At 41.4% G+C, this 56,483-nt stretch carries 58 protein-coding genes and 5 tRNA genes (1 of these 63 running past the window's edge); 31 read left to right on the forward strand and 32 right to left on the reverse strand.

The features are described from left to right. The 4 genes from H589_RS21270 to H589_RS0111515 all read right to left on the reverse strand — a co-directional run. On the reverse strand, window positions 1–303 hold a 303-nt coding region (locus H589_RS21270), incomplete at its 3' end, for a hypothetical protein (RefSeq protein WP_425411461.1). Between the two features lie 12 nt (window positions 304–315). Further along, window positions 316–2,616 carry a zincin-like metallopeptidase domain-containing protein gene (locus tag H589_RS0111505; RefSeq protein WP_027722148.1) on the reverse strand — a complete coding sequence of 767 codons (2,301 nt, stop codon included), beginning with the start codon at window positions 2,614–2,616 and terminating at the stop codon, window positions 316–318. 4 nt (window positions 2,617–2,620) lie between these two features. Beyond that, entirely contained in the window at window positions 2,621–2,833 is a 213-nt protein-coding gene (locus H589_RS0111510) for a hypothetical protein (protein ID WP_027722149.1), read from the reverse strand. 22 nt (window positions 2,834–2,855) lie between these two features. Then, window positions 2,856–5,027, reverse strand: coding sequence for a DNA topoisomerase (locus H589_RS0111515; protein ID WP_027722150.1), 2,172 nt, complete (start codon window positions 5,025–5,027; stop codon window positions 2,856–2,858). Between the two features lie 65 nt (window positions 5,028–5,092). Between H589_RS0111515 and H589_RS0111520 the strand changes: the two genes are divergently transcribed. Next, window positions 5,093–5,689: a terminase large subunit gene (locus H589_RS0111520; RefSeq protein ID WP_084146992.1), complete on the forward strand. Its 597-nt coding sequence runs from the start codon at window positions 5,093–5,095 to the stop codon at window positions 5,687–5,689. Window positions 5,690–5,832: 143 nt separating this feature from the next. Then, complete coding sequence (locus H589_RS0111525) at window positions 5,833–6,519, forward strand: hypothetical protein (protein ID WP_027722152.1); 687 nt, start codon at window positions 5,833–5,835, stop codon at window positions 6,517–6,519. 181 nt (window positions 6,520–6,700) lie between these two features. Here the strand turns inward: H589_RS0111525 and H589_RS0111530 are convergent. Together H589_RS0111530 and H589_RS0111535 are read right to left on the reverse strand one after the other, a co-directional pair. Then, window positions 6,701–6,787: transfer RNA gene (locus tag H589_RS0111530), tRNA-Leu, on the reverse strand. Window positions 6,788–6,845: 58 nt separating this feature from the next. Continuing rightward, on the reverse strand, window positions 6,846–8,543 hold the full coding sequence (locus H589_RS0111535; protein ID WP_027722153.1) for a YcaO-like family protein: 1,698 nt from the start codon (window positions 8,541–8,543) through the stop codon (window positions 6,846–6,848). Window positions 8,544–8,803: 260 nt separating this feature from the next. On the opposite strand from H589_RS0111535, the gene H589_RS0111540 reads away from it, so the two are divergent. Next, on the forward strand, window positions 8,804–9,379 hold the full coding sequence (locus tag H589_RS0111540) for a TVP38/TMEM64 family protein (protein ID WP_245577133.1): 576 nt from the start codon (window positions 8,804–8,806) through the stop codon (window positions 9,377–9,379). On the opposite strand, the gene H589_RS0111545 is transcribed toward H589_RS0111540, so the two are convergent. The 5 genes from H589_RS0111545 to rdgC all read right to left on the reverse strand — a co-directional run bounded on the left by H589_RS0111545 (window position 9,376) and on the right by rdgC (window position 13,545). After that, window positions 9,376–10,596 carry an ABC transporter substrate-binding protein gene (locus H589_RS0111545; RefSeq protein ID WP_027722155.1) on the reverse strand — a complete coding sequence of 407 codons (1,221 nt, stop codon included), beginning with the start codon at window positions 10,594–10,596 and terminating at the stop codon, window positions 9,376–9,378. The genes H589_RS0111540 and H589_RS0111545 overlap by 4 nt on opposite strands. Then, on the reverse strand, window positions 10,593–11,711 hold the full coding sequence (locus H589_RS0111550) for a patatin-like phospholipase family protein (protein WP_027722156.1): 1,119 nt from the start codon (window positions 11,709–11,711) through the stop codon (window positions 10,593–10,595). Before H589_RS0111550 ends, H589_RS0111545 begins: the two co-directional genes overlap by 4 nt. A gap of 83 nt (window positions 11,712–11,794) precedes the next feature. Further along, window positions 11,795–12,358: an arylesterase gene (locus H589_RS0111555; RefSeq protein WP_027722157.1), complete on the reverse strand. Its 564-nt coding sequence runs from the start codon at window positions 12,356–12,358 to the stop codon at window positions 11,795–11,797. Between the two features lie 6 nt (window positions 12,359–12,364). Next, entirely contained in the window at window positions 12,365–12,898 is a 534-nt protein-coding gene (locus H589_RS0111560; RefSeq protein WP_027722158.1) for a hypothetical protein, read from the reverse strand. A 29-nt stretch (window positions 12,899–12,927) separates the two neighbouring features. Beyond that, a complete protein-coding gene (gene rdgC, locus H589_RS0111565; RefSeq protein ID WP_027722159.1) occupies window positions 12,928–13,545 on the reverse strand; it encodes a recombination-associated protein RdgC in 618 nt (205 codons plus the stop codon). Window positions 13,546–13,787: 242 nt separating this feature from the next. On the opposite strand from rdgC, the gene H589_RS0111570 reads away from it, so the two are divergent. The 3 genes from H589_RS0111570 (at window position 13,788) to H589_RS0111580 (ending at window position 15,069) form a co-directional block, all read left to right on the forward strand. Further along, window positions 13,788–13,991, forward strand: a complete 204-nt coding sequence (locus H589_RS0111570) for a hypothetical protein (RefSeq protein ID WP_027722160.1) — start codon at window positions 13,788–13,790, stop codon at window positions 13,989–13,991. A gap of 100 nt (window positions 13,992–14,091) precedes the next feature. Beyond that, on the forward strand, window positions 14,092–14,466 hold the full coding sequence (locus H589_RS0111575) for a hypothetical protein (protein WP_027722161.1): 375 nt from the start codon (window positions 14,092–14,094) through the stop codon (window positions 14,464–14,466). Window positions 14,467–14,634: 168 nt separating this feature from the next. Next, a complete protein-coding gene (locus H589_RS0111580; RefSeq protein ID WP_027722162.1) occupies window positions 14,635–15,069 on the forward strand; it encodes a response regulator in 435 nt (144 codons plus the stop codon). 2 nt (window positions 15,070–15,071) lie between these two features. Here the strand turns inward: H589_RS0111580 and H589_RS0111585 are convergent, their stop codons facing one another. Together H589_RS0111585 and H589_RS0111590 are read right to left on the reverse strand one after the other, a co-directional pair. Beyond that, a complete protein-coding gene (locus H589_RS0111585; RefSeq protein WP_027722163.1) occupies window positions 15,072–16,034 on the reverse strand; it encodes a D-2-hydroxyacid dehydrogenase in 963 nt (320 codons plus the stop codon). Window positions 16,035–16,068: 34 nt separating this feature from the next. Then, on the reverse strand, window positions 16,069–16,614 hold the full coding sequence (locus H589_RS0111590; RefSeq protein ID WP_027722164.1) for a PilZ domain-containing protein: 546 nt from the start codon (window positions 16,612–16,614) through the stop codon (window positions 16,069–16,071). A 210-nt stretch (window positions 16,615–16,824) separates the two neighbouring features. On the opposite strand from H589_RS0111590, the gene H589_RS20940 reads away from it, so the two are divergent. Then, complete coding sequence (locus H589_RS20940; RefSeq protein ID WP_169433119.1) at window positions 16,825–16,968, forward strand: hypothetical protein; 144 nt, start codon at window positions 16,825–16,827, stop codon at window positions 16,966–16,968. A 71-nt stretch (window positions 16,969–17,039) separates the two neighbouring features. Here H589_RS20940 and H589_RS0111600 read toward each other — a convergent pair whose 3' ends face one another. Further along, window positions 17,040–17,528 (reverse strand): hypothetical protein, encoded by a 489-nt coding sequence (locus H589_RS0111600; protein WP_027722165.1) that lies wholly within the window; start codon window positions 17,526–17,528, stop codon window positions 17,040–17,042. A gap of 4 nt (window positions 17,529–17,532) precedes the next feature. Continuing rightward, window positions 17,533–18,408, reverse strand: coding sequence for a glucose-1-phosphate thymidylyltransferase RfbA (rfbA, locus tag H589_RS0111605; protein ID WP_027722166.1), 876 nt, complete (start codon window positions 18,406–18,408; stop codon window positions 17,533–17,535). Between the two features lie 130 nt (window positions 18,409–18,538). On the opposite strand from rfbA, the gene H589_RS0111610 reads away from it, so the two are divergent. From H589_RS0111610 to H589_RS0111635, 6 genes are all read left to right on the forward strand, one after another. After that, window positions 18,539–19,243 carry a DUF1614 domain-containing protein gene (locus H589_RS0111610; RefSeq protein ID WP_027722167.1) on the forward strand — a complete coding sequence of 235 codons (705 nt, stop codon included), beginning with the start codon at window positions 18,539–18,541 and terminating at the stop codon, window positions 19,241–19,243. A gap of 17 nt (window positions 19,244–19,260) precedes the next feature. Further along, window positions 19,261–20,040 carry a MogA/MoaB family molybdenum cofactor biosynthesis protein gene (locus H589_RS0111615; RefSeq protein ID WP_027722168.1) on the forward strand — a complete coding sequence of 260 codons (780 nt, stop codon included), beginning with the start codon at window positions 19,261–19,263 and terminating at the stop codon, window positions 20,038–20,040. A 132-nt stretch (window positions 20,041–20,172) separates the two neighbouring features. Continuing rightward, complete coding sequence (locus H589_RS0111620; RefSeq protein WP_027722169.1) at window positions 20,173–21,591, forward strand: TolC family protein; 1,419 nt, start codon at window positions 20,173–20,175, stop codon at window positions 21,589–21,591. 116 nt (window positions 21,592–21,707) lie between these two features. Then, window positions 21,708–21,938, forward strand: a complete 231-nt coding sequence (locus tag H589_RS0111625) for a dual CXXC motif small (seleno)protein (RefSeq protein ID WP_027722170.1) — start codon at window positions 21,708–21,710, stop codon at window positions 21,936–21,938. Window positions 21,939–21,956: 18 nt separating this feature from the next. Beyond that, the gene (locus H589_RS0111630) at window positions 21,957–22,862 is read left to right on the forward strand and encodes a lytic murein transglycosylase (RefSeq protein WP_027722171.1); all 906 of its coding nucleotides are present in this window, start codon (window positions 21,957–21,959) and stop codon (window positions 22,860–22,862) included. 39 nt (window positions 22,863–22,901) lie between these two features. Further along, window positions 22,902–23,327: a serine O-acetyltransferase gene (locus H589_RS0111635; protein WP_027722172.1), complete on the forward strand. Its 426-nt coding sequence runs from the start codon at window positions 22,902–22,904 to the stop codon at window positions 23,325–23,327. Window positions 23,328–23,353: 26 nt separating this feature from the next. Here the strand turns inward: H589_RS0111635 and H589_RS0111640 are convergent, their stop codons facing one another. Then, window positions 23,354–24,460, reverse strand: coding sequence for a glycosyltransferase family 4 protein (locus H589_RS0111640; RefSeq protein ID WP_027722173.1), 1,107 nt, complete (start codon window positions 24,458–24,460; stop codon window positions 23,354–23,356). Between the two features lie 162 nt (window positions 24,461–24,622). Here H589_RS0111640 and H589_RS0111645 point away from each other — a divergent pair, with 162 nt between their 5' ends. Then, complete coding sequence (locus H589_RS0111645; protein ID WP_035075986.1) at window positions 24,623–25,501, forward strand: glycosyltransferase family 2 protein; 879 nt, start codon at window positions 24,623–24,625, stop codon at window positions 25,499–25,501. A 58-nt stretch (window positions 25,502–25,559) separates the two neighbouring features. Here the strand turns inward: H589_RS0111645 and H589_RS0111650 are convergent, their stop codons facing one another. Next, window positions 25,560–25,922: a molybdenum cofactor biosynthesis protein MoaE gene (locus H589_RS0111650; protein WP_027722175.1), complete on the reverse strand. Its 363-nt coding sequence runs from the start codon at window positions 25,920–25,922 to the stop codon at window positions 25,560–25,562. Between the two features lie 29 nt (window positions 25,923–25,951). Between H589_RS0111650 and H589_RS0111655 the strand changes: the two genes are divergently transcribed. Beyond that, window positions 25,952–28,600, forward strand: a complete 2,649-nt coding sequence (locus H589_RS0111655) for a tetratricopeptide repeat protein (protein ID WP_027722176.1) — start codon at window positions 25,952–25,954, stop codon at window positions 28,598–28,600. Between the two features lie 116 nt (window positions 28,601–28,716). After that, on the forward strand, window positions 28,717–29,706 hold the full coding sequence (locus H589_RS0111660) for a VgrG-related protein (protein ID WP_027722177.1): 990 nt from the start codon (window positions 28,717–28,719) through the stop codon (window positions 29,704–29,706). 99 nt (window positions 29,707–29,805) lie between these two features. Here the strand turns inward: H589_RS0111660 and H589_RS0111665 are convergent, their stop codons facing one another. Both H589_RS0111665 and dksA read right to left on the reverse strand, forming a co-directional pair. After that, window positions 29,806–31,320: an NFACT RNA binding domain-containing protein gene (locus H589_RS0111665; RefSeq protein WP_027722178.1), complete on the reverse strand. Its 1,515-nt coding sequence runs from the start codon at window positions 31,318–31,320 to the stop codon at window positions 29,806–29,808. Window positions 31,321–31,338: 18 nt separating this feature from the next. After that, entirely contained in the window at window positions 31,339–31,701 is a 363-nt protein-coding gene (gene dksA / locus H589_RS0111670) for an RNA polymerase-binding protein DksA (protein WP_027722179.1), read from the reverse strand. Between the two features lie 347 nt (window positions 31,702–32,048). Between dksA and H589_RS0111675 the strand changes: the two genes are divergently transcribed. The 13 genes from H589_RS0111675 (at window position 32,049) to H589_RS0111735 (ending at window position 43,065) form a co-directional block, all read left to right on the forward strand. Next, window positions 32,049–32,123: transfer RNA gene (locus H589_RS0111675), tRNA-Gly, on the forward strand. Window positions 32,124–32,132: 9 nt separating this feature from the next. Next, window positions 32,133–32,207 (forward strand) — tRNA-Cys (locus H589_RS0111680). 3 nt (window positions 32,208–32,210) lie between these two features. After that, window positions 32,211–32,285, forward strand: a tRNA-Gly gene (locus tag H589_RS0111685). Between the two features lie 71 nt (window positions 32,286–32,356). Then, window positions 32,357–32,431: transfer RNA gene (locus H589_RS0111690), tRNA-Gly, on the forward strand. Window positions 32,432–32,784: 353 nt separating this feature from the next. Beyond that, complete coding sequence (locus tag H589_RS0111695) at window positions 32,785–33,504, forward strand: class I SAM-dependent methyltransferase (protein WP_027722180.1); 720 nt, start codon at window positions 32,785–32,787, stop codon at window positions 33,502–33,504. Then, window positions 33,504–35,231, forward strand: a complete 1,728-nt coding sequence (locus H589_RS0111700) for a YcaO-like family protein (protein WP_027722181.1) — start codon at window positions 33,504–33,506, stop codon at window positions 35,229–35,231. Before H589_RS0111695 ends, H589_RS0111700 begins: the two co-directional genes overlap by 1 nt. Window positions 35,232–35,429: 198 nt before the next feature. Further along, complete coding sequence (locus H589_RS0111705; protein WP_027722182.1) at window positions 35,430–35,747, forward strand: TusE/DsrC/DsvC family sulfur relay protein; 318 nt, start codon at window positions 35,430–35,432, stop codon at window positions 35,745–35,747. Between the two features lie 286 nt (window positions 35,748–36,033). Beyond that, window positions 36,034–36,264 (forward strand): 50S ribosomal protein L31, encoded by a 231-nt coding sequence (rpmE, locus tag H589_RS0111710; RefSeq protein WP_027722183.1) that lies wholly within the window; start codon window positions 36,034–36,036, stop codon window positions 36,262–36,264. 270 nt (window positions 36,265–36,534) lie between these two features. Then, window positions 36,535–37,464: a DUF1385 domain-containing protein gene (locus H589_RS0111715; protein ID WP_211225348.1), complete on the forward strand. Its 930-nt coding sequence runs from the start codon at window positions 36,535–36,537 to the stop codon at window positions 37,462–37,464. Beyond that, entirely contained in the window at window positions 37,464–38,537 is a 1,074-nt protein-coding gene (prfA, locus tag H589_RS0111720; RefSeq protein WP_027722185.1) for a peptide chain release factor 1, read from the forward strand. Before H589_RS0111715 ends, prfA begins: the two co-directional genes overlap by 1 nt. 200 nt (window positions 38,538–38,737) lie before the next feature. Next, the gene (gene prmC / locus H589_RS0111725; protein ID WP_027722186.1) at window positions 38,738–39,601 is read left to right on the forward strand and encodes a peptide chain release factor N(5)-glutamine methyltransferase; all 864 of its coding nucleotides are present in this window, start codon (window positions 38,738–38,740) and stop codon (window positions 39,599–39,601) included. Window positions 39,602–39,776: 175 nt separating this feature from the next. Continuing rightward, complete coding sequence (gene lpxC, locus H589_RS0111730) at window positions 39,777–40,703, forward strand: UDP-3-O-acyl-N-acetylglucosamine deacetylase (RefSeq protein ID WP_027722187.1); 927 nt, start codon at window positions 39,777–39,779, stop codon at window positions 40,701–40,703. A gap of 229 nt (window positions 40,704–40,932) precedes the next feature. Then, window positions 40,933–43,065 (forward strand): methyl-accepting chemotaxis protein, encoded by a 2,133-nt coding sequence (locus H589_RS0111735; RefSeq protein ID WP_027722188.1) that lies wholly within the window; start codon window positions 40,933–40,935, stop codon window positions 43,063–43,065. 12 nt (window positions 43,066–43,077) lie between these two features. On the opposite strand, the gene H589_RS0111740 is transcribed toward H589_RS0111735, so the two are convergent. From H589_RS0111740 to H589_RS0111800, 13 genes are all read right to left on the reverse strand, one after another. Continuing rightward, window positions 43,078–43,911, reverse strand: coding sequence for a hypothetical protein (locus H589_RS0111740; RefSeq protein WP_027722189.1), 834 nt, complete (start codon window positions 43,909–43,911; stop codon window positions 43,078–43,080). Between the two features lie 159 nt (window positions 43,912–44,070). Beyond that, window positions 44,071–44,481 carry a hypothetical protein gene (locus tag H589_RS0111745; protein WP_027722190.1) on the reverse strand — a complete coding sequence of 137 codons (411 nt, stop codon included), beginning with the start codon at window positions 44,479–44,481 and terminating at the stop codon, window positions 44,071–44,073. A 79-nt stretch (window positions 44,482–44,560) separates the two neighbouring features. Next, a complete protein-coding gene (locus tag H589_RS0111750) occupies window positions 44,561–44,884 on the reverse strand; it encodes a hypothetical protein (protein ID WP_027722191.1) in 324 nt (107 codons plus the stop codon). Window positions 44,885–44,889: 5 nt separating this feature from the next. After that, a complete protein-coding gene (locus H589_RS0111755) occupies window positions 44,890–45,576 on the reverse strand; it encodes a flagellar basal body-associated FliL family protein (protein WP_027722192.1) in 687 nt (228 codons plus the stop codon). A gap of 104 nt (window positions 45,577–45,680) precedes the next feature. Further along, window positions 45,681–46,064: a chemotaxis response regulator CheY gene (locus tag H589_RS0111760; RefSeq protein WP_027722193.1), complete on the reverse strand. Its 384-nt coding sequence runs from the start codon at window positions 46,062–46,064 to the stop codon at window positions 45,681–45,683. 10 nt (window positions 46,065–46,074) lie between these two features. Further along, window positions 46,075–46,866: a FliA/WhiG family RNA polymerase sigma factor gene (locus H589_RS0111765; protein ID WP_027722194.1), complete on the reverse strand. Its 792-nt coding sequence runs from the start codon at window positions 46,864–46,866 to the stop codon at window positions 46,075–46,077. Then, window positions 46,808–47,635, reverse strand: a complete 828-nt coding sequence (locus H589_RS0111770; RefSeq protein WP_027722195.1) for a MinD/ParA family protein — start codon at window positions 47,633–47,635, stop codon at window positions 46,808–46,810. Before H589_RS0111770 ends, H589_RS0111765 begins: the two co-directional genes overlap by 59 nt. A 113-nt stretch (window positions 47,636–47,748) precedes the next feature. Then, complete coding sequence (locus H589_RS0111775) at window positions 47,749–48,837, reverse strand: flagellar biosynthesis protein FlhF (RefSeq protein ID WP_027722196.1); 1,089 nt, start codon at window positions 48,835–48,837, stop codon at window positions 47,749–47,751. A 13-nt stretch (window positions 48,838–48,850) separates the two neighbouring features. Continuing rightward, window positions 48,851–50,950: a flagellar biosynthesis protein FlhA gene (gene flhA / locus H589_RS0111780; RefSeq protein ID WP_027722197.1), complete on the reverse strand. Its 2,100-nt coding sequence runs from the start codon at window positions 50,948–50,950 to the stop codon at window positions 48,851–48,853. 68 nt (window positions 50,951–51,018) lie between these two features. Beyond that, a complete protein-coding gene (flhB, locus tag H589_RS0111785) occupies window positions 51,019–52,080 on the reverse strand; it encodes a flagellar type III secretion system protein FlhB (RefSeq protein ID WP_027722198.1) in 1,062 nt (353 codons plus the stop codon). Between the two features lie 9 nt (window positions 52,081–52,089). Continuing rightward, window positions 52,090–52,896 carry a flagellar biosynthetic protein FliR gene (fliR, locus tag H589_RS0111790; RefSeq protein WP_027722199.1) on the reverse strand — a complete coding sequence of 269 codons (807 nt, stop codon included), beginning with the start codon at window positions 52,894–52,896 and terminating at the stop codon, window positions 52,090–52,092. A gap of 179 nt (window positions 52,897–53,075) precedes the next feature. Further along, the gene (locus H589_RS0111795) at window positions 53,076–53,981 is read right to left on the reverse strand and encodes a M23 family metallopeptidase (protein WP_027722200.1); all 906 of its coding nucleotides are present in this window, start codon (window positions 53,979–53,981) and stop codon (window positions 53,076–53,078) included. Between the two features lie 74 nt (window positions 53,982–54,055). After that, complete coding sequence (locus H589_RS0111800; protein ID WP_027722201.1) at window positions 54,056–54,805, reverse strand: tRNA lysidine(34) synthetase; 750 nt, start codon at window positions 54,803–54,805, stop codon at window positions 54,056–54,058. 213 nt (window positions 54,806–55,018) lie between these two features. Here H589_RS0111800 and H589_RS0111805 point away from each other — a divergent pair, with 213 nt between their 5' ends. Beyond that, window positions 55,019–56,329 carry a DUF4340 domain-containing protein gene (locus H589_RS0111805; RefSeq protein WP_027722202.1) on the forward strand — a complete coding sequence of 437 codons (1,311 nt, stop codon included), beginning with the start codon at window positions 55,019–55,021 and terminating at the stop codon, window positions 56,327–56,329. Between the two features lie 40 nt (window positions 56,330–56,369). After that, window positions 56,370–56,483, forward strand: the 5' portion of a protein-coding gene (gene rpoZ / locus H589_RS0111810; RefSeq protein ID WP_027722203.1) for a DNA-directed RNA polymerase subunit omega. 108 nt of this gene lie beyond the right edge of the window; 114 of the gene's 222 nt are visible here — the first part of the coding sequence; its start codon is at window positions 56,370–56,372; its stop codon lies off the right edge, out of view.

Raw genomic sequence — 56,483 nt, forward strand, 5'->3', positions numbered from 1 at the left:
GTTGAACGATTCTGCGTAATGACAGCAGATTGAAACCACTCTCACCCATGTCTTTGAATCCGCCTTGGAGTTGAACGATTCTGCGTAATGACAGCAGATTGAAACCAACGAGAAGGAGTCCATCGAACTGGATAGTCCGTTGAACGATTCTGCGTAATGACAGCAGATTGAAACTTGTTTCTGTTGACTGGTAGGCGATGGATTTTTAGTTGAACGATTCTGCGTAATGACAGCAGATTGAAACAGTGGATCTCTGGTGGGAGAAGTCTGTAATGCTTTAGATGGTCCCCCCTCAGAGCCCATCTGGGGTAGTCGTTACATCGCCATAGCCAGCGGCAGTGCTCCTGCCTTCATGGATTTTGCCATTTTGATGGTCTGGGACATTTGTTTCTGCACTTCACCGATTCCGCGCGATTTGTGAAGATCATTGAAGTCGGAGAGACCTTGCTCTTTTTCGGCTTCATTGAACTTGGGCGTTGCCATCAGACCGCCTACTGCCTTGGATGCTGCTTCGGCTTTTTCTATCCCGACATTCTTTTCAAGATGATGATCGTTGTCACTGACCAGCACTATGGAGCTTTTGGGATATTTGGCCTTCAGGGCTTTAGCGACCGGCTCAAGATTGGAAGAATCAAAAGCCACTACTGTGGGCATGTTGCTTGCCATATATGCGCTTGCCGCAGTGGCGTAACCTTCGGCAACGAGGATCGGTCCTCCTTTGGCTATGTTTTCGCCGGGATCAATGGTGTGGAACATCCCTGCCTTCAGACCTCCTTTTTCAAAAAGCTTGCCTTCCGGCGTGATGGTTTGCAGGGTGTGGATATGACCGTTCACGTCTCGACCTGGCACAAGTAAATCCCCGCGCTCGTTGACCTTGACCCCGTAGCCCGGAACACCTTTTTTAATGAGGTATTCCTGTTGCTGGGTGGCCCATTTTGCGTTGGTCCACTTGGCAAATGAACGCTTTGAAGCCTTTTCGCGCTGCTCGGCGAGGGCTTTTTCACGCTCTATCATTTTCTGGGCAGCTTGCGCCTTGATTTGGGACTTTTCCTCAGCGGTAAGTTCAAGGCCGTCAGCCTTCCAGTTCATTTTCAGGCCGGTCTTGTGATTCTGGATGAATCCTGCAGGGTAGGCATCAAGGAATCCTTTATATGCTCCGTCTTTTGAATTGGGCTTACCATCGATGACCGGCACGCGCTGAAGAGTGCCGTCCATGATCGGTTGCTGGCCTTGAAGATCTAGTCCGGCTTCCTGCAAGGCCTTGGCGAATTCCTGCACGGCGTTTGTCTGCGGAGCATTGATCTTTTCCTTGGGCAACCACTTGGCAAGAGGCTTGAGGTCTGTTCCGGTAGCAGCAAACCACAGTTTCTCGGATTTATCCCAGCGTGCGCCGAGTTTCTTGGCCTGTCCTTTTTCCCGATAGGGAACATTGAGATAGGTCTTTTCTGTGGCAAGACTGGGCTCTTGCTGCTTTTCCTTTTGCTGCGCTACGGCTTTGTTTTCCGGTAGCCATGCAGCGAATTTTTGGACGTCTTCGCCTTCAGGAGCGAACCACATCTTTTGTTTCTTATCCCACTTGGCTCCAAGTTGTTTTGCCTCATCTTTTTCAGAGAAGGGCACTTTGAGCCAGGTCTTGCCATTCTCAGGAATTCCATATCTTGATTCGCGTTGCTCCAGCTTGTCTTTGTCCGGACCGGAAACTGACATGCCTTGCTCCTTGGTTGCTTCCTTACTGCGTTCCTTCTCAAATCCTAGAGTGTAATCCTTGATCTTTTCAGCTCTCTGGCAGGCCCGGACAATTTCATAAGGATCTTCCTTCAGAACTTTGACCCAGCTTTTTACATAACTGGCATGTTGTTCCGGATTATGGCTGATGCCTAGTTCCGCGCTGGTCATCCAGCTTGCGATTTCCGCGCACAGTTCTTCCTTGGCGTAGATCTCCGAACCGAAGGGACCGAATTCACGGTCCATCCGTGATTCATGGCCAGTCCAGTGTCCCAATTCATGCAGGGCAGTGCTGTAATATTTGTCGGGACTGTCAAAGGATGCGTGTGGGGGAAGGTGGATTTCATCAGACGAAGGTTTGTAGAATGCCCGGTCGCGTTGATCGTGAATGATGCTTGCGCCTGAATTCTCCAGAATGGCTTCAGCCCGATCATCCGGATTCCACGAGATTTCCCGGCCATCCCATTCGGAAATTCCGTCAATCTGGCTGGCGTGGAACACATTGAAGAAGCGTATAAACGGCTTCTCTCGTTCAACTCGTTCAGTTTTTATGTTTCCATCGTCATCGCGTACCGGTTTGCCATCCTCATCTTTAACTACGTTTATTGCTGACCATTGCCAAAAAACAAGCGTCTGGGACTTCGCTCCTTTGCGAACCTGCCAGCCCTGTGATTCTGCCTGCTTATAGGTCATGAATCTAGGATCATTCAGGCCGTCAGAACCAAGCATGACCTGGTTGAATCCACGATAGACATTTCCTGTTACCGGGTTGAAAGCCGGCTGATATTCACCCGGCTTCCATGGCCGCTGCCAGGGCGCGGTTCCTTCTTCCAGCTTTTCAATAATTTTATCAGCAAAACGCTGATAGTATGGTGTCTTGTCCTTAGCCATGTGCTCATTCCTCCTGTTCTGCTTCTTCAGGATCAAATGGATCGAATGATGCGTCCTCCGCATCTTCCGCTGTGAGGGCGTCTTCTTCAAAGGCCCCCATGTGGTCAGCCAGTTCCGGATCGACTTCCATGGTCGCGCCGGGATTTTCTTCCAGTTCGTTTGTGAGCTGGTCAGCCTGTTCGTTCAGGTGGCTTTTGATTTCGTCGTTGTCGGTCATTTTTTCTCCTTTAATTTGCGGGTCAGTTTTCAAATTTAGGTTTCCCTTTCTCATCAAAGCAGCGGAACTTACACTCCGGAAAGCCGCTGCAACTCCACCAGAACAAGCCTTTGCGCTTGGCAGGCCTGCGAATCAGACCTTTGCCGCAATCAGGGCACTTGTACTCTTCAGAGGCTTTAAGCTTTTGGGTCGGTTTGGCTTTGAGATCAGGCTTACCTGCTTTGTTGGGAAAGGTTGCTTTGCATTCAGGATAGGCAGAGCAGCCCCAGAATTTACCTTTGGGGCCTTTGCGTGAGCGCAGGAATCCATTCCCGCATTTGGGGCACTGGATAGCTGAGCTCTTGATATTGATGTTTAGACCGTTAGTTTTTACGCGGTCGATTTCATCGGCTACGGATTTGTCCACCTCATCGATGAGCTGGCGGTAATCCAGCTCGCCGGCTTCAATTTTTTTCTGTTTCTCATGCCAGAGGGCGGTCATGTCCGGCTTAACAGCGAAATCGGGTAGCGCATCATGAAAGCTGCGTCCAATGTTAGTGCTGATGATATGTTTTCCTTTTTCAGCCAGAAAAGAACGGCGAAAAAGGGTGTCTATATGTGAATCACGCGTAGCAGGTGTTCCAATTCCGCCGGACTCGTCCTGCTTGTCGCTGTCCTTATCCAGAAGCAGCTTTTTTATTTCCGGGTCAGTCACATATTTAGAGACTGCGGTGAGATCCTTGAGCAAGGTTTTCATGGAATAGCGAGCCGGAGGTTTGGTAAATCCTTTTACGCTCTCAGCAGTTTCAACCGTGCCGGAATCGGATCGCTGAAGCTTGTGCAGCTCAGGTTGTTTTTCGGCATTTTCAAAGTCTCTGAGATCCTGATCGCTAAGAACTCTCCAGCCTGATGAGCTGTTCAGCCTTCCCTCAGCTTTGAAATTGTGGCCGGCAATTTCGAGTTCAAGCTTTGTGGCCATAAATTCTGCAGGAGGATAGAACTGGGCAATATAGAGTTTGGCTATCAATTCGTAGATGCGCCTTTCATCCTGACCTAGTTTATCCAGATCCGGAACATTCATGGTTGGGATGATGGCGTGGTGAGCGGTGACTTTTTTGGAGTTGAAGGCTTTAGATTTAAGCGTCGGGGTAGCGTGTTCGGCCATATCGCCAAAAGCCGGCTTAAGAGCCTGCAAAAGTTCCGGTGCTTCAGCGTGACGGTCATTATTGAGATAGCGGCAGTCACTGCGGTTGTATGTGATGGCTTTGTGCTGATCACGTAGTCGCTGGGTAATTTCAAGCACTTTTTTGGGTTTGTAATTCCAGATTCCAGCTGCATCAGCCTGAAGAGCCAGCAGGTTGTATGGTAGAGGAGAAGTGTTTTTGCGTTCAGCAGTTTCTACAGTCAAAACGGTTGCCGGCTTACCTTGCACCTCGTTGACAATTTTACGCGCAAATACTGCATCTATGATGCGGTTTTTGTCGTCGATTGGATCTCCTTCTTTTGGAGTGTAATCAGCAGATATTGAAATTCCATTTTGCATATCAATCAGGGCCTTAATGGTATGGTAGCCCTGTTTTTCATGAGCTTCATGTGCTCTGTCACGGGCAACAACTAAACCAAGAATGGGAGTTTGCACCCGTCCTACTGAAAGTACTCCTTCATATCCTTTCCTCTGTGCCAGTAAGCTGTAACAGCGAGTTAGGTTGTAGCCGTATCGCTGATCACAAACAGCCCGTGCAAGAGCGGACATGGACAGCCCGTGGAACTTGCTGTTGTTATCCATGTTCTCAAGGGCTTTGAGAATTGCAGAACCGTTGTTGTCGTTGATTAGCAATCTTTTGGTTGGTTTTTCCAGCAGACCAGCAAATTCGATAACTTCATCGACCAGCCGCTGACCTTCCGGGTCCGGGTCGCCGGCATTGACCAGCTCGTCAGCTTGATGGGCAAGGTCAATAATCTTTTTGAGATGATCGGCGTGTTTGCTTTCAGGGGCATAGGTGACCGGCCATTTCATAGGCAGGGAATTCAGGTCCCAGAGCTTGTAACGCTCATCGTGTTCTTCCGGATCAGTCAGCCTCAGTATATGACCCCAGAGCCATGTTATACAGTCGCCGTTTACATGAAACGCAGCTCCGGTAGGTTTTTCAGGACCTCCCATCGCAGTAGATATGGCGAGTGCTACATCTCTTTTTTCTGCTATAAATAATCGCATAATCTATCCTCCGAGATTAAAGGTTAAAATTGGTATAACTTTCTGTGCCTTGATTATGTCCACCAATCCGAAATAGCGGCGCAGACCCACACGCTTTCTATAGGCTATGGTTCGATGATAAAGCCGGAAAGATGTTTATTGACTCCGAAGTCTATGGACACTTTGGATTAGAAAAGATTCCTGAAAAAATGAAAAAGCTAAAGGGGCTTGATAAGCAGAAAATCTATTGTGACAACTCCGCGCCTGATAAAATCGCATATTGCCAGAAGCACGGACTTAACACCGTAGCCGCTCGCAAAGGGGCGGGAAGCATTGAGCATGGAATTGACTTTATCAGGAGTTGGGACGTTATTATCGACTCGTCTTGCGAGAACCTGATTTATGAGTTTAGCACCTATTCATATAAACGCGACAAGCAGACAAACGAGATAACATCCATCATTATCGACAAAAACAACCACGGGGCTGACAGTGTGCGCTATGCCTGTTCTGAGATGATCAGTGCCTCCCTTGGCGGTAACAATGAAACTTTTGCCGTAGCTTGCGGCGAGGTCATACCCAATTACGAGCCTGATTTTATGGAAAACTGCGATGATTACGGCGGCATGTTTGAGGATGGTTTCAGTAGTTCGGTTTCAGTCGCAAGTTTTGGATTATGCTAATTGCCGGGGTTGTCCCGGCTTTCGTATACCCCCTTCATGCTTCGGTGTGTCGGGGCATTTTCTTCTCAAGGGCTATTCACAGAGTTACCGTTTAGGATTAAAGTATGATTTAAAATATCAATATCGAACTTACGAGGTGGTATATGCTGAAAAGAGTTGTTTTGCTTGTCGTCTGTTTAATGGTGGGACTTGTTGGGTGTGCTCATAAGCATAAGAAGCCCGTTATTGAAAATAATTGTTATAAAAGTCTTCAACACACATTCCAAGTAGAACCTCCTGAAGGATGGGATGTTTCCTTTAATCGCCCAGAATGGTTCCCTTCTTTTCTTATTCCTAACAATTCCCGCTATACAGAAAGAGCTTATTTTTCCAACCAAACAGCAAAATCATGCATAATGATTGAGAGTAAAAGATTAACTTGGGCTAAACAAAATATTCACCCAGCAGTGATAACATATACTACAGGAGGCGTAGACAAAGCACAGGACGTATGCAAAGCCACATACCGCGAGATTGAGCGGAGGCTAAGAGCTGAGGGGATGATTGACAGCTACGACTATTACTGCAATCGAATACAACCCGGCAGAAAGTGCTACATCGATTACAATTGCCTTGAATCAACAATGGAGGCTGTATATACAAAAAACAAAAACTACATAATGGTACAAAAGGAATATATAGCAGGAGAGAGACTTGAAAATTTGCAAAGTAAAGTTGATACAGGATGGAGGATTTATTATGTCTTATACACACCAATAAAATACAAAAAAGCTGGTGAAAAGGCCCTCCAATACGTTATCGATTCAACTACCGAGCTTAATCACGAATAATTTGTCATAATGCAAAAAAATTCTCAACCTCAGTCCGGGTGTAAAAAATCAATTGGTGGGTGTAAGCCTGTTTGGCTGGCTCTACCTCAAAGAAAGGTGTAAATAGGGTGTAAAAACACCTTAAATGAGAAAAGGGTTTATAAGAATCTTTACTAAAATTCTCATAAACCCCTGTCTTTGCTGGTACCCAGAGCGGGACTTGAACCCGCACAGCCGTAAAGCCGAGGGATTTTAAGTCCCTTGCGTCTACCAATTCCGCCATCCGGGCATGGAAGAAATGTTTGATATACTTTGTCGTCTACTTAGTCAAGTATATTGGCATTATATTATAGATTTTTTTTAATGTCGAGATAGTTTCTGTACAGTCTTTTGCTGATTCGTGAGAACTTATCAAGGTCGGAAACAATTTCCAGACCGGGTATAATTGCTCTTGTTACCGGAATATCCAGATCTTTGCGGGTCAGATCGACATAATGCGGGAAGAAGTTATTGGCGGTCAATGTTTTTTCTATAACCATTACATCTCCCTCTGCACTTCCAGTTGAAAGGTCTGGTAAATCTTCCAGTTTGCGTGTCGGCAGGCCTTTCGGAGCTTCTGATGTAGGAGGGCCGGGGAAGGGGTAGGGTACTTCTGTAAGCGCAGAAAGCAATGCTCTTCTGCCATTTAAAGAACAGCCGCCGCCTTTATTGATATCCCCATGTTTACCTACCGCAAAAGCCTTATAGCAGGGTATACCAAATTCCGAGGTCATATCCTGAAACCAGACATTGATTCCGCAGGCTTTAAGATCATCAAGGTGCTTTTGAACCTCGGGGTCACTTGTTTCTATGGTGAAGCATTTCTTTTTGTCAAATGGCACTGTGGAATCAGAATCTCTTTCCAATACCTCCAGCAACGCACTAAGTTGTGCTTCTGCAAAAGTGTTTCCTGATGCAAGGCCTGTTGAACTTAAGCCGCTGAACAGGTTTTGTTCATCAAGGTTGCAGAACAAAAAGACATGCTGCACCGGGAGCCAAGTATCAACATATTCATCTCCGTTGAATTTATCAGCCGGCATCCACCAGAGAGACTGGCTTTCGTAAGGTGTTTCAAGAGTTAATAAATTAGGATCAAGGGCGGGACCGATTTTAGATATTTCTTCATATGTTCCTTGAATAACAGGAAGGTCATTCGTACGGCCTGTTACACCCGATTTGCCGATGCTGGCATACGAACTGACTCTTTCAGCTACTTCCATGGCACAGGAGACACATGCCTGCTCATAAGTAAATCCGCGTCCATAGCTGGTCTGAATGGCCCGCAATGAATTGCTGAATGCTCCATTTTTCGTGCTGTTATCAACCATCCAATGGTGAAGTACTGAAAAAGGGCTTAGACAGCCTTTCTGACGCATCTGAGGACCTAAGAACACACCTATGCCATCAAGTTTTTTGTTTGCATTAGCAGTTACTTCAGCCATAGGCGCACGATCTTTTGCCGGCGGAAGTTTTTTCTTTGCATCTAAGTTATCACGGATAGTTGCTGCTGTAGTGAAAATATTGGATGGGAGCTCTTCAGTTTTGTATAGTTCAGGAATTCCTGCTTCTTCCAGAGTGGGCAGCTCATCATGCTGTTCCATATTGTCCGCAAAGATGGATGTCCATTTGTTGTGCAGCGGTTGATCCGGTAATAAAAAAGAACGCAGATGCAGAGTGGGAGAATAATTTTTAAGCTCCTTAGCATCAAAATCCCTTTCAACTTCGGCTTTCAGGGATTCCAGACGGGGGTGAGTCTGAACAGCCTCGTAGATGAGCGCTGCCAAAACTTTTTTATCTGATTTACCTTTTATTTCTTTTATTAATTTTTGTATCTTACGGGTACGATGTTTGCCCAGCATATCAAGCATGTGGCGATGCATGAATTCATCAAAGGGATGAGCTTCAAGGTGATCAAGCACTTCGGAAAAACTTAAATTTGGACCGGGGAAAGCTGCAAAACAGCCAGTTCCTGAGAGGGTGTCCATGAGTTTCAGTTCGTAACGCATATTTTCCTCTTTTTATTGTTTTCTGAAATAGTTTTTTTCAGTGATAAAATATAGTGTTAGTATGCGTGTGTTATCCTTATAAGCTGCGGATGTCACGTATACTTCGGACTGAAATAGTAGGGTATTTATTACTACAAGTGAAGCAGGGAAATATGGGAATAAAGAAAATTTTTAGTAATAAGATATTGTTACACGGAACGGTCATTTTGTTAGTGGTCGGGATTCTGTCTTATTGTATCGAAAATTACGGAGAGGGACACTTGTCTGCTCTTGCGGACTGGGTTGATGCCCGCGGCAATTTTGCTCCTTTATTCTTTATGCTGATAAATATTGCTGGAATGATTTTTGTCTTACCACAGACCATTTTCGTGGTGGTTGCGGGAGTACTTTTCGGTGCAGTAAAGGGTACAGCTATCTGTCTTGTCAGTATGGCAGTAGGCTCATCTATTTCTTTTTTTATGGGGCGTTTTGTTTTTAAACGTTTTATATTAAGAAAATTCGGGAAAGATCCTAACTTTATTAAGCTTGAAGTCCTTAGCCATAGACATCCGCTAAAAGTACTTGCGTTAAGTAGAATTGTTCCTGTGGTACCTTATTCTGTTGCTAACTACTTATGGTCTATTACAAAAGTTCGCTTCTTTCCTTTTTTAATGATGAGTATTCTTTGTATAATTCCAGAGACTGTTTTTCTTGCTACAGGTGGCCATATTCTGTCTGCAGGAGTGGTTAAGGGAACACTTAATTGGAAATTTCTAGCTGTACTGGTATCCGCTGGAGCTTTGATTTTTTTTCTGGTCAAGGCTGTGCGGAAAGGTCTTGATGATGAACAACTTTAATTAAACTCTGTTGCTAATGAAGTTTTCCCGGCGTGTGCCTTGATTATATAAAGAGGTTTATGTGCGGACCTATCTTGAAATGAAATTTTTCCAGAGACACCATAAAAGTTATCAATTCCTGAGAGACCTTTTATAATTTCTGCTGGTTGTGACCCCTCTTTTTGGGCTGCTTCAGCCAGCAGCATGATAGAATCAAAACCCAGCGCAGCGTTGCCGGTAGATGGTTTGTTTCCAAATAAGTTTTTGTAATCCTGAACAAATTCCTGAACCAACTGATCTTCACGTTGGAGGCTGGCTTGTGCTGCATAAAAAAGGATTCCAGGCCAATTCTTTATACTTTGCTGCATTGATATTCTGTCAAAACTTGTACCACCGATAATTTGATAGGTGATGCTATTTTCATTAAAAAGTTCTAATAGTTTTAAGCTGATTCGTGGAGGAGTAAAAATGACTATAGCTTCAATTTCCGGCTGAGCAGGGGCGGGGTCTCTTTTTTGTATGATTATGTCCGCTTCAGCTCCACCTGCAGTACCTGTACCTGTTTCTTCATTTGTAACTGTATTATTTTCCGGCGGTGGCGGGGTAAGTTGATTAATCTTTTTTACAATGAATGATAAGTCTGCGTCATTTTCAGTAATGCGCATTTCTGCCATTATGTTGCCGTTGTTCTGCCTAAAGTATTTGGCAAAGCTTTCAGCTTGCCGTGCATCTGTGTCGCTCAGGTCAGAACTGATTAAAATGATATTACCTATTTGCAGAGTATTTCCTGTATATCGGGCAATAATCTGTCCTATCCGTTTGCCGGGGACAGCCAGTGTAAAAATTTTTGGTCCAACTGAAGAAAGTTCTGCTACTTCGGCACCTGTACAGAGAAATGGTAATCCATTTGCTTGCAGGGCAGGAGCTGCGCTCAGGGCCGGATCTGAAGATAAAATGCCGCTGACTGCAGAGATTGATTTCAATACGCTAAATTTATCTACTGCTTTGAGTACATCTTCTGGACCACTTGTAATTGCTTCTGTTTTTAGATCAATTTTTATTTTACCACTAGAAGCATTTATTTTTTTAACGGCCAGCACCGCTCCGTTCATCGCTTCCTGTGCTGTTGGTGCTATATCTCCTTTAGTTTCAAAAATTGTTCCTAGTACCAGTTGATCTGCAAAGGATGAAGTGCAAAGAAGTAAGAACATGCTGATTGCTGAAAGTATTTTTGTCATGCTCCACGTCCCTTTCGGTGTTTGTTCGTTTTAGTAATTTTTATTATACGTTTTTGCCCTGTAGGTGTGGATTTTGTTTCATTTTTAGAGACACTGTTTTTCATTTTTTCAACTGCATCATTTTGTTTTTTCTTTTCTTCTGCGAGCGCAGTTTCTTTAGCTTTTTTTTCAGCTTCACGCTTTTTACGCTCTTCTTCACGCAGTTTATTTTTTATTTTAAATTCAACTATAGCATCTTTAAACTGCGCTTTTTTATTGGTGAAAGCTACTTTTCCGGCATGAACGATTTCGTTTAGTTTGTTGATTTCCCATAATTCAATGGAACGTGGGTACTTGATATAAACCGGGATAATTTCATGGTGGTGCATGTCAATTGCCATTGGTAATTGACTTGTAAGAATTGATCTTTTGAAAATTCTGGAGGTATTGAAATAGCTCTCCATGAAGCTTTTAGGTTCAGGATTGCATGCGTCATCAAAGTATATAGGAATAATTATATCAATCTGGCGTTTGACGCACTCCATTACTGGAACAGGAGATGAGAATGCTCCGTCGATCAATTTTCTACCATCGACATTTCCCGGAGGCATAAGCGGGTATATTGCACTGCTGGCGTATATGGCCTGAGCCAGATTGCCTTTTTCAAGAATCACCGGATTTCCGGTAGCAAGGTCTGTCGTCGTAATAACTGTTTTGGGGGAAAGATCAGAAATGTCAGTTTCTTTGAAAATTGTTTCATATGTTTTACGCAAGCAATCTGTTTTCAGAATACCGGATTCAGCCGTAAACCGGCCCATACCTGTGCTTGCTATTTCAAGTACTGAGTTATAGTCCACATCGGTGAAAAATCGAGGATCTAAGGTTTTAGAAAAAATTTCCTGAATATGACGAAGGTTGTATCCAGCTCCCATAAATGCAGCCAGAAGGGCTCCTCCGCTTACTCCGATAATTAGATCTATTTTAACATTCTGAGCTTGCAGGTATTCTATAAATGGCAGAGCACAAAAAGATTTGATACCTTCAGAACCGAGAATCAGAGCAACTGAGGGTCTTAATGGTGATTTAGGTGGGGCAACGATTTCTTTTTGCGTATCAGTACTATTTTTTTCTTCCATTTTGTATCCGTCCTTTGTCCAGAAAGATACATACAAGAAATAATAAGTACAATACTAATGAGTGAATTGTATGACTTGAAAGCTTATTTTTTAATCTCGTTAAGAAAGCTGCGTATGATTGGGAAAATATTTTCAACCATTACTGTGACCCCTTCAGTATTTGGATGAACTCCATCAGGTTGATAGAATTCAGATTCTTCAGATATCCCCAGAGTGAGATTTGGATAACAGGGTATATTGAACTTTTCAGCCAGAGCTGGAAAAACAGCTTTAAATACCGACGCATATCCTTGAGGTGTGAAATTCATGGGTTTAAAGCCTAACAGGAGAACAGGAATTCCTGCCTCCTGTAAGGCTTCAATCATACTTGATAAATTAAGTTTTAACTGCTCAGGGTCTTCCAACTGAAAGCAGTCATTGGCTCCGAATTCAACATAAGCAGCGTCAGGTTTGCTCTCTATTACATCAGCAAGACGTGCCAGCCCCGCAGCGGAAGTGTCACCGGATACTCCGAAATTTTTAATTTCTACGTGATATCCATTTTCCAGCAGCTTTCTTTCAAGTTGTGCAGGAAATGAGCTGTAGGCAGGTAGCCCATACCCTTCTGTAAGGCTGTCTCCAAATGCTGCTAATGTAATCTTTGCCATAAATTTTTAACCTTCGTCATTTTTCAACCAATGGCGGAATTTTGAGACTTCATCAGGCCACTGACTGGATATGCGTATTGTTATAAAATCTTTAAATACATGGTCGAAAAGAGCAATACATTTTTCTATAAGAAATATTTTTTCCAGAAATTTTGCATCAGGGTCATCGCCTTCTTCGTCTTTCATTTCCACTTTGGGAGTTTTGAGACCGCTTAAGGTGAAGTCATCAGCTTTAACCTGAACCTGCCAGAGATTTTCGTCAATTTCCATTTTTAACTGGGCACGGGTAACTTTTTTACCTGTTTTAAGTCCATAGAGAACTTCAGTCATGTCTCCGCTGGAAGAGTTTACTGTGGCAGTATCAACATTTTCACCATCGCCGCCCTGAACGGACATGCGCTGCTCCATGTAAAGCATGAAGCGTTCACCGCTTTCAAGTTCGAACATGCCGTCCTGTACTTCACTTTTATACCATAGCCAGGTCAGAAAATCCTGACCCAGAAGTTTATTTTCCCTTTCGGCAAGCATTAAGAGGTCCATATGTGCTCCTTGGATTAAATTCTGCTGTTTTAGCCTACGAAGTAGGTCGGGTCGAGTGATTCGAGTTTTTGTACAGCCTCTTCGCCGAGCATTTCCATTGCCAGAAAGAAGGGAGTAAGCGGTTCCAGAGTAAGATCAAAGGTGTCAGAAAAATGGTCTGTGAAGAGATCCATAACTTTGGAGTTGGTCGCTGCAAGGTAAATTCTGTTTTCAGGAACATTCCATACTACATCAAATACTGCTGGTATTGGCAGGCTTCGTGCCCGCAGTTTAAGGGTAACTTGTTCCTTGATTTCTCTTTTACGATCTCTGGATATGAAATTTTTACCTTCTTTCTTAGCTTCGGCAAGCTCATGGTTGAGAGATATCTGTAAATGTTTTTTCAGAACCGCCGGCTGTATTCTGCGTGTATCCAGACGGAGAGAAAACGTGAAGTATTGGGCCTTTTCAGGAGGCGAAACAGCCCATTTGTCATCAAGCATATCATCCATGTTTACCCAGCCGAAGGAGCGTTCCTCGGCGGTATGGTCGATATCTTTGAAAGCAAATTTAGCTAATCTTTCAGGGATTTCCCGGATAAGATCATCTGAAATTTCATCTAAAATTCTGTATCTGGTAAGGCCGACGCTGGCGGAAAGTATTGGCAAAACTTACTCCTTGAACCGGCTAGGCAGTTAATTGTCGCTGCCGGATTAATTTAGCACTGAGATAAAAACAAACGTAAATGATTAAGTTCATTCTATCGAGAAGTAAAGAGAAAGAAACATGTGTATGCACATTGGTGGCATATTTGGTGCATAATATATTTCAGTTGTGGAAGATTGTAAATCAGGCAACCCGAAAGGAGGATCAAGTCAGTTAAAGCTGATGTAAGCTGGTGGAGGTCATTATGACTCTCTTGAATGTACACATTGAAGACAATTATATTGTTATCGGTTCAAAGCGCAGAAAAATGTTGACTGAGCACGGGTGTAACGAACCTTTTAAAGACAGATTCTGGTGTCCGCGAAAAAAATGGTTTATGAAGGGCCCTTGTCCATTCATGAACAAGATTGAGTGCGGAAATTATAGACAAATGTGCGGATCTCTTTAGCAATAAAAACAGGCTGATATGTGTCAAAACCTGAATAGCTTGCAATTAAAATTTCATGAGTTTACCGTAATTAATAAATTTCAAAAATTACGGAGTTAAAATGAGTGATAGTCCAAATGTAGTTTTGGCCGACTGGCTCGATAGTGAAGCTTGTGAAATTCGTGAAATCGAGGGAAGGGCATATACAGTCCTTCACCATGATAATGATGAATCAGCATATAGAGAACTGATGCGTAGTAAGGCCTTGCGTCTTGCCTCTCTAGCTGAAAACGGTCTTCCACTGGCTGAAAGATTGGAGCTACATGAACGTGCCATGGTGGTTAAAAGGATGAAACGTTTTTCTACGTCAGCATCAACAGCATTAAATATTGGTAGTGTATTTTTTATGTCAGCACTTTTATATCCTGATGGGTATGAAGATGGACAAAAAAATGATCTTGAAATTTTTGCACAAAAAATAAGATCTTTAACTTAATTTCTGGTAATATACCAAAAGGTATTTAAAGATTTATGAACTATTCTTTTCTTATTTATCTAATAAAACGATTGCGAATAAAACATTGTTGGTATAGGAATTCTCGCTAGGTCAAAGGGAGGAGTGAGCAGTTGACCTGCTTACTTTTTTGATGCTGTGAAGGTGCATATGAATAGTGTAAAAGTTGGTAGCAATTCCGCTTTGCAAAAAAGCGTTGAAACTGAGAAAACTTTGAAAATTTTATTAGCTGAAGATTGTGAAAATAATGTTCTCTTAGTGCAGCTGTATCTGAAAAAATTTCCTTATACCATTGATGTTGCCGCGAATGGCAACATCGCGGTAGAAAAGTTTAAGGATGATAAGTATGATATAGTACTTATGGATATTGAAATGCCTTTTACGGATGGTTACGAAGCTACGGGACGTATCCGTACTTACGAAGAGAGTAATAATCTTGATAAGACTCCCATCATAGCTGTAACGGCCCATGCTTTGCCTGAAAATGAAAAGCAGGCTTATTCTGTAGGCTGTGACTATTTTTTAACCAAGCCGGTTAGAAAAGCCGACTTGGTTGATATCATACATAAGTATACACGAAATTGATTTTATAGATTGTTTACCACGTTTATTGGCGATCCATTTTGGAAAGCAGTTACGTTTTGAACAGCTATTGCACTAAGTCTCGAACGAGCTTCCAGAGTTGCCCATGCTATGTGCGGGGTGATGATCAGATTAGGTGCTCCTGCTAAAGGATTTCCCGGTAGCATAGGTTCATTTTCCACGACATCAAGAGCTGCTCCGGCAATAACTCTGTTTGTTAGGGCTTCGGCTAGGTCTTTTTCATTAATAAGCGGTCCGCGGGCCGTGTTGATAATAATTGCAGTTGATTTCATGCTGGAAATGAGCGCCTTGTCAATAAAACCTTTATTGTCGTCAGTAAGAGGGCAGTGTAGGGAAACGACATCTGATTCTCTGAAAAGTTCTTCCCTGCTGCAAAATTTGAACGGGCTGTAATCTGGAGTCGATTTAGGTCTCGGGGCATATGCCATGACTTCCATTCCAAAAGCATTAGCAATTATCCCCACTTTTTGACCGATATCTCCGAAACCGACAATTCCTATTTTTTTATCTTTCAGCTCAAAAAGTGCAGTTTTCCAGAAACAAAAATCATTTTGAGCGGCCCATTCCCCATTTTTGACTGCATGATCATGAAGGCTTACTTGGTTTGCAAAACCAAGAAGCATAGCAAAAACATGTTGGGCAACGGATGGCGGCGAATAAGACGGGATGTTTGAAACAGTGATACCGCATGCTGTCGCGGCATTTATATTTACAGCATTGTATCCTGTTGCAAGTACCACTATGTACTTTAAATTTGGAAGAGAACTTATGATATTCTCAGTTATTACTGTTTTATTAGTCATAATAATTTCAGCATTTATGGAACGCTCAACTATTTGATTCTGGTCTGTCCGGTCATAGACTGTAAGCTCGCCTAGTTTTTCAAGTTCCGTCCATGGATTATCACCAGGATTTACAGTGTATCCATCTAATATAGTTATCTTCATATTTATTCCTTCGTCCTGATTATTTTTAATAACTTTAAAGTTTAATCTTTGGAGTAGTATCTTTTTTTTCTCCACGTTTGGAGTGGCGATCAATTTCTGTGTCTACTTCTTTTTCAACCTTATCAGTACCGGGGTTATTGTGTTTTTTTTGGATCTGTCTTTTTTGAGCAGCAAGAACTAATTTACTGATTATTTTATCCTGTCCACGTTCAAGGTTTTGAAATTCACAGCCTACAAGTTTTTTGTTGTGGCGCATTATTTTCAGATGTAATTCTTTAAGCACTGGCTTTCCAGACCAGAAGAGGATTGCTTCCACTGTTTCACCTACTGGAAATTCTTTTGAACTGATAAAGCCGATACCTGTGGCACTGATATCAGATATACGGCATTTTATTCTCGGATTGCGACAGATTACGTGCATATTATCAACATCAATTCGATAAGCTCTTCTGGCGCTAGGATTGCTTTTAGCCGGTTTGAATTTGATATCCAATGATTCGGAGTTTTTTCTCCCAAGCATTCTATCTAATTTGTTTTTAAGCTTGCTTAAGAAGCTTGCTTCTTTTTGCTTATCAACCATTTCTTACCCTTGCTGGCGAATGTGTTCGTTAGCAGCTAAATTTAATTATTAAAATTTTAACTAAAAAGAATAACTACATATATAATATATGTATGGGTTTGTTTGTCAATATTTATACTGAAACTAGCGCTTGACATTGGACAAAATAATGGTGATTAATATTTAGCATTTTGGTAATTAATTGGGTTAAATACTTGGAGGTATCAGGGTATGATCGGTGAACTTATAAGTAATATGGGGCACAGCAGTACTGCTGGCTTCGTTGGTGTTTCCCTTATCTTTGTTTATCTTGCCTGGATTCTGTTTATGGCATTCAGCAGAATTGAAGAAGGTAAAAAAGAAGGTCACCATTAAAAAGAATTTCGAGAAGACTTTATGGCTTTTCAAAAAAAACGGCGCAATTTGCGCCGTTTTTTTTATCTATACTATTTATTAAAATTTCGATTTATTTCAGATAACTGCTTAAGAACAATATTTAATTGAGCTTCAAATATTTTTGCAAGATCTTTGAGTGTCTGGTCTTTTGCTTTTGTAAGTATGTCTTTAATAAAAGTTTTTCTTCGGCTGATATCGTTAAAAGCATATCCGCATTTACTTTTGAGCATATCTACTTCTTTATTTTTGAAGCTGTCCTTTCTCTTAACAAGATTGACCACCGAAAAGAGGGAATTCAGACTATGAATTTGCGTTGCGCTGACTTTACACATGTTTGCCATATCCTGCATTGCGTAAACTCGGTCTGGCTGTGTATCTGCTCCAGCAGCTTCGGAAATGTTACTCCCTAATGTTTTCAATGATTTCTGTACAGCTGAGAGCTTGTTGAAAGGGATCGACAGATCTGAACTCAAAGTATTTGCTTGTGCCGGGCCGATCGCAATGAATAAAAGAAGAAGAGACAAAATAATTTTTTTCATGCTGCTAACCTTGGGCTTCGTTATAAATTTCCATAAGGTATTGGCCATAATCATTTTTAAGCATGTCGGCAGCTAGAGTTCTTAATTGCTCAGAATCTATATAGCCCATACGAAATGCAATTTCTTCAAGACAGGCTAGCAAGAACCCCTGACGTTCCTGAATGGCTTCAACATATGCGGATGCTCGGAGAAGGGATTCATGTGTTCCCATATCAAGCCATGCATATCCGCGGCCGAGCAGTTCAACGTTAAGCTTTTTACGTTTAAGGTATTCGTTGTTTACATCGGTAATTTCGAGCTCTCCGCGTGCTGATGGCTTTATCTTTTTGGCAATATCAATGACAGAGTTGTCATAAAAGTATAATCCTGTGACAGCGAATTTTGATTTTGGCACGTCAGGTTTTTCTTCTATGCTGATAACTCTTTTATTTTTATCAAATTCAACGACTCCATATCTTTTGGGATCTTTAACTGCATACGCAAAAACAGTTCCGCCTTCTTTGAGCGCCGCTGTCTTTTGCAAAATATGCTGCAAATCGTTGCCATAAAATATGTTATCTCCAAGAATTAAGCTCACACTGTCATTACCGATAAATTCTTCACCAATGATAAATGCTTGAGCAAGTCCTTCCGGTTCAGGTTGGACTTTATAGGAAATATTAATGCCCAGATTTGATCCATCGCCGAGAAGCTCTTTAAATCTGTGGAGATCTTCCGGTGTAGAGATGATTAAAAAATCTTTAATCCCGGCCATCATTTGAATGGAAAGCGGATAATAGATCATGGGCTTATCATAGACAGGTAAAAGCTGTTTACTTACGACCCTAGTCAGTGGATAAAGCCTTGTGCCTGATCCTCCTGCAAGTATAATTCCTTTCATTTATATATCCCTCCAGAGGGTATTATTATCTGATGCAATTAATTTAGCAATAAAATATTGAAGTGTCTGCATTAATATCATTAAATAGCCCGAGTGCTTTCCGGAATTAAAAACAAGGAGATTTGTAAAAATGCGTGGTCCTATGTTTTCTTTGCCAACCGTAATGTTTTTAGGTGTTATTTTTTTTATTCTTATATTCTTTTTGTTTATATTTGTACAGGTTGGCATGGTAACTGTAGCTTTTTCCAAATTGGGGCTTACTCCAGGACAGGGGTTTATGCTGCTAATTGCCACCTTACTTGGAAGCGGCGTTAATATTCCGGTATTCCGATCTGAGCGTCTTGTGCCGGATGTGAATGTCAGGCGTATAAAAATGTTTAACCCTCACGCAGGATATGATTTTTCTGAAAAGGGTAAGTCGTTGACTAAACAGGTTGTTGCGGTCAATCTTGGTGGGTGTGTGATACCTGTTTTGCTTTCCATGTCGCTTCTGGGACGCCATGGTCTGGATCTTCCGATTCTGCTATGTATTGCAGTCGTGAGTGCTGCTACTTATGCATTAGCCCGTCCTGTACCGGGAGTAGGCATAGCAATTCCTATTTTGATTCCACCTTTAATAACGGCTTTCTCCGCTTTGATTTTTGTTCCGGGTGAAATCGCGCCTATTGCAGCTTATGTTGCCGGAAGCTTAGGAACTCTGATAGGAGCTGACCTGCTTCATCTGGCTACACCTGCTACAAGACGAGTATTGGATACTCCCGTTGTGTCAATTGGTGGTGCGGGAACTTTTGACGGAATTTTTATTACCGGAATATTAGCAGTGCTTCTAGCTTAAAATAAAAGGTCAATATTATGATTAGTTGTGATTTTTCTACTTTAGTCGGTGTCCAGAAAGGTAATAAAATTTTGCTCGGTGATGATTGTTTTTTTCCTGCTGGATGTAGTTGTGCCAAGGTTGATACGGGGTTGAGCGAGTTGCGTGCCGGAGTTGAACTTTTTTATGAGGGCGGACCTTTATTAAAGATAATATCCGGTCTGTGGGCTTCTTCTGTGCCGGGGGCGAAGACCTGGATTGCTGAGGTTATGGATATTTTACCTCTTAGCGAAAAGATCGAACTTGTCGTTAAAAAAGAAGGTTATTCTCTTGCGTATATTACGCTCAGCGATAAGGGGGCAGCTGGTGATAGAGAGGACAAGGCTGGTCCTTTAATTGCTGAAATGGTAAGTGAGGTATTACCTACCAGTTTAGTTCAAGGTTATATTATTCCTGATGAGTTCAATGACTTAAAGGCTCTTATTTTGCAGTTAGCTCATTTAAGCAAATTTGATTTAATCTTAACGACAGGTGGAACCGGAGTCGGTCCGCGTGATGTGTCGCCTGAAGCCACGATGGCAGTTATTGATAAAAGATTGACCGGTTTTGAAAGGGCAATTGTTGCCGTAGGTCTTGAAAAAACACCGCATGCGATGATTTCACGCGCTGTTGCCGGAACTGTTGGAGAGAGCGTGGTGATAAATTTTCCGGGTAGTCCAAAGGCGGTTAAGGAAAGCCTTGCAGCTGTCCTCCCAGCTTTGAAGCATACTGTTGATAAATTGCAGGGTGATAAGTCTGATTGCGCAACTGTTTTGTAAAATAGAACAAATTATTGAGTAGTGTTTTAAACAAAAATGATACTTGATTCCTGTCTCAGGAACATCTATAGAGATTGTAATTTTGTTTATAAATTTTAAAAGATAAAAACTTATATGGTTAGGACGTGCTGAATGAAACGTAATCTTTCCCTTTCTGTTACTTTAATTCTTATGCTGGCAATTGTCTCGGTTGCTTTTGCACAGGATAACGCAACTAATGCTGCCGTTAATAATACAGCCTCTATGGAACAGGCTACAATGCAGGTTCCGCAAGCTGTTACCGATGGTGACAAAGATGCAGACATGACTCTTACTCTTGAGGAATGTGTTAACCTCGGGATTAAACAGAATCCTACAATTGTTGCTGCACGTAAAGATTTATTCGCTGCCGAGAGTGCAGTAAAATCACAGCGCGGAGCATTTGGTGCTCCTTTCAAGGCCGGCTACGGGTATACTCACAGCGGTGATCAACCTAGATCAAGTGGAGTGCCTTCAGATTATCAGGACAAATGGGCTCTTACACTGAACATCAGTCAGCCTGTTTTTAAAGGGTTTGAGTTGCTCTCTAAATACCAGAAAACAAAACTGCAGAGAGAATCAACTGAAGCCAGTTTGTACAATGCTGAACTTTCACTTATCAGTCAGATTCAGACTTCATTCCTGACTTTGTTGCAAGGACGTATGGAAGTTAAGAGTAAGCAGGACTCCGTTGCCCGTCTTAAATCTCAGTTGCAGGTTATTGAAGCGTTCTATCAGGTTGGTCTGCGTCCACGTGTGGATGTCTTGCAGGCAGAAGTAGAACTGGCTAATGCTGAGCAGGATCTGCTTATTGCTAAAAACTCTGTTGATTCCAGAGCGGCCAGACTTAATACTTTGCTGAATATTTCTATTGAAAAGAATGTGAATTATACTGGTGAGCTTACTTATCTGCCTTTTTCCATGACTCTGGATGAATGTATTGCCAAGGCTGACAGGGATCGCCCTGATTTGCGAATTGCTAAAAAGGCCGTTGAAATTTCTGAAAAAGACGTAACTATTTCTGAAAGCGGTTTTTATCCAGACGTTACAGCGGATTTTAATTACCAAAGCAGTGGTGGTGATCCTTCTGTCAGCAAAAATAAGTATGGCTATCAGAATAAACCTGATTCCTGGGATGTTGGCGCAAATGTTAACTGGGAATTTTTTAGTTGGGGTCAGACATACTACGATACAAAGCGTGCAAAAGATAATGTTCTGAAAATTAAAGCTGAATATGATAACACCATGCTTGAGGCTTCTTATGAAATAAAAGACCAGCTCCTCAGTCTTAAAGCTGCCGCTGACCGTATTGGCGTTGGTCGTAAGTCTGTTGAAGCCGGTCGTGAAGGTTATAGAATGGCTATGGCCCGTTATCAGGCTCAGGTCAGCACTAACAACGAAGTACTTAATGCACAGTCCCGTTTGAGTGACAGTGAAGCCCAGTTGATTCAGGCTTTGTCTGATTATCAGGTTGCACTTGCCAAGCTTTATGTGGCCATGGGTGTGAAGAATCCTTCACTTAAAACTAATTAGTACTATTTAAAATGCCTGTCTGACAGCCGGAATTCCTAAATAGGAATCCGGCTGTTTTTTTATTGTGGACAGGTCTTATATATAAAATTTATAATGGGCATTAATTCGGAGGTTCAATGTTTCAAGGCAGAAAAACATTTAATGAAAGTACATTTGAAGATGCGACAGGTGAATCTTGGTGTAGTTGTAAATCTTGTGGTGGTGATCTCTATACTCGTCGAAGTTGTACTAATGTTCTTTTGCAGTGTGGGGCATGTGGTAAGCAGTTTGATGTTGCTGAGTATTCAGAGTTTATTGACGATGATTTTGAGGAAGAAATGTCTAATGTGCCTATGAATCGGCTTTAAAGTGGAAGAGTAGTGTGTATGCTTAGGAAATTGATTGTATTTTTATTTTTAATGATGATTTCTGCAGCAGCAGTGAATGCAGATGAGAATAATATATGGGATAATATTAAAAACCGACTTGTAGATGACGGTTTTAGCCGTGAGTATATTGATACGGTTTTTTCAGCCGCTGCTGTGAAATATGATTCAGCTATTATGTCCAGAAAGATGAGGGTCCTGCTGGAAAGAAAATTTGAGCCACCAGCAAAGAAGGTAGCCAGAGAAAAAGAATTTGATAATAGGTACGTTGGACCGGTTATGCTTGCCGGAGCATATTCGTATATGCGCGAGCATTACGGCATGTTAACCAATATTGATGCTAAATTTGGTGTTTCCCCGTCAGTCGTAGTTGCATTATTGCTGGTGGAGACAAAATTAGGATATACTTTAGGGCATTCTCCTGCCTTTTCTAATTTGGCTAATATGGCAGCCAGTAATGATCCTATGCAGTTTTTAGATGAACTAGGCCATAGTGATCTTGATTCAAAAGACTTAGTTTGGCTTAAAAAAAGAACTCAAAAGAAAGCTGACTGGGCTTACAGAGAGCTTGCAGCTTTTCTTAAGTTTTCATCTGAAAATTCAATTAATCCAGCTGAGATCCCCGGTTCGCCCTATGGTGCATTTGGGATTTGTCAATTCATGCCAACTACAGCGATCAGTTATGGTGTAGATGGTAATAAAGATGGCCGAATCGACTTATTCAGTGAGGATGATGCTCTTGCAAGTATTGCAAATTTTTTGAAACGGCACGGTTGGAAAAATACGTTAAGCAAGGAAAAAAAACTGAAAGTTATATATCGGTACAATCATTCCATGGTCTATGCTCGGACTATTTATGAAGTAGCAAAGCAGCTTGATCGAATAAAATCAACTTTTGGCCCATAAAACTTTGCAAATGTCATAATAGTTAAGGATATCAAAGCAATGAGTAAAGTAGTCCTTCTTATATACAGGATATCTTTTTGGTTATACATGCGTAAAGTTCCACTTCTTCCTGTGTTGATTAATAAAATTTTTATCAGGATTATATTCAGCTGCCAGATAGGGCTTGGAGCTGTGATCGGTGAAGGTGTAGACCTCGGATATGGCGGGCTTGGAGTTGTAATTCATCCTCGTTGTATAATAGGCAATAATGTGCGGATAGGTAGCGGAGTTACTCTCGGGGGACGTTCAGGTAAATATGCCGTTCCTGTTATTGGTGATAATTGTATCATAGGTAGCGGTGCAAAAGTGTTGGGACCGATTAAAATAGGAAACAATTGTAGAATTGGCGCAAATGCTGTTGTACTTAATGACGTGCCTGATAATTGTCTTGCCGTTGGAGTTCCCGCAAAGATTCGGCTTCTATAAAAGATCAGGCTCTTTTATATGCACGATTATTCCAGTACACTGTGATACAGGGTCAGTGTTCTTTTTAGAAAATTTTGACCTGAAAGCTGAGACATGGTTCGAGCATGCTCGGTGACAAGTCTTTTTCTTAATTCCTGATCATTGATTACATCTGTAATTTTCAAAGAAAGCTGGGTTACGTCTTTTGGGGGAACTATGGCTTCTTTTGGAAGCAGATCCGGCATTACTCCTACTGACGTTGAAATCAGAGGGCGCTGGCAGGCCATTATTTCAAGAGCTGCCCTGGCAATTGTCTCAGACCAGAGAGATGCGATAACTCCTACGTCAATAGCAGATATACATGCCGCTACATCCTCACACTTACCACTAATGGTGGTTATGTCAGCCATGTTGTTATCATTTAGCCATGTATCTACTTCGTGCCTGCTGGTGGCAGTAGGAAATCCTATCAGAAAAAGTTTAATGCTTTTATTTTTTACATTATTTCTGGTTTTTGAAACAGCCTCTATAAGCTCTTTTTGACCTTTAACCCTATCAAATCTTCCAAGCATACCAATGACGACATCATCGGAAGTGAATCCGTATTTTTCACGTATAGTGCGCCGTCCCTGCTCATTAAATTTAAAGTAATCTGTATCAACGCCTCCGTGAATGAGCCATAGTCTATTTTCTGCCAGTTTCATTTTTTCAAGAAAATGAGACGCCATGCGTTTGTTGGTTACAACTACGCCATCGGCTATAGAGGAGTGCAGGTAGCGGTTAAAAAAATCGCAGTGAGGCAGCCGTTGGTCTCCACGTGTGCGGATTAGTTTATAACCCATGCGTAGTTTACGTAAAATTCCCCACCAGAAAAAAGCCTCACCGCGATGGCAGTTAACTATATTCGGGTTATATTTTCGAATAAGCCTGAATACCTGTGTGCAGGCTGAAACAAGCTTCACAGGATGGGTTGAATTAAGGTCAATTGTTTTAACATTAAGACCCATTTCAAGGGCTTTTTTTTCTGTCTCAGTGTCTGGGACAGTTATGACTAAAACCTCGTGCCCTGCATCCTGCAAAAGTTTGCTAAGGTAAAGGGCATACCATGAAGTGGCATTAAACCAGCGGACGTTTATGACTTGAAAAATACGCATGTGAGTAAATGACAATCCCATTACTAAAGAGTCAAGTAAAATGGTCGATAATTTTCAATATTTATCAAAAATAATCGACTGATACGCTATACAGCTAATATATTTTTTTATTAGCATGTATGCAAACAGTTTTAGACTATAAATACAAGGCTGGAAAATTGTATGATAATTAATCCGGAGAAGTTGAAGCCGGAAGTTTCGGTTATTATTCCTACTTTTAACAGGGCTGACAAAATTATAGGTGCTGTTGAGTCCGTTTTGGAGCAGAGTTTTTTAAATTTTGAGTGTATTGTTATAGATGATGGCTCGTCAGATAATACATTAGAAAAGTTAGGTGAATTACATGATTCACGTTTAAAAATTATTTCCCAGAAAAATAAAGGAGTTTCATCAGCAAGAAATAATGCAATTGCTGTTTCCAATGCAGGCGTAATTGCTTTGCTTGATTCTGACGATGAATGGTTGCCGAGTAAATTGGAAAAACAACTGATTTTTATGGAGGAAACTGGTCTGCATATAAGCCAGACAGATGAGATTTGGATTCGTAATGGTAAAAGAGTTAATCAGTGTAAAAAACATGAGAAGTCGGAAGGACTTTTTTTTGAGCGTTCATTAGTCATGTGTATGGTGAGTCCTTCCTGTGTCATGTTTACTCGCAAATTTTGGGATAGTGTAGGTCCGTTTGATGAAAATATGGTGGCCTGCGAAGATTACGATTTATGGCTTAGGGGCTTTGAGTATCCGGTTGGACTGTTGCGTGAGCGGTTAACGGTTAAGCATGGTGGAAGAGAGGATCAATTATCAAACAATGTATCCTGTCTTGACTTGTACCGCATGTATTCCATTGCCAAATTGGTGAGATCGGGTAAACTTGACGGTAAAGATAGAGCACTTGCTTTAAATGAATTGCAGCGTAAGTCTGGGTATTTTGCAGGCGGCTGCCGCAAAAGGGGCAAGCTTGATCAGGCTGATAAAATTGAGCAGCTTGTTGATTCAGTGATCAAGGGGTTGGATATTAATCCGATCTCATTTATTGAATGAAAAAGATCGGGATAAAATTCTATTTAAATTTACCCCGAACTTTTTTAACTGACCAGTATTAAGCAAAAATTTCTTTTTTACTGAATGCTTCAGTTTTTACACGGTCCAGCAGGCTTGCAAGGCAGGCTTTGACATTTTCACGAATGTCCCCTGCTACAATCAGGAATAGAACATCATCGCCAGGTTTGAACGCTCCTTCATTGGCATGGACGACAATTTTATAAATGCCTTCCATTTTTTCGTGTTCCTGGCGAATTTCTTCGATTTTAGCGTGGTCGGCTTTGATTTCGATCCCAGTGACTTCTTCACGGGTTCCACGTGACCAACCACGTACTATTCCGTTGTGAATAAGAATCATGCCGACATTGTTGGCAAATTCAGGGTCCTGTTTCAATTCAGCGATTTTTTTTGAAATGTCCATAATCCCTCCGTAAGTAAGGAGTTATTGTTTTGTATCAGATTGCCAGCTTATTTGAAAATTTCCCGATTGTCAGCCATTCCCGCATGGTTAATCGAGGTTTTGGTGTATGGATGGTCTGGGGGGCGAAGCTTGACGATTCTATAGTCCGCAGTATGAGCGATTTTGGCGGCATGATTATGAGTCAGGGACATAATCAGGCTTACTGGTTCTTTTTCAGTAACGACGTATTTAGAGTTGTAGCTCGTTTGGAAATCTGGGCACGGCTCAATCCTATGTCTGTTTTTATACAGATTATGCCTGCAACACTGCTTGTTGATTATAAACTGAATTTATCCCTCAAGGTCTCTGATGAGTTTACTAATCAGGAAGTTGCACTTCCAACTGAATTTGAAGTTATAGTGCATCCACAACTCTCAGATGAAATTAAGTCTATATCAGGCCTTAATCTTGAAGAAGTACGTTCTCCTTCAGGAATTTCTAAATCTGGATGGATGTCATTAGTTCCTGATCAGGGATTGGGGTACGATTCTGTTCAAAACTGGTATTTTATTATGATTCCGGTTGGTAATCCTTCAGATAAGGACTTTATTAAAGGTTGGCGCTCCTTTTTTTCCGAGATTCAGGTTTTAATGCAGCGGCTGGGGGTTCAATACATTACTTCTGATGTGAAGGTTATTTTACCAATTGGCTCTCTATCCCTTTTACGTTCATTTTTAAAAGAGCTTGTGGCTTTAATTAATCGGGTACGAGCCAGCGAAGGTGAGGATGTTTCATATTGGCCTTCAGTGATGGCTCTGGTTCCACAGCTGAATATGAGCTTTAATGATGAAATTTTACGCAAGGTTAATTTAGACTGGGATAAGCTTACTCCTGATTGTCCTCATCTACGCTACCGTGATGCTTTTCTTTTGGGTAAGGATTTTGCTGTCAATGAAGTCAGATTTGGAAGTGAACAGGAAAATCTGGATGGGTGGTGTCACGTAAGTCTCAAGAGCGGGGTTGAAAGTGATGCTTCAGGAGCTATGGAAGTTACCATTTCCAGAAGGGTCTCCATAGGCGAATATGAAGATTGCTTTTATTGCGGCATGAAGAACCATCTTCCTTCTAACTGTCCCAGTAGAAAACTGTCAGGCCTTGACCAAAGAGATTGGAAACAATTGGCAGCAATTGATAATGAGCGATTCAATGAGGGATTCCAGAATATTGATCTCATAATGCAAGGGAAAGAAAAAATTATAGATGAGTTTTCTAATCTTGTATTAAAAGGTAAAGGCTACGAAGGTATTATCTCAAAGGCGTTGTTCGGAATTAATTCCGTTTCTCAGTTAAGAACTCTTTATATGGTTTGGCGTTGCCGCGGCAAGGAATGGCCAAAGGGAATTAAAGAACAAGGGCCGGAAGAAGGTGAGCTTATCTGGTCTGCTTACGACTCATTGGTAAACGGGTCTTTCAGCGATTCTGAAACACTGACAAAAAATGCCATGATCAGGTTCAGCCGTAGCTATCAGCCTCGATCTCTTATGGGATTTCTTGAACTTGAAAGTGGAAATAACGAACAGGCTTATTTTTATTGGCAGGAGGCAGAGCGCTTAAGTTTCTCTCCGTTGCAGCAGGCATATTTTATCTACTTGCAAGGGCGAATGCTGGAAGTTACTGGAGAGTTCGCAGAGGCCAGTAACACATATAGGCGTGCAGCAAGAACTTGTCCTGAATGGCTTGAACCACAATACCGACGCGCTGTCTGCATGGTCAAAATGGGGTTTGCTGAACAGGCAATCAGTTATTTTGAAGAAATTATTTCTAAAGATCCGAACTATTTTAACCGTGTTGCCATTGACCCAGAGCTTGATCGTGGTCGACTTACTGTCATGAGCGCCATGGGACAGCTATGGGAAGCTGCCGAGGCTGAAGCTAAAGATGTTGCCACAGGAATGGATACATTAGCGGCGGATATTTCTCAATGGTTTGTAGAAGGGCATGAGTTCGCCGAAGAGGCTGCCAAGTTTATGGAACGTATGGGTAAATTGGCAAAAATTAAAAACTTCGTGGCTTTTCGACATTTAACATTGGGAATTGAGCGACTTACAGAAGAGATCGATAAGCGTGTTGAATATGAAATTAAAGTCATTAATAAAAAACTTGAAATATATCGTGAAGAGCTGAAAGATATTCAGCGTGAAGCATCATGGTTTCCTTTTCCAAAGCTTCTCACTGAGTTCAACGGAGATTTTAATTATTGTGCAGATAAAATTTATTGGATAAAAACTCAGCACTTAAATCAGGCTGAAAATTTTAGAAAGAGTCAGCAATATCTGAATCAGATAGATGACAGATTAAAAAAATTAAAGAGCAGACTGGTTACATTGAGAGTTGTCCGCGATTCGACTCTTTTCATAATGCTGCTTGGGAGAAGTTTTATTTGGTTGGAAGTTCTTTTTCTGGGTATTGCTTTGCTATGTATACCGGGGCTTATTTATTATTCAAAGCATATTGAATCCAACTTTCTTATAGATATAATAATTCGCCAGAAATGGGAGTTTCAACAGGGCTTAATTCTGATTTTAAGTATTTTGGCACTTGCAATATCGGCGTTCAGGGCTGCAGTAGTATTTGAGAAACGCAAGCGGGAATTGTTTTTAATTAGTGACACTAAAGAAAAAGATAAAGAAAAAAAATAACTGCTGCTCATAACTAATATCAACCTCTCAGGACATACAAGTCTTGGGAGGTTTTTTTTTGGCATGGTTGGTGCAAAAATAGGATTGGAAAATACTTTTTTGACAGAGGTAAAACCATGTCCAATGTGAATAATGATATTGCTACAATTATGAAATTGATGCAGTCCCAGTCCAAGACAGGGGGCTCTTCTCCTAACCTTGCAGCCATGAATGGTAAGGAAGGCGTTTTTGGTATGGAACTATCAATGGCGCAGCAACTATTTTCTGAACCATCAGATAATAAGGGTTTTTCAGCCGGTAACATGGATATGGGCGTAATGAATAATGCGCTTATGCTTGAAGCTTTGACAGCGTTGAATTCTATTAAAGGACTTCAGAGCTCTGCCTCAACTAATAATTTGAGCTCACAGATATACAATCCTGCAGTCTCAGCTGCTGCAAATAGCCCTGTCAAAAAAATGTTATCCCAAGATGTTTCCGGAACTCTTTCTGCTAAGTTTGAATCGGGAAATAAGGGGATAGCCGCCATTGGTTATGACCGGGTTGGTGGAACTTCATACGGAAAGTATCAAATTGCATCCAAAACAGGGACAATGGATCAATTTATAAAATTTCTTAAAGATAAAGCACCGCAAATTGCAGATAAACTTCTAAGTTCCGGACCGGCAAATACAGGATCTAAGGGCGGTACAATGCCTGATGTATGGAAAAAAATAGCCGCGGTAAACCCTTCAGAATTTGAAAAATTGCAGCATGATTTTATAAAGGAAAGTCATTATACTCCGGCAGTGAATATGATTTTTGAAAAGACCGGAATTGACATGAACTCACTTCCTGCTCCTATTCGCGAGGTACTTTGGTCTACTTCGGTTCAGCACGGACCTACAGGAGCTTCAAATCTGATAGCCAGCGCCATAGAAAAATTATCAGCTGATGCAGAAGGTAAAGGCTTTCCTGCTGAGCTGGTCAAAGAGATTTATGGAGAAAGGCAGGGGCAATTTTCATCATCAACACAGTCTGTACAAAATAGCGTAGCGAACAGGCTGGTACAAGAGAAAAATCTGGCTTTAGCCATGCTCGGACAAGGTTTAAATAAAACAGCTTAACAGTATGGTCTTCATTGCTGTTCGATTTTTTTCATTGCAATGAAAAAAGTGGCAATAAGTATATAAAAGCTGAAGTAAAATATTCTCAGTTTTGAAATATTATTTTCTAACCAGTTCAGCTTCAAGTAATGGGTCTACGTTGACATGCAGATTTCGAAGAACGTTGTCTACAGCAACCTGTCCGAGGGCATAACCTTTAACCTTACGCACATCTTTTACTAAAGCGCACATTACATCTGCTTTAGAGTCATTTGCACGGTAGCTTTTGAGTGCTGCAAGAGCGGCTGCTTCGTGGAATGTCTTTTCCGGTACTTCCTGACCTGGGTGATCTCTTTTTAATATAACATGGGATCCCGGACCTCCCTGCACATGAAACCAGTAATCAAATACTGATGAAACTTTACTAAGGATTTCATGGTTTGCTTTACTGTTTTTACCTCTGATCATAAGGAACCCGTCAGATGATACAAAAAGTGCAGCGGCAATGTTTTTGTATTTTGATGGTATTTGAATATTACCTTTCTCTGGGCTTTGATCTGCTGTTGGCATGAGGTTGGATTGGATAAAACTGTCGTGCTCTGTTTCTACTTCTTTGCGTCTGCGCTCCATATGTTTAAAGCCGCGTTGAGCTTTGGCGGCGAACTTGAAAATTCGCTGCATATTTTCTGTTGGCGTCAATGCTGGATCTAGCTTAACGTCCATCTCACCATGTTCTGGATGGTTCACAGTAACACAGTCAACTTCACGCAAGTCTTTGATACGGTACATTTCAGCCTGTAAAGCTTCAGCTTCTATTTTTCGGGCCTGAAGAGCACGTAGTCTTTCTTCTTCCTCTTCAATTCTTTTCAGTACTTTTTTAAATTTTTTCTTACCGGATTTCAATGTACTGCGCTGCTCTGCATTTTCTAATCGTTCCATAACCGGGAAAAGAATTTTTTCACCATAGGCAGCAGAAGCTTCTACTGCACTGGTAAATATACTCTCCTGCTTAGTGTTGCTGGCCCACACTCTTGGTGGCAGAAATTCTCCTGTTTTATCCTTTGAAAGGTAAAATGAATCAGCAATACCGCCCTTTAGATCGTATAGGAGTTGCAGTCCTTGCTCTCTAGGAAGGGCTGCGAGAGTTTTGCGCAGGGGAGGTGATATTTGGGGATAGCTTCGCCAAACATCGGAATCCTGTTTTATTTCATCATATGCAGGCCAGCTTACGGTTGCAGCAAATCCTTCCGGCAGGTCATGAATCAGGGATACGCCATTTTTCATGTCTAGAAGCAGGTAGCGGTATTTTTCCGGTTGGATAAAAGGAGAAAGGGTGAAGGCTACTCGAAGATTGATCCAGTCGTGATGGGTTTCGAAGAGTCTTCGTCCACCAAGTCTTTTGCGTAACCACATGACTTGTGATGTAGGGCTTGGAGGATTTAAAGGTTTTACTCTTGAAAGAAAGAGTAGGCCCACCGATTTGGCGGGCCTGAATAAAAGAAACTCTTTTCCACCTTTTGACTGGAGCGCAAAGGTCCATACTCCGTCAGCCGGTGAGAATATTTTTTCAACCCTTCTTCCCCTAAGGTTTTCCTCAAGTTCAACAGTCAGGGCTCGAAAGAAGTGTGCATCCATTAAATTGAATCCGGTAGATTAATCTCCGCGGTTTCTTTCGTCTTCTTCTTGCTTGCTTTTGCAGGCAATACAAAGAGTCGTTACTGGGCGGGCTTTAAGTCTTGCTGAAGATATATCATCTCCACAGGAATGACAAACGCCGAAATCTCCATCGTCAATGCGCTGGATAGCGTTTTGAATTTTTTTAATAAGCTTACGCTCTCTATCACGTAAGCGGAGAGTGAACGCACGGTCTGATTCAGCTGTTGCACGATCAGCAGGGTCTGCGTAGGTTTCTCCTGATTCTGTCATGTCTTCAATTGTTTCCTGGCCTTTCTGCAAGATATCATCAAGCATTTGATTTAACGTGCCACGGAAGAATTCGAGTTCTTTCTGTTCCATATTGATAACCTCTCGAGTCTGAGAAGGTGGGGTTACGAAATTACCAAAACAACTCTAACAATATTTTAAGATGAATGGTATTAGCCTAAAGACGGTATGAAAGTAAAGAGTGTGATAAAAAAAAATAAAAATATAAAAATATAAAATGGTTGACAAAAGTTTTTAGCTCCAATAAACACTCTTTTCAACGACGCATGAGTCGGTTCTTTGAAAGTTGTTTAAATTTTTGTTGAAGTTGTGAGTCTCTTCCAGTAAGTTGTTCTCCTCCTTCAGCGTTTGAAAATAAATTTAAAAAAGTTGTTGACAGTTTAGTTTCTTAAAGTTACAAACTGCTTCGCTTTTTGTGAGCGGGAATAACTCAGTGGTAGAGTACAACCTTGCCAAGGTTGGAGTCGCGAGTTCAAATCTCGTTTCCCGCTCCAAAAAAAAATGGCGGCATAGCCAAGTGGTAAGGCAGAGGTCTGCAAAACCTCCATTCTCCGGTTCAAATCCGGATGCCGCCTCCATTTGCGGGAATAACTCAGTGGTAGAGTACAACCTTGCCAAGGTTGGAGTCGCGAGTTCAAATCTCGTTTCCCGCTCCATGAATATAATGGGCTGGTCTTAATCGGCCAGCCCTTTCTTCGGTTACCAGCCGAACGCCGCTTGCTAAATTGCGGGAATAACTCAGTGGTAGAGTACAACCTTGCCAAGGTTGGAGTCGCGAGTTCAAATCTCGTTTCCCGCTCCATGAATATTCAGGTCGATCATGAAAATGGTCGACCTTTTTTATTTCCTCCTTTTCTTTATAAATTAACTACTCTAAGTCTTATGTCCAGTGCAGGGTGTTGACCACTGGGTTGTAAATGATTACTCCTCATCGGCGAGGGAGATTTTGTTTCATACTTTTTTGAGATGAAATAGTCTTGAGTTTGTTTATATAAGTCTTGGGGTCAGCTTTTGATTTCTGGATTTGGTCTTGAATTTTCAATTAATCCACTATCCTAAAGAATGGAGTGCTGAAGTTTAAACTCTCTTTTTGTGGATATGGACATTTTATAAAGCGCATAGCGCTTCATCAATTATGCCTTAAGGAGGTTATCCTTGAAGAATATAGCCTTGGAAGCAGATGTTACTTTTGATGAACTCTTAGGTGCAGCCCGCAATAAGTTCGGAGCTATTAAATTTGAGTCTGTTAAAGTCGGCGAAAGGAGTCTTGAGCTGGCTCAGGTTGCAAATATGCCTGCATACCTCGATAAGCTTGTGGATAAAGCTAGGGGGGGTAAGAAAATAGATTTGCCACTTTGGGCTAAAATCTGGCCTTCCTGTCTGGTGCTAGGTTTTTATATTCTGAGGTTTAAGGCTGTAGCAAATGCAAAGTTTCTTGAAATTGGTACTGATGGCGGTCTTTGCGGGATGCTGGCTGCTGGTCGCGGTTTTAATGTTACTCTTGCAGATACTGATGATGATGCACTTCTTTTTGCTCGTCTAAACGTTGTTCGCAACGGTCTTGAAGATAAAGTTACAGTGCGTAAAATAGATTTTTCTGAAACTGATCTTCAGGAAAAATTTGATTATATTGTTGGGTGTGAAATTTTACACCGCGATGAAGTTGCTGAATTTTTACCTGATTTTGTTGGTAAGCACTTAATAGAAGGCAATACTTCTGAACTAGTGCTGGCAATGGATAAGAAACGCAGCGGGCGTGTATTCTTTGACAAAATAAAAAATGATTACCGTTTAATGAAGCAGGAAGTGCCTTTCGCTGGAAATGAAAATGAAGGCAAAAGTATTGTTTCGGTTGTCAGGGTAGGAGTTAAATAATGCTTGAGCTTAAATCATGCCTAAAAGTATATTCTAAGGATCAGGATAAAGCGGTTACTCCTGAAGAGACCGTAGCTAAGGTAAAAAAACTCTTAGATGAAAAGTGCAACGGTGTTCTTAAGTGTACACGTAAGATTGATACCGGGCGTCTTGGAATACCCGTTTTTATAAGTGAGTGCGGAGATGTTGCCCGTGAAGTAATGCCTACGCGCAAGCAGATGGGGAAAGGAGCTTCCGTTGCTCAGGCTGAAGCTTCCGCGCTGATGGAACTTGTTGAGAGGTTCAGTTTTTTCAGCTTTTGGAATGCTCCTGAAAATTTTACTCTTGCCACATATAGTGAGGCCGAGGAGCTCTGGCCCGGTAAAGTTATTTCAATTGATAAGATTTTACAATCTGTAAGCGAGAAAATGGATCCCGGTAAGGCTCGGGTGCTTTTGGATCTGGTTCGCTGGCATTTTTACCCTGCTCTTAACGTTCATACTGGCGAAGAAGAGTATGTACCCCTTGACTGGTTTAAAATACTCAATGAATTTAATGGATCATCTGCCGGTAATACCCCTGAAGAATCTGTTTTGCAGGGTGGGAGCGAACTTGTAGAGAGGCACGTTTGTGCTGTTATTGACCGTGAACGACCTGAAGTACCTGTAATTGATCCTGTGTCATGTGATGATCCCGTTTTGTCTGATCTCTGTAAGTGTTTCGATGAGAATGGCATAAAATACATTATTAATGATTTCTCGCTTGGTATGCCACTGCCTACTGTAGCGGTTACAGCCTGGGATCCGTCGACCTTTCCGGGGATGAGTGAGATTGTTTTTACCGCCGGAACATCTGCCTCTCCGCAAAAGGCTGCAATCAGAGCTTTTACTGAAGTGGCTCAACTTGCGGGAGATTTTGAGACTGGAAGAGTTTACGAAGCTTCAGGATTGCCTAAATTTACTGAAGTCGAACATTCCGAATGGCTTACTACTGGAAGCTGTGTAAAAATAGACAGCCTGCCTTCCGTTGAGCAGGATGATATTTTTGATGAGTTGAAGAAATTTGCAGCAGGACTTGAAGGGCAGGGCTATACTCTTTACTCTGTTGATATTACTCATCCTGAGTTGGGAGTTCCTGCAAACTATAATTTTGTACCCGGATTTCAGTTTAGAGAAAGGACTTCGCATGCAAGTCTAGGACTTTTTGTCGGGCGTATTCTTTCCGAAAAAGTTGCTTTAGATATTGCTGGCGAAGGTCTTGATATTATCGCTGACATATACGACGATCCGTATTTCGTACCTTTCTTTGAAGGTATGCTGGCTCTTCGCGGCGGCGATACCTCCCGTGCAGTAGATATGTTTTCCATTGCGACAGAAGAACAGCCTGCTGATGAAGAGAAAGCCCTTTCTGCTTTTTACACAGCTTACGCCATGTCACTGGAAGAGAGGTGGGCAGAGACTGTTCCATTTCTTGACCGTGCCATAGAGCTTGATAGCGAGGCAAAAGAATATTTCAATCTTCGAGGAGTGGCTAAATTCAAATCCGGTGAATTTGCACAGGCTGCTGAAGACTTTAAAGAGGCTTTAGCTCTGGATAGTGGGTCTGCTTCAGATCTTGCAAATTTGGGACTGTGCTATAAGTTTATGGGTAATGATGAAGAAGCAATAGAATATCTTAGCACAGCTATGGAGCTTGATCCTTCACTGGAATATGCCCAGAATCATTTACAAGAACTGCTTGATAAGTAATATGGGAGTTTATCCTGTTCTTTTTCATATCTGCATTGACAAGAAAGCAGTTTAAATATTATCAACTTATTAACAAAACATGTAAGTGTTTTTGTTCTTTAAATTAGTCGTGAAACAGCGGATCGCTGTTTTTGGATATGGCAGGTTCGACACTGTTAGAACCTCAATTGTTAAATATATATTACGAGGAGTAGTACAATGGCTGTTATAGAATACGAAGGCAAAAGCTTTGATGTTGATGAAGATGGTTTCCTTCTTAAGTTTGATGACTGGGCCCCTGAATGGGTTGACTATGTTAAAGAAGGCGAAGGCATCAAAGAACTGAATGAAGAGCACCAGAAAGTTATCGACTTTCTTCAGGACTACTACAAAAAGAATGGTATCGCACCTATGGTCCGTATCCTTTCTAAAGTAACTGGTTACAAACTTAAACACATTTATGAACTGTTCCCTTCCGGTCCCGGTAAAGGAGCATGTAAAATGGCTGGTCTGCCTAAGCCTACTGGTTGCGTTTAGCTCCAGACTGCTTGCAGAATATTTAGGCGGGATCATCTCGGTCCCGCCTTTTTTGTTTGCAGGTGCCTGATAAAGGTCCGGCTATTCTTTACTAATACAGATAAAAGTCAGTAGGCGAATCTTCATCAGGCGTCTGCAGTATTTGACATGTCATCTTGACTGATGTTGACTTGACCTGTTAATATTTTGATCTTAAATTTAATATTAAGCCAGATATCGCTTGCAAATTATTATGCGTGGGGGTATTGGGCTTTGTTTCCAAGGATAACAAAGACAGGAGAAAGTCATGAAAAAAGATATCCATCCTAAACTCCATAAGGCAACAGTCCGCTGTCACTGCGGTTATGAGTCTGAACTTTACTCAACTTTGGGTGAAGAGGTTAGTACTGAAATTTGTTCTAACTGCCATCCTTTCTACACAGGTAAGCAGCGCTTCGTTGATACCGCAGGTCGTATTGATCGCTTTAAGAAAAAATTCGGTAGCTTCGACGCAGCAGCCAAAGTTAAGGGCAACTAGCTCATCTTTTGCGGTTTTGCCGCGTAGACATGCCTCTGTCGTATTGTACGTCAGAGGCATGTTGCTTTTTAAATATTTCAATGTCCTGCATCCTAGCCGGGTGGGACGGTTTTAAATCCTCCCCTGCTGAGATTTGGGTAATTATTGTTCTGTTCGGCCTTGCCTGACTGCTTTAAGTGATTATCCTACCTGAGAATTAGTACAATATATTCTTAAAGAGCAAACTAGCTCTTTTCAAGCGAGGAAACGGATTTGAAATCATCTATGCTTATGTCAGCCGCCAAAACCGTTGGCGGACAGGCTGTTATCGAAGGTGTTATGATGCGTGCAAAGGACAATCTTGCCATTGCCGTACGTAAACCTGACGGTGAAATCACTGTCGAACTCCGTCCCTGGTTCTCTATGACCCCCCAGTTTATGAAAAAACCGTTTTTGCGAGGCTTTCCTATTTTTATGGAAACAATGGTAAACGGTGTTAAAGCTCTTAATTTTTCAGCAACACAGGCTCTTGATGAAGAGGAAGATGGTGAACTGACAAGTTTTCATCTGATTTTGACAATGGTTGTTGCTCTTGGTGCGGCCCTTGGTCTTTTTGTTGTGCTGCCTCATTTCTTTTCTGTAGCAATGAAGTGGTGGGGATTTTCGGGTGATGTAGACGCCATCAGTTTTCATATATGGGACGGCTTTTTTAAAATGTTAATGTTCCTGGGTTATATCATAGCAATCTCTTTTGTTCCTGATATCAAACGGGTATTTCAGTACCATGGGGCTGAACATAAGGTTATCTGGGCTTATGAGAGCGGCGATGAACTTAAGGCATGTAAAATAAAGAAATTCAGCAGATTGCACCCAAGATGCGGAACAGCTTTTTTGCTTTTTGTTCTGGTGATCAGTATCTTGCTTTTTACCGTGCTGGTTCCACTTATTCTTTTAATCTGGTCGCCGGAAACATTTGTTTTAAAACATTTATATATAGTTGGTATCAAACTGCTTCTCATGGCACCTGTAAGTGCTGTCGCCTACGAAATGATCAAGGCTTCTGCTAAATATGAGAACAGCCCGATTTGCAAGACCATGTGTTTGCCGGGACTGGGAATGCAGCTTTTGACAACTCGTGAGCCGGATGAGGACCAGATTGAGGTTGCTCTTGCAGCTCTTAATACTGCGGTCGCTGCTGATTATGATGGAGGAGAGTGTTAATGTTTGCCAAACTTGAAGAAATAGAACGTTCTTTTATGGATCTGGAGCAAGAGCTCTCAGATCCTGAAGTATATAATAATCAGGAAAGATATAAGAAAGTTACCATTGCTCATTCCGAGCTTGGTGAAGTTGTAAATGCTTTTCGTGAATATAAACAACTCGCTGCCGACCTTGAGGATAACAAGGAAATGGCTAAGGATTCCGATCCCGAAATTCGGGAAATGGCAGAAATGGAAATATCTGATATTAAAGATCGTCTTCCTAAGCTGGAAGAGGAACTTAAATTTCTTCTTTTGCCTAAGGATCCAATGGATGGGAAGAATATCATTCTTGAAGTCCGTGCCGGTACTGGTGGCGAGGAGGCAGCTCTTTTTGCTGCTGATCTTTTTCGCATGTATTCGCGCTATGCAGAGCAGAATGGCTGGAAGGTTGAGATAATGAACTCAAACCCTACCGGAACTGGAGGGTTTAAAGAGATTATCGCAGCTATCAGTGGTCGGAATATCTTTTCCAAAATGAAATATGAATCAGGCACTCATAGAGTTCAGCGTGTTCCTGCAACTGAAACTCAGGGCCGTATTCATACATCTGCCGCCACTGTAGCAATTATGCCTGAAGCTGAAGAAGTCGACGTACAGGTGCGGTCAGAAGATTTGCGAGTTGACGTTTTCCGTGCATCTGGTCCTGGTGGTCAGTCTGTTAACACAACTGACTCTGCTATCCGTATTACCCATATTCCATCCGGGCTGGTTGTTATCTGCCAGGATGAAAAGTCACAGCACAAGAATAAAGCTAAAGCCATGAAGGTTCTCTGCTCGCGTCTTCTCCAGCAGGAGCAGAACAAGCAGCACGAAGAAATGGCTGAGCAGCGCCGTGCGCAGGTTGGTTCCGGGGACCGTTCTGAGAGAATTCGTACATACAATTTTCCGCAGGGACGGGTTACCGATCACCGTATTAATCTGACTTTGTATAAGCTTGATTCCGTAATGGAAGGCGATATAGGAGAACTTGTAGATTCTCTGATCAGTCATTACCAGTCTGAAGCACTTAAGAAACAGGCTGAAGACGGCTAAATGTTACCCGTCCAGCTTCATCAATTTTATAGCTGGCTGTAAAATAAAAATAGTTGGTAGAGTCTGGCGTTTAACAGCTGGCTTTACCAACTTTTATTTTGGTAAATGTAGCGTTTAAAAAATAAAGCTCTTGAAGGTTTGTCTATCTTTCTTTGAGAGTTGCGTGAATTTGATGTCGGGTTCTACCGGGAGACTTTCGCATGCAAAATCAAACATTAAAAGAAGTATTATCCAAGGCAACAGCTTTACTGGCTAATGCTGAAGTAGATTCTCCTGCTTTGTCAGCACAATTGCTTGCTGAGAAAGTTTTTGGATTGGACCGGTTAAAGCTTATCATGGAAATGAATAGTGTTGTTGATGTGAATAAGGTTCGTGATTTTGAGTCTCTGATAAAACGCAGAGCCAGCGGAGAGCCTGCGGCTTATATTCTGGGTGTGAAAGAATTTTTTGGGCTGGAATTCCAAGTCGGCCCTGCAGTATTAATTCCAAGACCTGAGACCGAAGAGATAGTAGAGAAAGTTTTGGATCTTTTTGAAAAGAATGCAGAGTTTGTTTTCGCTGATTTTGGAACGGGATCGGGTGTTTTAGCTGTTACTGTTGCCAAGATGTTTCCACGATCGCGTGGAATTGCGCTCGATTTGAGTCCTGAAGCCATTCGCGTAGCAAAGACGAACGCACAGCTCCATGGTGTTGCAGATCGTATTTTATTTGTACGGGCAAATTTTAATGAAGCTTTATTTTGTGATAGGAAGTTTGATCTTGTTCTGGCTAATCCTCCTTATCTTGGGACGGCTGAGCTTGATGAGATTAGTCACGAAGTTGCGAAATTTGAGCCGCTTTCTGCTTTGGTAAGCGGTGTTTCAGGAGATGAGGATATCAAAGGGAGCGTACCGCGTATATCTGCAGCCTTAAAAAATGGCGGGACAGTTTTTATGGAGATAGGGTATATGCAAGGTCGGATTGCAAAAGGAATATTTGAATCATGTGCGGAATTTTGTGGTAATACTGATGTTATTCCTGACGTATCAGGTCATGACCGAATAGTGATGGCAAAAAAGAAATAAATTTCGTGAGTTTTTGCAAAAAAACCACAATGTATGTTTAATCTTGTTGTAAAAAAACAAATAGTTATGTGTTGTTATAATAAATTTAATTCAAATACACAATTAAAACAGTTGTTTACAGGTGTTGTTGTTTTTAGGCACACTTTTTGCTGTACTTTGAGCAAGAGGAGATAATATGCTACAAACAACTATCCATAACACAGTAAGATGCAAAGGAATCGGGCTTCACAGCGGTAAGCAGGTGGAGATTGTATTGCGTCCTGCTGCTGAAGATACAGGGATACTCTTTTCACTTCACACAGGCTCCGGAAGTTCTTTTATTACTCCGAATCCGGATTTAGTAGTAGCTACAGGTCTTGCCACCACACTTGGGAATGGCCAAGATTCTGTTTCCACCGTTGAACATCTTCTTGCTGCTGTTCGTGGTATGGGAATTGATAATATTCATATTGAAGTACGAGGCAATGAACTTCCTATTATGGATGGTAGTGCCGGACCTTTCGTATACTTGCTCCGTCAAGCCGGAGTGAGAGATCTTTCCAGATCACGCAAAGTTTTAGCTGTTACCAAGTCTATTAATTTTGAGCAGGATGGAAAGTTTATTCGCGCTTATCCACATGATGGTTTTGCTGTGGATTACACTATCGATTTTAAACATCCTCAAATAGGTAGACAGACGCTATCTCTTGAAATAACACCTCAAATTTTTTCTGAAGAATTGGCTAAAGCAAGAACCTTTGGTTTTTTGAAAGAGGTTGAATACCTGCATGCTAACGGGCTGGCTCTTGGTGGATCACTTGATAATGCTGTTGTCCTCGATGATTACGGCATTCTTAATGATGGTGGTCTCCGCTATGCTGATGAGTTTGTCAGACATAAAATCCTTGATTTTGTAGGTGATATGGCTGTTTTAGAAAAACCTTTACAGGGGCGCTTTGAGGTTTATGCTTCGGGGCATGCTTTGAATAATTCTTTCCTCAAGTATCTTAACGCTAATGCTGAAGATTATCTTGAAGAATATTCACTTGAGCCTTTGTACGAAAAGGTTGCAGAAAAAGGATACGCTACTGTGGCTCCAGATGCAGCTCTTTCACCGGCATAGCAACTCTTCTTTTAGATTTTGTAAGCCCGCTAATTTAGCGGGCTTTTTTTATGTCAAATTCTGAATCTAAATTTGAGTGTTACTTGACTCTGTTTGAAGCAAGGGTAACTATCATCATTAATTAGGAATGCATGGTTTTATTTGACAAGTTCAGCTAATTTATTGCTTAGATTGTGCTTTCAAAATATAGTCTTCTATCGGTGTCTGACATATATTCAAGGAGTCCTTAATGTTCCGGTCAATCAGTACTAGAATTTCATCTATAGTTGCTATTGTGGTTGCTGTTGCAACTCTTACTACTCTGGTCTTCACCAGCACTACGGTCGAAGAGGATATGACCAATGCGCAGGGACGAACTGCGCGAAATACTATCAGAATGGCACTCCTTTCTTTACAAGAAGGAAAGCAGGCTATTGAGCGCTATCGCAATCATGCTTATAAAGAGCGGAAGCAATCGATTAAGGATTCTCTGGATATTTTTTCAGCACAACTTGATTCCTGCTATGAGCTGTATAAGTCGGGAAAATTAAGTGAGGCAGATGCTAAGGGGGCAGCATATAATCTAGCACGCAAAACCAGATATTTTAATAATGATTATTTTTTTATTTACGATGATAAACTAACTTCTCTCGCACATCCCGATAGATCAATTGAAGGGCGCAATGTATTACACACACAGGATAAACATAATTATGCTTTTGGTCCTGATATGATCAGAAAGGCAACTCTTGAAGGCGGAGGATATTTGGAGTTGTGGTGGACAAGGCTTGGTGAGAACAATCCAATTCCAAAAATTTTATATGTTAAAAGTTTTCCACATTGGAACTGGATACTAGGGACCGGTGCATATGTTGATGACATTGAGGCTTCCGTTGAAAGGCAGAAAGATGGGCTTATTAATGATATGCGCAAAGGTTTTTCACAGATTAGACTTTCTGAAACAGGTAGACTTTTTATTTTTGACAACGAAAAGAATGTGCTCGTTGCTCCACTTGGATCAGGTCCTGGTTTTGGCGAGAGTATAAATCTTGATACTGGAAAAACACTTATTCATGATTTGAAGGAAGTAGGTAAGCTTGAAAATTGGAAGCTCAACTACCGTATACTACAGCAAGACGGTGTTGAGGTAGAACGTCAGGCTTTTGTCAGATATTTTGCTCCTCTTGGTTGGTATGTTGCTTCAACAGTGCCATTAGACGAGATTTCTGCTCCTGTTGTTGATCTTATTTTTAAACAGGGATTGATAAGTGTTATTATTCTGCTCTTTACAATTGGTTTAATTTACTATGCGGTCCGTCGTATCTGCTTGCCGATTCGCAGCGTTTCTAAGGCAGCTTTTCATGTCTCTAATGGTGATTTAAAAGAGGCTAAGGCTGTATTTTATCAAGCTACAGATAAAGGACATTTAAAGTATGTAGTTGATTCGTTTGGTACTGATGATGAGAGTAACTTTGACGAGGTTGACCAGCTTGTTAAGTCTATACATACAATGTTGCAGACTCTTAATTCGTTAGTAAGTGGGGTTCAGGCATCTGGTGATCAGGTTACCGGAGCTACTTTAAAGCTTGGTGCGGCGATCAATCAGTTGGAAATTGCAGTTGAGAATCAGGCTACAGCAACTCAAGAATTGGGAAGTACTTCTCGCGAAATTTCAGCTACCTCACAAGAATTGGCTCGGACAATGAATGAGTCGACCAAAGTTGCGGTTTCTACAGGCGACCTCGCTGCACAGGGAATGCGCAATTTAAATGTTATGAGCCAAACTATAGATACGATGAGAGATGCTTCCGGTGGAATTTTTTCAAAGCTTTCTGTTATTAATTCTAAAGCAGCCAATATCAGCACCGTTGTTACTTCAATTTCTAAAATTTCAGAGCAGATTAATCTTCTTTCGCTTAATGCTGCAATCGAAGCTGAAAAGGCAGGAGAGTTTGGTCAGGGGTTTTCTGTTGTTGCCAGAGAAATCAGAAAACTTGCAGATCAGACAGCTATGTCTACTCTTGATATCGAAAAGATTGTGGCTGAGATGCTTTCTGCCGTTTCATCCGGTGTTATGGAGATGGATAAATTTAGGCAGCAGGTTGAAAGCGGGGTTAGCAATGTTGCAGCCCTTGGTACAGGTATTTCTGGTGTTGTAAATCAGGTCCAGTCGTTAACTCCGCAGTTTGAGGCTGTTAATGAAGGGATGCAAAACCAAAGTGAAGGGGCTGCACAGATTAGTAAGGCTATGATTCAGCTTAGCGAGACATCTATTCAGACCAAAGATGCACTTACTGAATTTGTATCCATCACGGAATACCTTTCAAATTCTGTTTCCAGTCTTGAAGAGGAAGTTGCCGTTTTTAAAGTTGAAAAAGAGTAACTGAAAATATTATTAAGTTGTTAGTAGCTCTGCTAAAAAACCACCATAGTTTTGTTGTGGAATTCTTTCGACATTAAGAAATTCTGAGAAAGAGTGTTTGAAGTGTACTCCTAAGAGAGTCTTAAGGTTGGCGTTATCGGTAAGCAGTTTGAACCCGCACTGGGGTTTTTTGTACATTATTCTGAATCTGGCCGGGATTGACGGTGGTAGGTCCAGTGCAAAGAGTAATTGATAAAATGAATTATCTGGATTTTCAGTATCTTTTTTGATTTTTAAAACAATTTCTTGATTGAGAGCAGTCGGAACAAGCCAAGGCATATAAAATAGTTTCGCATATCTTAGCACTGAGTTCAGGTCTGCCACGCATTTCTGAGTCTCAAAGAAAAGTGATGCTATGTGTCCATTTTCTTCCAGCAATTCTAAAAAAGCATTCAATCTTAACTGTGAGTTTGCTAACTCCATATTATCAAACTGATTAAATAAACATCTGGCCTGAGACTGGAATGCAGAGCGCTTGGTTACAAACTTTCTGGTAACTTCCGCAGGGTCGATATATATGCCCTGTTTATTTAAGTTATCCGGACTAATTTCTTTAAGAAGTATATCTGGATACAATTGTTGGACTATAAATGTGAGCGTATCACCGGGGGCTGGGACGGTTTGAATATTAGCTAATAGTTTCTGATCCTCAATCTGGACCCAGCCGAGCTTGTGCTGTTCCCATTTTAATAAGACTCCCTGAATTATCTGTCCTACTTTATAGCGTTTACGAAAAATAGTGGAGCGCTCGGAACTGCCTCTTCCTCCATTGTGAAATTGTCTGCCACCGTATTTAGAAATTTTCATAAGAATACCATTTTGATCTTTAACGCACTCAGCTGAATAAAATTATGATCTCAAGCCAAGCTTAAATTTATAGACACATATTTTTATATTTCGAGCTTAACGCAAAGCTATTTCATGACTTAAGATTTTTTACGAATATTAACAGCTATAAAAATTGTTTTAAAAATTCTGATCAATAATCAATTCAACTTCTTCAATAGAGAGGCCTGTTGCTTTTGCCAGACGGCTAACAGGTTTACCTTCTTTATGTCCGGTGAGGATTATCTGACGTAAAAATTGGGGGGAGCGTGAAAATTCATCGGCTTGAGCTAAAATCTTTTTGAGCCTTTTGGCTTTCTGATCAAGCAGTCTGTCAAGTTTAGCAAGTTCACTTTGCCTTTCTTCAAAGGTATTCATCAGTTCATTCTCAAGTTGTGCATTGAAATGAAGTTTATTAATGAGTTCCTGCTGCTTGGATTGCAGTTTGGTAACAAGTTCTTCAGATTTTTTGAGCCGCATAAAGAAAAATATTACGGCAACAAGCAGGATTATTTCAGTTAAAGAAAAGAAAATGAGCAAAAATACAGTCATAGTTTATCAGATCCGGCAATTGGTTATTGAAGAGATCATATTTTGCCCTGTTTAGAGGCAGAGAGCAACACGCAAATGACTAAATTTTAACGTTTATGATATTTCCGGACCACGGAGAGGATTTAGGCTCTTTTTCTTCTTCTGTATCTGGTTTATCTTTTTTGTGATTACTCTGCGAAGTATGTTGGCGGGCGTTCCCACCTTCTTCATCCTGAATTGCGTGGGATCCATCATCTTTTTCAATTTTTTGTATTTGCTTTTGGGCTTCTTTATTTTTTTCTTGCTCAGCAGGATTAATCATAAGGGTCTGCTGCATCTGCGATTTGGTCGTCTCAGAATTAGAAATTTTCTGAACATTCACAAGTTGTGAAATGATCAGAGGCATATCTACAGGACCGGGCATGCTTATTACCTCACAAGATACTTCTCAAATAAAATTTCATCAAATTCACCTGCAACTATGTACTGATTGATGACCATGAGTAGATCTTTTTTCAGTTTATCTACATTCTTCTTATCGGATAAAAACTGCAAATCTTTATTTTTTAGATAGAAGTATATTGCGTCCCTCAAAATAAGGGTTTTGCGTCCATATTCGGCCACAACACGCTCATCTTTAGTAGTCATTGCAAATCTGGCTATAAGAAATCTTGTGTGATTTTTGTCGTCCCGTTGTTCTATCCAGAACGGTTCCATTCGTAAAAGCGTAACACCAGGTTCTTCCGGTGGTGGTGGAACCTCTGCTGGAATTTCAGGAATTGTCTCCATTGTTTCTTCTACTGCTGGAGGGGGACTTTGGGGAGATGGATCACTGAATAAAAAAAGCTTAACAAGAACAGCTGATAATAGGAGTATAATGACTACTATTCCAATTAAAACGAAAAGTTTGGTTTTGGATTTTTTTTCAACCGTTGCCGGCTCAAGAGAATCAAGCTGTTCAGGCTCTTCCTCTTTAATATCCTCTTCCTCTTCTTCGTCTTCAAGGAAAGGGGCATCATCAAGGTCAAGCTCAACCTTTTGGGTAGCCTTATTTGTAGGGACGGGAGATGTGTCCTCCCCGGAATCATCAAAATCATCTACCGCGAGGAAGAGCATTCTTTAACCTTATAATATTCCGATCAGGTCGTCCGGTCTGTTGATTGATAATTTGCTGATAAATTATTCAGCGGGCATATTAAATATGCCCGCTGAATAAAATTTTATTCAAAAATTTTATTGATTTTCTGTCCAAGAGTATCAGGAGTAAACGGTTTAACAATGTAATTGGAAACCTTTGCCTGAACAGCTTCAATAATGTTTTCCTGCTGAGCTTCAGCAGTAACCATCAGAAATGGGATGTCAGCAAATTCTTCACTTCCTCTGACTTTACGCAAGAATTCTATCCCAGTCATCTGGGGCATATTCCAGTCAGAAACAATAAACTGAATACTGTCATCTTTGTTGAGAGTTTCCCAGGCAGTTGTTCCATCGTCTGCTTCAACAATATTTGTAAAGCCGATCTGCCGAAGGATGTTTTTAATTATGCGTCGCATGGTCGCGAAGTCATCCACAACAAGAACTTTCATAGAGTAATCAATGGCCATTTATTTCTCCTTAGGGTTCCGGGTTGTACTTTTCCTGGAACATTTGTCTTAATTTTTTAAGGGCTTGCGAGTGTAACTGTGACACTCTGCCTTCTGTAATTTCCATTACTTCCGAGGTCTCTTTCATACTAAGTTCCTCTCCGTAATAGAGTGATAATACCAGTTTTTCTCTTGGCGTCAAATTATCAATTAGATCAGCAACCTTGTCCACTGTTTCTTTGAATACAGCTGACTTGTATGGCTCATTATCAAGTTGAGAATCCATGTTACTGGGAATATTATCATTAAAGGCATCAAGATTTACACAAATTTGATTTTGCAACGCTTCAAGGCCGTGTTGTACTTCTTTTGCTGAAAGACCTGTCGCTTCTTCGATTTGAGCACTGCTCGGTTTTTGGCCCGTCTGGTGCTCAATATCTCTGATACTGCTTTCTATTGTCTTAACCTTTTGCCGCAGACCGCGTGAAAACCAGTCCATGCGTCTTAATTCATCAAGCATGGCTCCTTTTATTCTGTTTTCTGCGTAGGTCTCAAATTTTATTTTCAACTCAGCACGGAACTTTCCAAGTGATTCCACGAGGCCTAGACTTCCGGCACTAATAAGCTCTCCAAGCTCTACACTTTGTGGTAGCTTGGATTTCATTCTGAGCGCAATTATACGGATTTTCGGTGAAAAATGCCGTACTATAGCCTCTTGATCTGAGGGAGAAAAATCTTCCCATTTAGTAGCGCCTGACTCTAGCTTAAGCCACGGACTGCTCTTGGAAGAGAAGTTTTTTCCAGAAGAACTTGATATTTCCATCTAGCTCGGATGTTGCTTTCCATTTAGTAATGTTTTTAGCTGCTTCAGCAATCTTGACGCATGCAGGGCTGGATGGCGCAATCTTGCAAAGTGGTGTCTGTTGAATAACTGCATTACGCATATTCGGATCACGCGGTATTACTCCTACGAGATCAAGAGAAACTCCACTTAAGAAATGATCACAGGCCATGTAAAGTTTTTTAAATACTTCTTTGGCTGTTTTCATGTCCGGTGCCATATTTACCAAAACTTTAAATTTGTCCACACCGTGATGCAGTTTCATAACCTTTATGAGAGCATACGCATCAGTCAGTGATGTAGGTTCGGGAGTCAGGACCAGAAGGCGTTCCTGAACAGCCAGATTAAAGTAGAGTACGTTATCGTTAATACCTGCACCAGTATCAACTATAAGGTAGTCAATTTCTTCTTCAAGGTGATCCATTGCTTCCAGAAGATCCAGTTTTTGGCCTGTATCAAGTGATACCATATCACTTATTCCTGATGAGGCCGGGAGAATATCAAATCCATAATCAGTTTTGTATATAACATCCCGAATGCTTGTGTTCTCGTGAAATAAGTGAAAAAGATTATACTTAGGTGCAATGCCTAAAAGTACATCCACGTTTGCCAGCCCCAGATCTGCGTCAAGCAATAAAACTTTCTTGCCCATGCGGCTGAGGTTATAGGCCAGATTTACAGAAATATTCGTCTTGCCTACGCCTCCTTTGCCGGAGGTCACGGAAAATACCATGGGAAGATTGGAATTCATTTGTATCACCCTGTTCTTATTTATATCTATTGTTTACGTTGCTAGCGATATTTATGCAACGAGTAATGCGCTTTAATTTTTCTTAAAATTGTATTTATAATACCAAATTATGCCTAAACTGCCTTAGCAAATTGCGCCTTTTCTTCTTTAGGGAGCTGATGTTTGAAAATCAGTCTCCAAAAATCTTTTTCACATGCCGGTTTCATACTGTTTCGCAGCCCTGATCCATAGGAAAGAAGTGATACAGGCAGTCCACTTTCATAGGAAATATTTACGAGTGCTCCGAAGTTGCAGGATTCATCAAGTTTTGTCCAAATAAGACTTTTTAATTTTGATGATTTGTACTTTTTAAGAAATGCACAATATTGAGCTGTAGCGTAGTAAGGGTTCAACACAAGATGTACTGCCAGATCGCAAGGTCCGTTGATGCCGCATGCTGCAAGCCAGCCTTCTAATTCTGCATCTCCAGCAAGACCGGGAAGATCTATAAAAATTCTGTCAAAGTTATGACTTTCACCGATAAGTCTTGCAAAGTCTTCTCTCGTTGCAAGTTCTTTGAATTCAATTCCGGATAAGTCTGCATAATGACGCAGTACAAGCCGTCCCTTGCCCTGTCCCTGATCAGCTGAAGCAAGGCATATACGGGCTGTCGGATTTTCTTTTTTCTCTTTTAGAGCCATTCTGATAATTGTAGATGTTTTTCCTGCTCCATGCGGGCCAGCTAAGGCATGAAATTTTTCTTTCCAGATACCGTTTTCAAAAGGGCGCATTGGAGCAAGTTTTTCAAGTTCCGGAAGAATTGCTTTTGACTTGTTGCCTCTGAGTTGTTGGAAGAGGTCCAGTATTACGTTGCTGTCAACTCCTTCCTTTTCAAGATATTCCAAAGCCAGTCTTTGACGTGGAGCAAGCAGGTTCAAATTCATTTGAGGCTTCAGGAGTGCCATCATGTGGCCTTTAATCTGTTTCCACTCCTGATTCCAGTCAGGTATGTTGTTCATAGCGTCGCTAATTACTTCATCTCTGGTGTCAGCTGTTTGTGCAGGTTTTTCGTTATTATCAACGCCAACCATTATTTCGTGGATTTTGCGTCCGTTTTCTTCAGTAGATTTATTACTTAGAATAACGGCGTTGTCCCCGAATTCAGCCTTGATCTCTGCGAAGACCGTCGCTGTACTGATTCCTCTGAATGTTTTTACCCGCATAATACCAACCTTTTTATATCTCTACAGTACCTGCAGACATGATTCTCACACTTGCCGGAATCTCAGCCTGCGATATTACAGGAACAGTAGGCAAGAAGCGTACCATCAGTTGAGACAGGTGGCTTCTCAGTTGAGGAGCACATAGCAGGACGGGCTGACCGTCAGTATCCATTACGTTTTCTGCTGCATTATTGACACTTTGTATTATCTGCTGCGCAGAACCAGGATCAAGGGCCAGAAAACCGCCTCCCTCAGATGTCCTGACTGCATCATTAAGTTTAGCATCAACATTGGGACCAAAAGTAAGAATAGGAAGGGTCCCGTCGCTTGCCAGATAAGGTTTGATGATAGTTCTGCTCATGTGAGAGCGCACATACTCAGTTAATTGACCTGGATCTTGAATAGATGGGCCATAGTCAGCCAGAGCTTCAACAATAGTGAGCAGGTCACGAATAGACACGTTTTCACGAACAAGATTCTGTAATACTTTTTGAACGACCCCAAGTGAAAGAATGTTAGGTACCAGATCTTCAACAGCTTTGGGGGCGCGCTTGGATAAGTTGTCAAGCAGCTCCTGAGTTTCCTGTCTGCCTAAAAATTCTCCTAAATTGCGACGGAAAACTTCTGTCAGGTGCGTAGCAATGACAGTTGATGGGTCAACAACAGTGTATCCTGCAAGCATGGCCTCTTCTTTCTGGCTGTCTGGAATCCAGACTGCCGGAAGATTGAATGCCGGCTCGACTGTTTCAATTCCTTTAATTCTATGCTTGGCATCTCCCGGATCCATTGCGAGCTGGTGGTCAATAAGTATCTCTGACGAAGCAATGGCGTTACCTTTAACCAGTACGCGGTATTCACCGGGCTTTAGTTGCAGGTTGTCACGTAAGTGCAGCGACGGAATAATGATACCCATATCCAGAGCAAATTGACGGCGGATAGAGCGGATACGTGAGAGCAGATTGCCACTCTGTTCTTCGTCGACGAGAGGTATTAGGCCATATCCGACTTCCAGCTCCAGTTGATCCAGCGGAAGGAGAGCCTGTACTTCTTCGGGACTGTCCAGAGAGGGCATTTCGTCCTTTGCTTTTTGGGCCTTTGCTTCGTCTTTCTGCTGTTCTGCTTCTCCGTCGCGGTTGAGAGTAGAGAGTGCGTAGACCAGCACTGCAAGAGTAAGAAAAGGTATAGTCGGCATACCCGGAACTATACCGAAGATAGTTAGAATAATTGATACCAGTTTAAGTGCGCGTGAGTGGTAGGTAAGCTGGCCTAAGAACTCTTCACCCATTTTGGCTTCAGCTGCTGCACGTGAAACGATGATACCAGCAGACGTAGAAATAATCAGAGAGGGGATTGTGGATACAAGTCCGTCACCGATGGTCAACAGTGTGTATGTCTGTGCCGCGTCCTGCCAAGCCATATTTTTCTGAAGGACACCAATCAGGATTCCACCGATAATGTTAACAGCAGTAATAACCATACCTGCGTTAACATCCCCCTGTACAAACTTACCGGCACCGTCCATAGCGCCGTAGAAATCTGCCTCACGGCGGATAAGTGTACGCTGTTCCTGAGCTTCAGTTTCATCTATGATGCCGGAGTTAAGGTCTGCCTCAATTGCCATCTGTTTACCGGGCATAGCATCAAGTGTAAATCTGGCTGCGACTTCAGCAATACGGGTTGTACCGGCAACGATAACTGTTTTATTCAAGGTGAAGAGGATAAGGAAGATAACAATACCGATTAAGTAGTTACCACCAACAACAAATTCTCCGAAACTTTGAATAACCCCACCAGCAGCAGATGTTCCTTCGTCACCGTGCATAAGAATAGCTCTAGTCGTAGCTACGTTAAGAGCCAGCCTAAGCAGAGTTGTTACAAGCAGGAGTGAAGGGAAAATTGAAAATTCAAGAGGGGATTGCATAAACATTGAAGTTATCAGAATTACCAGTCCCAGTGAAATACTGACTGTCAGCATGAAGTCAATGAAAAGAGTTGGCAAGGGAATCAGCATGACAAAAAGAATGACAACAACGCCTGATGCCAGCAGTATATCACCTTGCTTGGCAAACTGCTCATAATTCACATTTATAGCTTTTGATTTAGCTCCGGCCATGATTTTGACACCCCTTAAAGTTCATTGATTGTGTGACTTGTTAAGTTGGAAGAACTTCTTAAGTACTTTTATTTACGAGTGAATTTGTTAAGCTTAGCAAGTATCGCGGCTACAGCTTGGTAAAGTTCTTCTGGAATTATGTCACCGATCTCAACCTGTTTATACAAGGCTTGTGCCAAAGGCTTATTTTCACGGATCGGAATGTTGTGTTCCCTTGCAGCCTCTTTGATCCTTTCAGCAATTTTGTTCTTACCTTTGGCAAGAACTTGTGGGGCAGGGGCTTGCAATGCGTCATATCTAAGTGCAATTGCGTAATGAGTCGGGTTTGTAATTACAACGTCGGCCTTGGGTACATCAGCCATCATGCGCTGCTGTAGTACGGCCATCATTTTTTGTCTTTGCTGCTGCTTTATTTGTGGATCACCTTCAGCTTGTTTGCGCTCATCTTTAACTTCATCTTTACTCATTTTCATTTCTTCCTGATAATTCCATCTTGCATACCAGAGGTCAGCAATTGCGAGAACTATCATGGGGACCATTGCATAGGTGACCATTTTGTATCCGACTCGGAGGATGAAAATAGTCAACTGATGTGCATCCGTGTAAAATAGAGGGATAAAATTAGCTAATTCTTTTTTTATTACGACGTATGGAGCAATGGCAACTATTATTGCCAACAACAGGCTTTTCGCAAGTCTGACGAAGGTTTTAATATCAAACATTAGTCGTTTGATGCCTGCCATTACATTAAATATTTTAGAAAATTTGGGTTTAAAAACTTTTGTAGTCCATAGTTTTCCAACCTGTAAGCGCAGAATCAGATAGGAAATGAAAGAAATAAATAAAAATAAAGGAAGCAGGATCAGAGCAAGTTTCTTAGAACACCATATAAAAAGTGTGAGGACAGAATTTGGGGTAAGCTCAGTAAATATGCCTTTAGTTAAAAACCAATGGAAGATTTCATAAAATTGATCATAGTAAGTGTCGATAAGAACCCTTAGTCCTATAACTCCGGCAAGAAGGGTCATTATTTTGCCCATTTCTTCACCTTTGGCAACACTTCCGTCTTTTCGGGCTTTATTGACTCGTTTCGGGGTCGCCTTCTCGGTTTTGCTAGGATCATTTGCCATGAAAAATACCTAGTTACCGAGTAATTGTTGCACAGGAGGGCTTGCAGATTTCATTATTTGAAGCATTAGCACAGGTAGCCCTGCAACGTATTCGCTTACATATATGGATAAGATTGAAAAAATCATGCTTAGAAAGAAGAAACCAACCATGATTTTGAGTGGAAAGCCGAGCATAAGAACGTTCATTTGAGGAGCCATTTTACTGATAAGAGCCAGCGCAAGGTCAACAACGAAGATGGAGGCAATGATCGGAGATGCTACTTTTACTGCTAAAGTAAAAATATCTTTAGATATTAACATGATTTGTGAAGTGAGTTTTGACGAAATAAATATTTGTCCTGGAGGAATGTACTTAAAGCTTTCAACCATAGCTGACATTAAGTACAGATGACCGTTAAGGCACAGAAAAACAAGAATCGCTGTCATGTATAAGAAGTGGGCTGTAACTGCTTCGTTTGTGCCTGTAAGTGGATCGAGTACATTCACCATTGAAAAACCCATCTGGACACCAATAAAGTTGCCTCCGGTTTGAACTGCTGAAAACATTACATTGACGGCTATTCCCATGACCAGTCCCAAGACAAGCTCACCTAAAATCATTAAAGCTATGTTATAAGGATTCGATGGCATAAGACTTCCGTCCACGTGAATATACGGCCATATGCCTATAGTAATGACAATTGTAAGAGCTGCCTTCACTGGGTTCGGGATTGATTGCCCACCAAAAAAAGGAAGCAGGAACAGTACTATGCTTACCCTGAACAGGGTAAGATAAAAACTCATAAGATCATTTGGATTAAAATGGAATAAATTCATACTGTCCTCTTGTCCTTCTGTCTTGCAAAAAAAGGCCCATATACCAAACTCATTCTATCACCAAGAATAGAATAGGGCAAAGGCTGAAAAGTGAGAATTTATCTTTTCATTTATAAATAAGAATGAAAAAGCCCGTAAAGATTTTCCTTACGGGCTTTTTAACTTATTGATTTTTAAAATTAATTCAAAATATATCTCATAGGGTTAACCGGTACTCCGCCGAGCCTGACTTCATAGTGAACATGCGGTCCTGTTGAGCGGCCTGTATTTCCGGTGTAGCCGATAAGTTCACCTCTGGTTACAACCTGACCTGTTTTTACGGCCTGCTGTTTCATGTGTCCATATCGTGTAGAAAGATTAGCCCCATGACTCAGCTTAACCATCTTTCCATATCCGCCTTGAGTTCCAGAAAAAGTAACTGTTCCCTGTGCCGGGGCATATATTGGGGTTCCACGCGGACATGAAATATCGATCCCCTTGTGGTATTCACGTTTGCCCGTAAAAGGAGAACTTCTCCAACCAAATGGAGATGTTACCCACCCTTCAGCCGGCCATATAGATGGCGTCGCATCTAATGCATCCTGCTTGGAACGCATGGAGTGGATGATTTCTTGTTGCCTAACTTCTTCTAGCTTAGCCTCAGTGCCAAGCTGGGCCAGAAAATCATGCATTTTGCGAACAAGAAGTTCTTGTCTATAAAGTGGCAGATAATTATTTGAGAAGTCTGCTTCGGTGGAGCCGCCTTTAGGTGCGACGTCCTGCACATTGCCCTGATCAAGATTGATCATTACTCGCAGTTTTGAGTCAAAATTTCTGACTCTGTCCAGGTCTTGCGAGATATTTTGCATTTTCTGGGATAACGAAAGAAGCTGTGCTTTTTGCTCTTGGACAGCCTTTTCAGAGCGAACAAGATTTTTTTCAAGCCCTGAATAATTCTCGTAGTATGTCCAAAGAAAAATATTTCCACCTGCAAGCCCGGCAATCAGTGCAAAGATGAATAAAAATATCCATCCTCTGAACTGGAATTTACGGGCATTATCACATGGATTTTTAAATATGACTACATGGTATTTTTTTAAAAGCATAATTTTTAGTAGGCCTAGTTTTCTGTGAAGTTGGTTCTATCTCCGAGTAACAGGCACATTAGTTTGTAAAATTTTTATGTTGTTTTTGTATTTAAGTCAAGTTGCCAGCGTCTTAAGGCATTAAAAGTATTATTTTTGGAGCCAGGATTATTCTTCCATTCATCTTCCAGCCACTTTGAAATTTCACTGCGTTTTGTGTCATTGTTCGAAGGACATTTATTGGCCCATATGGGAAGCTCCCATTGTCTGGCTGCAGCTTTAATATACTTTTTCTCAAGCATCAAGGTCGGTCTGATCAAGTTTAATTTTCCTTTAAAAAAAGGCTCGTTAGCCGAGAGTCCCTGTATACGTCCGTTTTGCATCATGTTCATATGAAATGTGGTGACCAGATCATCCGCAGTATGTCCTAAAGCCAGTTGTGTCAGGTTGTATTGATCGCATAACTCAAAGAGTCTTTTGCGGCGTAATCTACTGCAATAGAAGCAGGCAGATTTATTTCTGTTTTCAGGTCCATGGGCACGTGGACCATAATCAGTAAGTTCTATATGAGAGGCCACTCCGTTTTCGTTGCACCATTTTGTAAGAGGTTTATGGCTTTCTGGCTCAAAACCTGGATTAACATGTAAGACAATGAGTTCTATATTAAAAGGAATGATTGCTTGTCTTATAAGCATTGTCCGTATCATGACAAAACTGTCTACGCCGCCCGAAACAGCGATACCTATCCGCGATCCTTCTTTTATCATTTCAGTCTTTTGCATGAGCATGCCAACTGTGGAGACACATTTTTTTTGGGCATAGCTCAGTTTTCCCCATTTCGCCATTTCTATTACTCCGAATCCATTTAATAAAATTGTAGAAAAAAAATTATTTTTATTTTAATTAGTGGTTGTTGCAGTTTAATATGTTTAATCTAGACCGTTTGAATAGAGTATTCTGCCTTAAAAGTGATTGACATGCAAGCTTGTAACGTTTATTTTAGCAAATTGCTCCGTTGATGAATATTGTCGTGAGTCTACTAATCCAAGGTGCTGTTTGTGCTAAAAAGGTTCTTTATTTTTCTGGCTCTTGTCTCCATTGTTTGCGGAGCCTTTTATTTAAGTTCCCCTGAAAAAACGGTGGAGCGCAAAAATCCTATCTGGCCTGTAGTTAATGATAATCAGGTTGACAGAGTGGATGTTTGTTTGCTGAATCAGAACTGTTTTTCTTTGGTGCGCCGTGCAGATGGGTGGAATATAGCCGAACATGGTTGGGCAAATGGGCCAATAGCGGATACTGTAAAGGTCAAAGCCTTGCTTACAGAGCTTGCTGAAGGGAAGGCTCTTAGATACCTTGGGAAAATTAGCAATAAATCTTCAGCTGAATATGGTTTTGAACTACCTCAGGTTCGTATAGCTACAGGTGGAGGGCAGGAACTCTCTATGATCATTGGAGGGGATGATCCCTCAGGTGAGGGGGTATTTGCCTTGAATTCAAAAGAAAAAGGAGATCTTTTTCTTTTGAGCCGTGATTTTGTCAAACAGTGTGAATATCCTGCGGAGTATTATTATAATCTTTTTTTAGTTGCAGGGCGGCCTGATAAAATCTCTTCCATTTCGTTGGGCAGAAGAGGCTCTTTTTTGTGGACACTCACTCGTCATGATGGGGAGTCTTATTTTTCCTTTCCTGCGCACCTCAATGGAAAACCTGTATGCTCAAGTGAATATGATTTTTTGATGCACTCATTGTTTGATACCCCCGCAAAGGGACTCGTATCATCCGGTTCATATGAACTTGGTGACCCCGTTTTAAATATTAAAGTTGTTTTTGATGATAAAAAGGTTGAAGAAGTTGAAGTTTTTGAGGCTAAAGGCCATGATGACTTTTATCTTGCAAATTCAACAATTCAGAATGGTAATTTTATTATTGCCAAAGAGCATTTAAGACAACTTGATAAAAAATCTTTTCAGATGCGCCAGAGGAATATTCTTTCCGTTGAGACCGGAAAGATTGGTTCTTTGCGTGTTTTACAGGGAAATCAGACTTTCGTAGGAATGAAATCTGATAAACTCTGGATAAATTCTGTGGACAAAAAGTCGTTGCTTGGCATTGACATGTCTCTATGGCGACTTAATGAATTAAAATTCGAGGCGGAACCGGAAAGTAATCTTTCAGTAACCTCTGAAAAGGTTATGGAGCTTGAGTTAATGAATACTGAAGGCATCAAGATGAATGATGTTACTTTTTATTCAGATCCAGAGCTACCAGCCGGACAATGCTGGCTCTCGTTTGGTAATAGCAGTTTGTATTTTCCAGTATCTAATAAATTGCTTGAAGACTTACAGGGACAGATTCCTCTCAGAAAATAACCGGAATTAATTTCGGTAAAACCATTGTGTTGGAGATAACATGGCAAGAATCACAGTTGAAGATTGTCTGGCTGAGGTTGGTAACAGATTCCTTATTGTCCAGATGGCCATTAAAAGAGTTAAGCAGTATCGTGAAGGATACTCTCCTCTTGTT

The sequence above is a fragment of the Maridesulfovibrio zosterae DSM 11974 genome, from assembly GCF_000425265.1.
Taxonomy (GTDB): domain Bacteria; phylum Desulfobacterota; class Desulfovibrionia; order Desulfovibrionales; family Desulfovibrionaceae; genus Maridesulfovibrio; species Maridesulfovibrio zosterae.

Excerpts from the sequence above, each read along its gene's own strand:
- H589_RS0111505 (WP_027722148.1), bottom strand. The coding sequence starts at position 2,616 with ATGGCTAAGGACAAGACACCATACTATCAGCGTTTTGCTGATAAAATT.
- H589_RS0111510 (WP_027722149.1), bottom strand. The coding sequence starts at position 2,833 with ATGACCGACAACGACGAAATCAAAAGCCACCTGAACGAACAGGCTGAC.
- H589_RS0111515 (WP_027722150.1), bottom strand. The coding sequence starts at position 5,027 with ATGCGATTATTTATAGCAGAAAAAAGAGATGTAGCACTCGCCATATCT.
- H589_RS0111525 (WP_027722152.1), top strand. The coding sequence starts at position 5,833 with ATGCTGAAAAGAGTTGTTTTGCTTGTCGTCTGTTTAATGGTGGGACTT.
- H589_RS0111535 (WP_027722153.1), bottom strand. The coding sequence starts at position 8,543 with ATGCGTTACGAACTGAAACTCATGGACACCCTCTCAGGAACTGGCTGT.
- H589_RS0111545 (WP_027722155.1), bottom strand. The coding sequence starts at position 10,596 with ATGACAAAAATACTTTCAGCAATCAGCATGTTCTTACTTCTTTGCACT.
- H589_RS0111550 (WP_027722156.1), bottom strand. The coding sequence starts at position 11,711 with ATGGAAGAAAAAAATAGTACTGATACGCAAAAAGAAATCGTTGCCCCA.
- H589_RS0111555 (WP_027722157.1), bottom strand. The coding sequence starts at position 12,358 with ATGGCAAAGATTACATTAGCAGCATTTGGAGACAGCCTTACAGAAGGG.
- H589_RS0111560 (WP_027722158.1), bottom strand. The coding sequence starts at position 12,898 with ATGGACCTCTTAATGCTTGCCGAAAGGGAAAATAAACTTCTGGGTCAG.
- H589_RS0111570 (WP_027722160.1), top strand. The coding sequence starts at position 13,788 with ATGACTCTCTTGAATGTACACATTGAAGACAATTATATTGTTATCGGT.
- H589_RS0111575 (WP_027722161.1), top strand. The coding sequence starts at position 14,092 with ATGAGTGATAGTCCAAATGTAGTTTTGGCCGACTGGCTCGATAGTGAA.
- H589_RS0111580 (WP_027722162.1), top strand. The coding sequence starts at position 14,635 with ATGAATAGTGTAAAAGTTGGTAGCAATTCCGCTTTGCAAAAAAGCGTT.
- H589_RS0111585 (WP_027722163.1), bottom strand. The coding sequence starts at position 16,034 with ATGAAGATAACTATATTAGATGGATACACTGTAAATCCTGGTGATAAT.
- H589_RS0111590 (WP_027722164.1), bottom strand. The coding sequence starts at position 16,614 with ATGGTTGATAAGCAAAAAGAAGCAAGCTTCTTAAGCAAGCTTAAAAAC.
- H589_RS20940 (WP_169433119.1), top strand. The coding sequence starts at position 16,825 with ATGATCGGTGAACTTATAAGTAATATGGGGCACAGCAGTACTGCTGGC.
- H589_RS0111600 (WP_027722165.1), bottom strand. The coding sequence starts at position 17,528 with ATGAAAAAAATTATTTTGTCTCTTCTTCTTTTATTCATTGCGATCGGC.
- rfbA (WP_027722166.1), bottom strand. The coding sequence starts at position 18,408 with ATGAAAGGAATTATACTTGCAGGAGGATCAGGCACAAGGCTTTATCCA.
- H589_RS0111610 (WP_027722167.1), top strand. The coding sequence starts at position 18,539 with ATGCGTGGTCCTATGTTTTCTTTGCCAACCGTAATGTTTTTAGGTGTT.
- H589_RS0111615 (WP_027722168.1), top strand. The coding sequence starts at position 19,261 with ATGATTAGTTGTGATTTTTCTACTTTAGTCGGTGTCCAGAAAGGTAAT.
- H589_RS0111620 (WP_027722169.1), top strand. The coding sequence starts at position 20,173 with ATGAAACGTAATCTTTCCCTTTCTGTTACTTTAATTCTTATGCTGGCA.
- H589_RS0111625 (WP_027722170.1), top strand. The coding sequence starts at position 21,708 with ATGTTTCAAGGCAGAAAAACATTTAATGAAAGTACATTTGAAGATGCG.
- H589_RS0111630 (WP_027722171.1), top strand. The coding sequence starts at position 21,957 with ATGCTTAGGAAATTGATTGTATTTTTATTTTTAATGATGATTTCTGCA.
- H589_RS0111635 (WP_027722172.1), top strand. The coding sequence starts at position 22,902 with ATGAGTAAAGTAGTCCTTCTTATATACAGGATATCTTTTTGGTTATAC.
- H589_RS0111640 (WP_027722173.1), bottom strand. The coding sequence starts at position 24,460 with ATGCGTATTTTTCAAGTCATAAACGTCCGCTGGTTTAATGCCACTTCA.
- H589_RS0111645 (WP_035075986.1), top strand. The coding sequence starts at position 24,623 with ATGATAATTAATCCGGAGAAGTTGAAGCCGGAAGTTTCGGTTATTATT.
- H589_RS0111650 (WP_027722175.1), bottom strand. The coding sequence starts at position 25,922 with ATGGACATTTCAAAAAAAATCGCTGAATTGAAACAGGACCCTGAATTT.
- H589_RS0111660 (WP_027722177.1), top strand. The coding sequence starts at position 28,717 with ATGTCCAATGTGAATAATGATATTGCTACAATTATGAAATTGATGCAG.
- H589_RS0111665 (WP_027722178.1), bottom strand. The coding sequence starts at position 31,320 with ATGGATGCACACTTCTTTCGAGCCCTGACTGTTGAACTTGAGGAAAAC.
- dksA (WP_027722179.1), bottom strand. The coding sequence starts at position 31,701 with ATGGAACAGAAAGAACTCGAATTCTTCCGTGGCACGTTAAATCAAATG.
- H589_RS0111700 (WP_027722181.1), top strand. The coding sequence starts at position 33,504 with ATGCTTGAGCTTAAATCATGCCTAAAAGTATATTCTAAGGATCAGGAT.
- H589_RS0111705 (WP_027722182.1), top strand. The coding sequence starts at position 35,430 with ATGGCTGTTATAGAATACGAAGGCAAAAGCTTTGATGTTGATGAAGAT.
- rpmE (WP_027722183.1), top strand. The coding sequence starts at position 36,034 with ATGAAAAAAGATATCCATCCTAAACTCCATAAGGCAACAGTCCGCTGT.
- H589_RS0111715 (WP_211225348.1), top strand. The coding sequence starts at position 36,535 with ATGTCAGCCGCCAAAACCGTTGGCGGACAGGCTGTTATCGAAGGTGTT.
- prfA (WP_027722185.1), top strand. The coding sequence starts at position 37,464 with ATGTTTGCCAAACTTGAAGAAATAGAACGTTCTTTTATGGATCTGGAG.
- prmC (WP_027722186.1), top strand. The coding sequence starts at position 38,738 with ATGCAAAATCAAACATTAAAAGAAGTATTATCCAAGGCAACAGCTTTA.
- lpxC (WP_027722187.1), top strand. The coding sequence starts at position 39,777 with ATGCTACAAACAACTATCCATAACACAGTAAGATGCAAAGGAATCGGG.
- H589_RS0111735 (WP_027722188.1), top strand. The coding sequence starts at position 40,933 with ATGTTCCGGTCAATCAGTACTAGAATTTCATCTATAGTTGCTATTGTG.
- H589_RS0111740 (WP_027722189.1), bottom strand. The coding sequence starts at position 43,911 with ATGAAAATTTCTAAATACGGTGGCAGACAATTTCACAATGGAGGAAGA.
- H589_RS0111745 (WP_027722190.1), bottom strand. The coding sequence starts at position 44,481 with ATGACTGTATTTTTGCTCATTTTCTTTTCTTTAACTGAAATAATCCTG.
- H589_RS0111750 (WP_027722191.1), bottom strand. The coding sequence starts at position 44,884 with ATGCCCGGTCCTGTAGATATGCCTCTGATCATTTCACAACTTGTGAAT.
- H589_RS0111755 (WP_027722192.1), bottom strand. The coding sequence starts at position 45,576 with ATGCTCTTCCTCGCGGTAGATGATTTTGATGATTCCGGGGAGGACACA.
- H589_RS0111760 (WP_027722193.1), bottom strand. The coding sequence starts at position 46,064 with ATGGCCATTGATTACTCTATGAAAGTTCTTGTTGTGGATGACTTCGCG.
- H589_RS0111765 (WP_027722194.1), bottom strand. The coding sequence starts at position 46,866 with ATGGAAATATCAAGTTCTTCTGGAAAAAACTTCTCTTCCAAGAGCAGT.
- H589_RS0111770 (WP_027722195.1), bottom strand. The coding sequence starts at position 47,635 with ATGAATTCCAATCTTCCCATGGTATTTTCCGTGACCTCCGGCAAAGGA.
- H589_RS0111775 (WP_027722196.1), bottom strand. The coding sequence starts at position 48,837 with ATGCGGGTAAAAACATTCAGAGGAATCAGTACAGCGACGGTCTTCGCA.
- flhA (WP_027722197.1), bottom strand. The coding sequence starts at position 50,950 with ATGGCCGGAGCTAAATCAAAAGCTATAAATGTGAATTATGAGCAGTTT.
- flhB (WP_027722198.1), bottom strand. The coding sequence starts at position 52,080 with ATGGCAAATGATCCTAGCAAAACCGAGAAGGCGACCCCGAAACGAGTC.
- fliR (WP_027722199.1), bottom strand. The coding sequence starts at position 52,896 with ATGAATTTATTCCATTTTAATCCAAATGATCTTATGAGTTTTTATCTT.
- H589_RS0111795 (WP_027722200.1), bottom strand. The coding sequence starts at position 53,981 with ATGCTTTTAAAAAAATACCATGTAGTCATATTTAAAAATCCATGTGAT.
- H589_RS0111800 (WP_027722201.1), bottom strand. The coding sequence starts at position 54,805 with ATGGCGAAATGGGGAAAACTGAGCTATGCCCAAAAAAAATGTGTCTCC.